49 protein-coding genes and 2 pseudogenes are annotated in these 47,383 nt (G+C 33.1%); 36 read left to right on the top strand and 15 right to left on the bottom strand.

What is annotated here, in order from left to right; genetic code table 11:
• Positions 1-125: 125 nt before the first annotated feature.
• Together tnpB and tnpA are read right to left on the bottom strand one after the other, a co-directional pair.
• Positions 126-1,214, bottom strand: coding sequence for an IS200/IS605 family element RNA-guided endonuclease TnpB (gene tnpB, locus N784_RS13520; RefSeq protein WP_036835715.1), 1,089 nt, complete (start codon positions 1,212-1,214; stop codon positions 126-128).
• 10 nt (positions 1,215-1,224) lie between these two features.
• Positions 1,225-1,623, bottom strand: a complete 399-nt coding sequence (tnpA, locus tag N784_RS13515) for an IS200/IS605 family transposase (protein WP_036835714.1) — start codon at positions 1,621-1,623, stop codon at positions 1,225-1,227.
• Positions 1,624-2,363: 740 nt separating this feature from the next.
• On the opposite strand from tnpA, the gene N784_RS13510 reads away from it, so the two are divergent.
• Complete coding sequence (locus N784_RS13510; protein WP_036835712.1) at positions 2,364-2,921, top strand: recombinase family protein; 558 nt, start codon at positions 2,364-2,366, stop codon at positions 2,919-2,921.
• A gap of 187 nt (positions 2,922-3,108) precedes the next feature.
• Here the strand turns inward: N784_RS13510 and N784_RS13505 are convergent, their stop codons facing one another.
• Positions 3,109-3,756, bottom strand: coding sequence for a hypothetical protein (locus N784_RS13505; RefSeq protein ID WP_036835711.1), 648 nt, complete (start codon positions 3,754-3,756; stop codon positions 3,109-3,111).
• Between the two features lie 295 nt (positions 3,757-4,051).
• Complete coding sequence (locus N784_RS13500; protein ID WP_036835710.1) at positions 4,052-4,552, bottom strand: hypothetical protein; 501 nt, start codon at positions 4,550-4,552, stop codon at positions 4,052-4,054.
• A 453-nt stretch (positions 4,553-5,005) separates the two neighbouring features.
• On the opposite strand from N784_RS13500, the gene N784_RS13495 reads away from it, so the two are divergent.
• The 6 genes from N784_RS13495 (at position 5,006) to N784_RS13470 (ending at position 10,835) form a co-directional block, all read left to right on the top strand.
• Positions 5,006-6,061 (top strand): hypothetical protein, encoded by a 1,056-nt coding sequence (locus N784_RS13495; protein ID WP_036835709.1) that lies wholly within the window; start codon positions 5,006-5,008, stop codon positions 6,059-6,061.
• 29 nt (positions 6,062-6,090) lie between these two features.
• A complete protein-coding gene (locus tag N784_RS13490) occupies positions 6,091-7,245 on the top strand; it encodes a radical SAM protein (protein ID WP_052127326.1) in 1,155 nt (384 codons plus the stop codon).
• A 15-nt stretch (positions 7,246-7,260) separates the two neighbouring features.
• The gene (locus N784_RS13485; protein ID WP_052127325.1) at positions 7,261-7,944 is read left to right on the top strand and encodes a dTMP kinase; all 684 of its coding nucleotides are present in this window, start codon (positions 7,261-7,263) and stop codon (positions 7,942-7,944) included.
• Complete coding sequence (locus N784_RS13480) at positions 7,941-8,399, top strand: NUDIX domain-containing protein (protein ID WP_036835708.1); 459 nt, start codon at positions 7,941-7,943, stop codon at positions 8,397-8,399. The genes N784_RS13485 and N784_RS13480 overlap by 4 nt, the downstream gene beginning before the upstream one ends.
• Positions 8,400-8,403: 4 nt before the next feature.
• Entirely contained in the window at positions 8,404-9,717 is a 1,314-nt protein-coding gene (locus N784_RS13475) for an MFS transporter (RefSeq protein ID WP_036835707.1), read from the top strand.
• A 155-nt stretch (positions 9,718-9,872) separates the two neighbouring features.
• A complete protein-coding gene (locus tag N784_RS13470) occupies positions 9,873-10,835 on the top strand; it encodes a nucleotidyltransferase family protein (RefSeq protein ID WP_036835705.1) in 963 nt (320 codons plus the stop codon).
• A 124-nt stretch (positions 10,836-10,959) separates the two neighbouring features.
• Here the strand turns inward: N784_RS13470 and N784_RS13465 are convergent.
• Positions 10,960-12,495: pseudogene (locus tag N784_RS13465) on the bottom strand (transposase); the annotation flags it as partial.
• Between N784_RS13465 and N784_RS16685 the strand changes: the two are divergent.
• Positions 12,492-12,674: pseudogene (locus tag N784_RS16685) on the top strand (ATP-binding protein); the annotation flags it as partial. The pseudogenes N784_RS13465 and N784_RS16685 overlap by 4 nt on opposite strands.
• A 90-nt stretch (positions 12,675-12,764) precedes the next feature.
• Here the strand turns inward: N784_RS16685 and N784_RS13460 are convergent.
• Together N784_RS13460 and mobQ are read right to left on the bottom strand one after the other, a co-directional pair.
• Positions 12,765-13,538, bottom strand: a complete 774-nt coding sequence (locus tag N784_RS13460) for a Fic family protein (RefSeq protein WP_036835704.1) — start codon at positions 13,536-13,538, stop codon at positions 12,765-12,767.
• Positions 13,539-13,769: 231 nt separating this feature from the next.
• Positions 13,770-15,830 (bottom strand): MobQ family relaxase, encoded by a 2,061-nt coding sequence (gene mobQ, locus N784_RS13455; protein ID WP_036835703.1) that lies wholly within the window; start codon positions 15,828-15,830, stop codon positions 13,770-13,772.
• Between the two features lie 283 nt (positions 15,831-16,113).
• On the opposite strand from mobQ, the gene N784_RS13450 reads away from it, so the two are divergent.
• Positions 16,114-16,353, top strand: a complete 240-nt coding sequence (locus N784_RS13450) for a hypothetical protein (protein ID WP_036835702.1) — start codon at positions 16,114-16,116, stop codon at positions 16,351-16,353.
• A complete protein-coding gene (locus N784_RS13445) occupies positions 16,337-16,579 on the top strand; it encodes a hypothetical protein (RefSeq protein WP_036835701.1) in 243 nt (80 codons plus the stop codon). Before N784_RS13450 ends, N784_RS13445 begins: the two co-directional genes overlap by 17 nt.
• A gap of 24 nt (positions 16,580-16,603) precedes the next feature.
• Here the strand turns inward: N784_RS13445 and N784_RS13440 are convergent, their stop codons facing one another.
• The 6 genes from N784_RS13440 to N784_RS13420 all read right to left on the bottom strand — a co-directional run bounded on the left by N784_RS13440 (position 16,604) and on the right by N784_RS13420 (position 19,919).
• A complete protein-coding gene (locus N784_RS13440; protein ID WP_036835699.1) occupies positions 16,604-17,248 on the bottom strand; it encodes a Fic/DOC family protein in 645 nt (214 codons plus the stop codon).
• Entirely contained in the window at positions 17,241-17,396 is a 156-nt protein-coding gene (locus N784_RS16855; RefSeq protein WP_198134431.1) for an antitoxin VbhA family protein, read from the bottom strand. Before N784_RS16855 ends, N784_RS13440 begins: the two co-directional genes overlap by 8 nt.
• Positions 17,397-17,420: 24 nt before the next feature.
• Positions 17,421-17,780, bottom strand: a complete 360-nt coding sequence (locus N784_RS16055) for a hypothetical protein (protein ID WP_052127324.1) — start codon at positions 17,778-17,780, stop codon at positions 17,421-17,423.
• Between the two features lie 41 nt (positions 17,781-17,821).
• Positions 17,822-18,970, bottom strand: a complete 1,149-nt coding sequence (locus tag N784_RS13430) for a ParM/StbA family protein (protein ID WP_036835698.1) — start codon at positions 18,968-18,970, stop codon at positions 17,822-17,824.
• 146 nt (positions 18,971-19,116) lie between these two features.
• The gene (locus N784_RS16050) at positions 19,117-19,533 is read right to left on the bottom strand and encodes a hypothetical protein (RefSeq protein ID WP_052127323.1); all 417 of its coding nucleotides are present in this window, start codon (positions 19,531-19,533) and stop codon (positions 19,117-19,119) included.
• A gap of 35 nt (positions 19,534-19,568) precedes the next feature.
• Positions 19,569-19,919 (bottom strand): hypothetical protein, encoded by a 351-nt coding sequence (locus N784_RS13420; RefSeq protein ID WP_036835697.1) that lies wholly within the window; start codon positions 19,917-19,919, stop codon positions 19,569-19,571.
• Positions 19,920-20,986: 1,067 nt separating this feature from the next.
• On the opposite strand from N784_RS13420, the gene N784_RS16045 reads away from it, so the two are divergent.
• The gene (locus N784_RS16045) at positions 20,987-22,174 is read left to right on the top strand and encodes a hypothetical protein (protein WP_052127322.1); all 1,188 of its coding nucleotides are present in this window, start codon (positions 20,987-20,989) and stop codon (positions 22,172-22,174) included.
• 461 nt (positions 22,175-22,635) lie between these two features.
• Here the strand turns inward: N784_RS16045 and N784_RS13410 are convergent, their stop codons facing one another.
• On the bottom strand, positions 22,636-22,956 hold the full coding sequence (locus tag N784_RS13410) for a helix-turn-helix domain-containing protein (RefSeq protein WP_052127321.1): 321 nt from the start codon (positions 22,954-22,956) through the stop codon (positions 22,636-22,638).
• Between the two features lie 203 nt (positions 22,957-23,159).
• Complete coding sequence (locus N784_RS13405; RefSeq protein WP_036835696.1) at positions 23,160-23,381, bottom strand: helix-turn-helix domain-containing protein; 222 nt, start codon at positions 23,379-23,381, stop codon at positions 23,160-23,162.
• 111 nt (positions 23,382-23,492) lie between these two features.
• Between N784_RS13405 and N784_RS13400 the strand changes: the two genes are divergently transcribed.
• The 25 genes from N784_RS13400 to N784_RS13280 all read left to right on the top strand — a co-directional run bounded on the left by N784_RS13400 (position 23,493) and on the right by N784_RS13280 (position 47,238).
• Positions 23,493-23,732, top strand: coding sequence for a helix-turn-helix domain-containing protein (locus N784_RS13400; RefSeq protein ID WP_036835695.1), 240 nt, complete (start codon positions 23,493-23,495; stop codon positions 23,730-23,732).
• 38 nt (positions 23,733-23,770) lie between these two features.
• On the top strand, positions 23,771-24,031 hold the full coding sequence (locus tag N784_RS13395; protein WP_036835694.1) for a hypothetical protein: 261 nt from the start codon (positions 23,771-23,773) through the stop codon (positions 24,029-24,031).
• Between the two features lie 500 nt (positions 24,032-24,531).
• Complete coding sequence (locus tag N784_RS13390; protein WP_036835693.1) at positions 24,532-25,614, top strand: hypothetical protein; 1,083 nt, start codon at positions 24,532-24,534, stop codon at positions 25,612-25,614.
• A gap of 99 nt (positions 25,615-25,713) precedes the next feature.
• Entirely contained in the window at positions 25,714-28,302 is a 2,589-nt protein-coding gene (locus N784_RS13385; RefSeq protein WP_052127320.1) for a thioester domain-containing protein, read from the top strand.
• Positions 28,303-28,364: 62 nt separating this feature from the next.
• Positions 28,365-28,748 carry a hypothetical protein gene (locus tag N784_RS13380; protein ID WP_036835691.1) on the top strand — a complete coding sequence of 128 codons (384 nt, stop codon included), beginning with the start codon at positions 28,365-28,367 and terminating at the stop codon, positions 28,746-28,748.
• A 41-nt stretch (positions 28,749-28,789) separates the two neighbouring features.
• Positions 28,790-30,037 (top strand): CpaF/VirB11 family protein, encoded by a 1,248-nt coding sequence (locus tag N784_RS13375; protein ID WP_052127319.1) that lies wholly within the window; start codon positions 28,790-28,792, stop codon positions 30,035-30,037.
• Positions 30,009-30,815 carry a hypothetical protein gene (locus N784_RS13370; RefSeq protein ID WP_036835690.1) on the top strand — a complete coding sequence of 269 codons (807 nt, stop codon included), beginning with the start codon at positions 30,009-30,011 and terminating at the stop codon, positions 30,813-30,815. The genes N784_RS13375 and N784_RS13370 overlap by 29 nt, the downstream gene beginning before the upstream one ends.
• A complete protein-coding gene (locus N784_RS13365; RefSeq protein WP_036835688.1) occupies positions 30,812-31,549 on the top strand; it encodes a hypothetical protein in 738 nt (245 codons plus the stop codon). Before N784_RS13370 ends, N784_RS13365 begins: the two co-directional genes overlap by 4 nt.
• Before the next feature lie 15 nt (positions 31,550-31,564).
• Positions 31,565-31,927 (top strand): hypothetical protein, encoded by a 363-nt coding sequence (locus N784_RS13360; RefSeq protein ID WP_036835687.1) that lies wholly within the window; start codon positions 31,565-31,567, stop codon positions 31,925-31,927.
• 64 nt (positions 31,928-31,991) lie between these two features.
• Complete coding sequence (locus N784_RS13355; protein WP_036835686.1) at positions 31,992-32,180, top strand: hypothetical protein; 189 nt, start codon at positions 31,992-31,994, stop codon at positions 32,178-32,180.
• 216 nt (positions 32,181-32,396) lie between these two features.
• Entirely contained in the window at positions 32,397-32,744 is a 348-nt protein-coding gene (locus N784_RS13350; protein ID WP_052127318.1) for a CagC family type IV secretion system protein, read from the top strand.
• Positions 32,745-32,827: 83 nt separating this feature from the next.
• Complete coding sequence (locus tag N784_RS13345) at positions 32,828-33,211, top strand: hypothetical protein (protein WP_036835685.1); 384 nt, start codon at positions 32,828-32,830, stop codon at positions 33,209-33,211.
• A 24-nt stretch (positions 33,212-33,235) separates the two neighbouring features.
• Complete coding sequence (locus N784_RS13340; protein WP_036835684.1) at positions 33,236-33,832, top strand: hypothetical protein; 597 nt, start codon at positions 33,236-33,238, stop codon at positions 33,830-33,832.
• Between the two features lie 17 nt (positions 33,833-33,849).
• Positions 33,850-35,835 (top strand): VirB4 family type IV secretion system protein, encoded by a 1,986-nt coding sequence (locus tag N784_RS13335; protein ID WP_036835682.1) that lies wholly within the window; start codon positions 33,850-33,852, stop codon positions 35,833-35,835.
• Entirely contained in the window at positions 35,836-37,236 is a 1,401-nt protein-coding gene (locus N784_RS13330; RefSeq protein ID WP_036835680.1) for a type VII secretion protein EssB/YukC, read from the top strand. It begins immediately after the preceding gene.
• Complete coding sequence (locus N784_RS17125; protein WP_084600262.1) at positions 37,237-38,301, top strand: bifunctional lytic transglycosylase/C40 family peptidase; 1,065 nt, start codon at positions 37,237-37,239, stop codon at positions 38,299-38,301.
• Positions 38,302-38,321: 20 nt separating this feature from the next.
• Positions 38,322-38,585, top strand: a complete 264-nt coding sequence (locus N784_RS13320; RefSeq protein WP_036835678.1) for a hypothetical protein — start codon at positions 38,322-38,324, stop codon at positions 38,583-38,585.
• A complete protein-coding gene (locus N784_RS13315) occupies positions 38,582-39,166 on the top strand; it encodes a hypothetical protein (RefSeq protein ID WP_036835677.1) in 585 nt (194 codons plus the stop codon). The genes N784_RS13320 and N784_RS13315 overlap by 4 nt, the downstream gene beginning before the upstream one ends.
• Positions 39,167-39,175: 9 nt before the next feature.
• Complete coding sequence (locus tag N784_RS13310; protein WP_036835676.1) at positions 39,176-39,601, top strand: hypothetical protein; 426 nt, start codon at positions 39,176-39,178, stop codon at positions 39,599-39,601.
• The gene (locus N784_RS13305; protein ID WP_036835675.1) at positions 39,598-41,187 is read left to right on the top strand and encodes a VirD4-like conjugal transfer protein, CD1115 family; all 1,590 of its coding nucleotides are present in this window, start codon (positions 39,598-39,600) and stop codon (positions 41,185-41,187) included. Before N784_RS13310 ends, N784_RS13305 begins: the two co-directional genes overlap by 4 nt.
• An 11-nt stretch (positions 41,188-41,198) precedes the next feature.
• On the top strand, positions 41,199-42,062 hold the full coding sequence (locus N784_RS13300; protein ID WP_232306024.1) for a conjugal transfer protein TrbL family protein: 864 nt from the start codon (positions 41,199-41,201) through the stop codon (positions 42,060-42,062).
• Positions 42,063-42,078: 16 nt separating this feature from the next.
• Positions 42,079-43,497, top strand: coding sequence for a coiled-coil domain-containing protein (locus tag N784_RS13295; protein WP_036835674.1), 1,419 nt, complete (start codon positions 42,079-42,081; stop codon positions 43,495-43,497).
• A gap of 13 nt (positions 43,498-43,510) precedes the next feature.
• A complete protein-coding gene (locus tag N784_RS13290) occupies positions 43,511-44,503 on the top strand; it encodes a DUF3991 domain-containing protein (RefSeq protein ID WP_036835672.1) in 993 nt (330 codons plus the stop codon).
• Between the two features lie 66 nt (positions 44,504-44,569).
• On the top strand, positions 44,570-44,932 hold the full coding sequence (locus tag N784_RS13285; protein WP_036835671.1) for a hypothetical protein: 363 nt from the start codon (positions 44,570-44,572) through the stop codon (positions 44,930-44,932).
• A 254-nt stretch (positions 44,933-45,186) separates the two neighbouring features.
• Entirely contained in the window at positions 45,187-47,238 is a 2,052-nt protein-coding gene (locus N784_RS13280; RefSeq protein ID WP_036835670.1) for a DNA topoisomerase, read from the top strand.
• Positions 47,239-47,383: the final 145 nt, after the last annotated feature.

Raw genomic sequence — 47,383 nt, 5'->3', positions numbered from 1 at the left:
CCCGCCACTTAGTAGCTCTCGCGAGCTTACTTGAAGTGGGGGCTTCTTAGGAACTAGATACTTTTATTAGCTATCTATATTTACTAAGCTATAAGGGCAGTCCCTGCCCCTAAAGAAAATACCAATTACATGGCTAATTTTAGCAAGTTGATACTTGCGTTTACGTCTCTATCGTGATGTTTGCCGCAAGAAGGGCAATCCCATTCACGGAGGTTGAGATTCTTAACGTCTTTATTTTTGTAATCACACGATGAACATAATTGACTACTTGCATAGTGTTTAGGTGCAATTATCAAATCACGACCTTTCCATACTGCTTTATAGTCAAGATATTCTCTAAATTTAGCCCAAGATACTTCACTAATTGCTTTTGCTAACTTATGGTTCTTTTGCATGTTTTTCACTTTCAAGTCTTCAATCACAATTACTTGGTTTTCGTTTGTGATTTCACTACTTACTTTGTGAAGAAAATCATTGCGTTGGTTAGCAATCTTTTCATGAAGTCTTGCGACTTGTAATCTAGCTTTGTTCCGATTAGATGAACCCTTCTTTTTACGTGACAAAGAACGTTGTAGAAACGCTAATCTTTTTTCAGCTTTTCTCAACCATTTAGGGTTTTCGTATTTTGCACCATTAGACAATATCGCAAAGTCTTTCAAGCCAACATCAATCCCTACTTTTGTATCAATTTTAGGGAATAATTGTTCATTTTCTTCTACCAATACTGATACAAAATATTTTCCAGTAGGTGTTTGAGAAATTGTAACGGACTTTATCAACCCAAAGAATTGTCTATGTTGCTTGATTCGTACTAACGTCTTTAACTTTGGTAGTTTGATACAACCATTCTCAATATAGACTGTTCCTTTTTGATTATTCGTTGTATAGCTTCGATGGTTATCTTTCTTACTTTTGAATTTTGGAAATCCAACGGATTTATCACGAAAGAAATTAGCGTATGCCTTATTTAGATTCATTTGAGCATTGGCTAAAGCTAAACTATCAACTTCCTTTAGAAAAGGAAAATCAGCTTTGTATTGTGCAGGTGTAGGATATTTGATAGACTTGTCAAGTTTTTCTTGTGACACTCGATAAGAGTTAATTCTATCCGCAAGCATTTTGTTGTACACAAAACGAACGCAACCGAATGTTTTTGCGAAAAATAATCGTTGTTCATTATTTGGATAAATCCGATACTTATATGCTTTCAACATAACCTACACCTCACTTTTCACCTTGATTTTCAATATACTTTTCGACTACATCTAGTGTTGCACCGCCAGTAGTCACCAAACAAAAGCTTCTTGACCAAAACATTTCTTTCCAAAGTTTCTTTTTCACTTGTGGAAAGTCTCTCTTGATTAGTCGAGAACTTGCACTCTTATATGCATTAATGAATTTTGTCATTTCTGTATTTGGATGTGCTTTGAACAGAATGTGAACATGGTCAATATCATGATTCCATTCAATCAATGTTACATTATATTTTTCAGACAGGCGTACAAACATGTCTTTTGCATATTCTGACATATCATCATCAAATACATTTCTTCTGTATTTCACGACCAATACAAGATGATAATGCAATAAGAACACCGAATGATTATTGCTATCTAATTTCATTGATATACCAACCTTTATACTTTATAAGACTGATTATATCAGATGCAAAATAAAAAGCAAAGCCTTTTGGCTACGCCAAACCGAAATTCATCTCCCACCTACCGTTGGGCTATCGCCCTGCACACGCTTGAGGAAGGAGAATTCTTTCGGGTAGTGCGTTAAAGATTTGAAGTATTAGTTCATATATTTAAAACACTACTTAGTAGTAACTCCAACTGATGTAAGGGGTGCAGGTTGTACTAACATCATTAACAATCACTAACACTTCCGGTTTATGTTTGATGTGCATGGTCAGTCGGTAAGTTCCGACATCCGCATCTTATCTTCTTCTTTTTTAACTACGCATTTGCCATTTCCCCTATCAGTAGAGTTATTTCCAAATAACGACCGTTTTATGGATAGCTAAAGTATCTATTGAAAACTTAACTAATTCAGGTTTACTCCTTCCGTAAACTCGTATATAATTTAAAGCGCTTAAACTAATCTATATTATGAGTTTATGGAAATGTTTTTTTGCTAAGTGCAGAAAAGGAAATTGTTAGGTTTATAAATTCTCCATGAAATATTTTTCATAGTTATAGTACATAATTTCTGGGGGTGTTAAAACATGGATTACGAAAAAGAATTTATACAGCATTGCTTCATATGTAGTGACAATTCCGGAGTGGAAAAAAATGAAAACGGAAATTGGTTTTGCTTTAGTTGTAATAATGATTTGTAAAATATAAGGAGTCAAGATCGTGAGTGAAAAAATCGGGTACGCAAGAGTTTCAACCGAAGAACAAAATTTAGAAATGCAAATAGAAGCTTTGAAAAAAGAGGGTTGCAACAAAATCTTTAAAGAAAAAATAACAGGAAGAAAAGAAGATCGCACAGAGTTCGGTAAATGTATGGATTATTTACGCAATGGCGACACATTAGTTATTTACAAACTAGATAGGCTTGGAAGAACAACAAAGCAGTTAGTAAATTTAGCTGCATCATTAAGAGAAAAAGGAATTGAACTTGCTTCAGTACAAGATGGTATAGACACAAGCACTGCACAAGGTAGGTTCTTTTTCCATATAATGAGCGCATTTGCTGAAATGGAGGTAGAATTAACACGTGAACGCACAAGAGCTGGACTTGCTGCGGCTAGAGCACGTGGAAGGAAAGGTGGTCGCCCCCGAATGAGCCAAGAAAAATTAGAAAAAGCTATTAAATTATACAACGCAAAGACACATACATTAAAGGAAATAACCGAAATAACAGGTGTATCTAAATCTAAACTTTATCAATACTTAAAACAAAAAAGATAGCTGCATTTATTACAAAAAAACCCACCTTATGTACTGATTAATAAGGTGGGTTGAAAAGAAAGAAATTTCGAAGGGGACCTCACTCAAAATATTACAGCTATTACTAATTATACTAAATAGTTTCATATAAGTCAAAAATATCGAAAGTGAACTTACAACTTTAGTTGCGCTAAGACAAAATAACTTTTCATTTATACTTCTCCATCCAAGTATGAATTGCTTCTTTCACATCTGCTGTACTTTCTTTAACTTCTTCCAAAAGAAAAGATAACAATGTAAACCAAGATATGTCATCATTATACGGATTATTTTTATTAACATATTGTAACACCTGTTTCAATTCTTTCATTCTTCTTTTATCAACATTTTCGTTCAAATATAGTTTTACATAAGCATTCAATAAATTCGTGTTTCTTACACTAGCATCCAAAAGTAGAGCTGTAGCTTTTGATGGAGTAACATCAAGTGCAGCTGCTAAACATTTAATCTCGTCATATGTAACTTGACTAAATCTAATCGTTATCCTTTCATTTTTTCCAGACTGATATTTTCCTTGCAATGATTCCAGGGAAGGATCCCCAATATATACTGTACTTACTGTACTCATGTAATTGTAGTCTCTTCTAAAAAATGAAGACAGATAGTCTATGACTTTTCTTGATTTTATTCCTTTTTCACAAATAACTTCAGCAACATCTTTAACTGGGGTGTTTGTAATATAAGATAATCTGTAGATACAATCTTTCAACTCAACTGCTATTGTCGGTTTGACATCTCGTTTTTTGTCAGATCGAACTTTTCTTTTTTTAACTACACTCTGCCCTTCCCCATTCATAAATACCCCTCTTTTCTTCATTTTTTCTCTAGGACAGTGTCCTTGTGTCCTAAGCTTATTTTTAATTATATGGGGCATGGGGAGGACTTATGTTTAAAATCTCAAAATCCTGTCCACACTGATATTAAACTATTAAACATGTGGAAAGGGGAATGAGTATGAAAATGACGAAAGATGAAGCCAGAACTTTAGCAAAAAAAGGTATTGAACACAGCAAAAAATACGGCATTCCATTGAAAAAATCAAACAAAAAACTGAATAAATAATATTTAATGAAACAAGTGTTTTATTAAATTCACTTTAATTGAAGCCTTTTTTGTTCTTTCGCCAAATATTTTTGAACCGTTGAAACAGCCCAATATTTCTTCCCTGCTATCGTTACATCAGCAGCTGGAACAAGTCCCCGACTAATGTACACATTTAACTTAGAGCGATCATAAGGGACACCATTTTCCTTTAAATAATTTGCGAATTGCACTTGATTTAAATAGGTGTCACCTTCTCGCACTAAAGAAAATGTTGGTCTTTTTATCAAGAATGTATCTTCTTTAAAAAAAGTAACAATGGCATCTAGTGCCAGTTCCAGCCATTCTTCATCTAAATGCTGACAGATTGATTCTAAGTTGAAATTTTGACCCTTTGGGTTTTCAAAGAACCACAACATTTTTAAAAATGTCTGATCCTTATCATTCAGATTTGACAGCGCTTCATCCGCAAGGATTACACTGCCATTATATGGTAGTAACTTCTCCAGTTTTGGTATTTCATCCACGATCAAAGATGTAGCTTTTCTCATTCAAAAACACCCTTTCAATTTTGTTAACAACGTTAACTAAATTGTGCCACATATAGTTAACGTTGTTAACACTGTCGCAATAAAGTTTGTCCATGCCGTCCCATAAGCGCAGACCCTTTACGGAATAACGAGAAAATAATTTACTCTTAAGAGAGTGATGAAGAATAAACTAGGCTAGAGAGGTAATGATGTGTGAGGGGTTCGATGCCCTTCACACATCACATTTTGGGTGTTTTTGCCCAACCCCTCGAAAAGGTCTATTTCAGAATTATCGAAGGTAGTACACAAACTTAACCAACAAATAAAAACAGAAAAGTTCAGCAATTCGACATAATCCAACAAATAAGTAAATTAATCTATGTTATATTAATATTTATTAAAATCCCCTACAAATAAGTAAATTTCTTGTTTCACTTGTTATTGAACTTGCCTTAAAGAGAGGGAGGGATGGATTTGAACACAAAGGAGATAGAATTGAAAAGTGGCGCCCACTTTAATAGAACCGTTGGGGGGATTGTAACAAATTCTTTGGATGCTGTTGATGTAGCTGTCCAAAATGGGTGCGCTATACAGGATGTTAGGTACACCTTGAGGTATCCTGAAATTATGATATGTGATCTAAGTAACCCCGAATACCCTTTGAACCTATGCGATGGTGAAACTATTTATAACTGCTTTATAATGATTGAAAAGACACTATCTGATTACATAAAAAATACTAATATTAAACGTATAACTGGTGATAGTCTGAAAACAGAAATTGCGATTACTGGCCCTATTAAACAGGAACTTTGGCAGGTAAAAAATGCGATTTTGCAAAGGGTTTATGAATGTTTAGACATAAAGTCTAAAATGTACTTGAGCCTATATGAAGCAAGAGGAATTCACCAAATTAGGAACATTAACAATTCTAATGACATTGTGAAAGAGTTTTACCAACAATTTATTGCAAAGTATTCAGAGTATATTAAACAGGAAGCAAAACCGCAAATAAAATTATTTAATCAAAGCACAATTTATCAAAATCACCTATTGTGGAATAAAATTAAGGGGCTTGCAAAAAACAAATTATTTATACTGACGGCGGGTTTGTCGATTGCTTTAGGATATATGAATTCCACCATGGACAAAAGGATATTTTTCACTGAAGTACATAGAGAAAATGACCCTTATCAGCTTTATAGAAAGAAAAACTTTCATACTATATTCCCCGAAAATATTTGTGAGGAAGCCCAACATGATTCTATAGTTATTATTGATAAAATTTATACTGGAGGGAGTTTGCTAATAGCCGAAGATTTGGTTGTTGGTAAAAGATCAAATACCTCACCTAAAATATTAAAAGTTGGTTTATTCCCTAAATCGTACCATTCGCTTCATAACGTGGATTATGTTGTTTATGCTGGTAGGTTGATTAAATCAACTTATATATTGGAAAATTACACCTCAGAAGATTGGCATTTCGGACTATTACTAGAACCCAGTACAGAAATGAGAATCCACATTTAGTTAGGAATAATTATCGGGAGGTCTTTCTAGTGAAACAAACAGTATCAAGTATAAAGAAATACGGGCAGTTAAAAGCAGAAATACTTGTTGAGGGCATTAATTACAGTGACGATTTCTTGGTGGAGTTTTCCAAGAAGAATGATCTATTGGAAAAAAGGAGAGCCTACGGCAACAGTGATGAGAAAATGTTTCCCAAAGAGATGAAAGTTCCTCAAGAGATACTACTACCGGAGGGGATAGTAGTTGCAGTAAACCAAAGAAATAATGCAAAATGGAGTTTGGAATGCGTTAACGATAATTTCTATGTAACAAATGGTGAGGAATTAATCCCTATCGAATTTCCGCAAAGACCAAATTTTTATGATCTTAAAATGATGGATGGTTCAAACGTGTCACGAGTAGTTACTCTATATGGAAACGCAACACTGGGGGTTTTTAGCCCGGGAACTTGTTATTTTTGGGCCAAAGGAGAGGAATGTAAGTTTTGTTCACTCCAGCCGACTCGCAAATCACAAGCCGATCACGAAATGTTCATAAAACCCGCTACAGCAAAAGAAGCAATTAAAATCGCATTAGAATCAGAGGGAGAGCGCGTTAATCATTTTCTCCTTAATGGTGGAACAATAAGTAACTATGACCTGGGTTTCAAAAGACACATAGAAGTTTTGGAGGCGGTTTCCGAACTGGACATCCCTTCACATGTCGAGAAGCATTTAATTTCTATGCCACCGAAGGACCTTAGCTTATTCGAAAGATTGTCAAAAACGGGGGCCACTATAGCAATGGATCTCGAAATTTATGATAAAAACCTTTTCGAAGAAATTTGTCCCGGAAAATCAAAAGATTATGGCAGAGAAAATTTTTTGGGAGCGCTTAAAGAAGCGGTGAAATATCTTGGTAGAGGAAATGTTTATTGTGGATTTGTAGGTGGGTTAGAACCAGTAGAATCTTTGGCAGAAGGGATGCATAGATTGGGAGAATTGGGTGTTGTGCCAGCCATTAATATTTTCCATAATGATCCGGGGTCACAGTTTGCCAATAGACAGAGACCCAAATTAGATGAGGTAAAGGAAATAGGCTATCATATGAGTGTTGTGTATGATAAATATAATTTTAAGCCCTTTATAAAAAACACTGGTAGAAATTCACTGGATACTGAAGCATATTTGAAGTGTTTCCTTTAAACTGGAGGAGTATATATGACGGGAAAATTTATTTGCTTTGAAGGGTTAGATGGCTCGGGTAAAACGACTATAGCCAAGAATGTAGCTGAACAACTAAAAAAGACAAATGATAAAGTTATATTTTTGAATAAAAAAGAGGTTTCATTTAATACAGGATATGTAGACAATCATATGTCTACAATAAAAAAAATATTATGGGACTACGCACCAGATGACCCTTTGGGGGAACTTGGGGATTTACATTGGCTACATCTGAATTTATCATGGTTCTCAGTTTTAGAACAATGTAAGATTAAGCCATTGTTAAACTCTAGCTATACCATTATCATGGACAACTGGTATTATAAACTCTTTGCTAGGTATACGCTGAAAAATAATTTTGATCAAGAGTTAACCAAAAAATCTTTTCAATCATTGTTGAAACCAGATATTACAATATTCCTAGATGTAGATCCTTATGTCGCGGTAAAAAGAAGAGATAACATCTCAATAACTGAATCAGGGAATATGGATGGTTTAAATGGTAAGACAACTACCAACTTTATCACATATCAAAGCATGGTGAGGGGTGTTTTGAATGACTTCTGTAACGAGCAAAAGTGGAAAAAATTTTTTATCGATCATAATACAGAAGAAGAAATAACAAATAAGGCTTGTAAGATCTTATCCATGGAGAATCTACAAGGGAGTGTAACATGAACATAGGCCCTAATATAACAAAAACATGGGATGGACTTGAGGTAAGTACAGTCCCTCCCTATGGCATGGCGGTAATTGTATTTAAGATAGTTGAAGAACGCATTCTTTATTTAATCTTAAGAAGATCTTGGAAAAAAAGAAATGAAAGTTGGGAATGGGGGCCGCCTGGGGGTGCAAGAATTCCTGGAGAGAGCATAGAGGCTTGTATGAAGAGAGAGTTATATGAAGAGACCGGTTTAAATTTAAACGCAAAACTAACACACATTGGAGACAAAAGTTGGTATGTTTATTATCTAGCCATAGGAATTAATGAAAAAATTATATTATCAAAGGAGCACGATGATTATCTTTGGGTGCCTTTGGAAGAAGCCATTGAAAGGTGTTCTCCAGCCATAGTTAAATGGCAAATTCAAAAGGTTGATGAAATAATAGCAAAGCGGTATATGCAAAGGTGATAATATGAAAGGCGAAAAAAGTTTTAAAAAGTTTATATTCCTATGGGGAACACAGTCTATATCTGAAATAGGTAGTGCGGTAACTCTTTTTTCATTAATAATATGGTTGACACAACATTTTAATGACCCAAGTGAGAAACACGATTTAGCTTTCTCGTTAGCTGCTATAAATATTTCTTTTGCTTTAGTTTACATACTTCTTCAACCTTATGCAGGTGTCGTTGTAGATAAATATAATCGTAGATCCATAATGATGATGTCAAATTATGTGAGCAGCTTATTAACAATTGGATTATTGATATTATTAACCTCAGGGCAAGTAAACATTTTATTGTTAGTGATATATAATTCCAGTATTGCAGCTTGTCGTGCTTTTCACATGTCGGCTTTTAGTTCTTCTTTTTCTTTAATTGTTCCTGAAAAACATTTGTCTAGAGCTAATGGTATGACACAGGCTAGCTTCAATTCCTCCGAAGTTTTGGGGCCAATATTAGCTAGTTTTTTAATAGCCGTTCCTGGTCTTCTTGGGGCGACTAAATATCTTGACTTATTTTCAGATGGAATCCCTTTTGCCATACTTGTAGACGCAATTTCGTTTTTAATTGGGGCATTTGCATTACACTTTATTTCTTTTCCATACCTTAAGCCAAATACGGCAAAAACAAGTCTTATAAAGAATTTCCGTGAAGGGATAAAATTTATAAATAAGCCACTTTACTTGTTGTTGAGTATAATTGCATTATCCAACTTAATTATCCCGACCTTAATAACCTTGCAACCTTTACTAGTCAAATATCATTTAACAGATGTTTGGTCAAAAGGGGAGCTATCATATGATTCAGTATTGGCAACGTTGAATTCAATTAACGCATTGGGGGGAGTTGTAGGAGGTATTGTTGTTACCTTGTGGGGGGGAATGAGAAGCAAAAAGATATACGGTGTGGTTTTTCCAATGATTGTAGTTGGGGTGTTACAAATTTTTTACGGTCTTTCCCCATTTTTGTATCTGACTGCTGCGATTGGGTTCCTTATATTTTTTGCTGATACAATTTTAGCAACCCATTCTCACACAATTTGGCAAACTGTTACACCGGATCACTTACAAGGAAGAGTTTTTGCGGTTAGAAGAATGTTAGCACAAGTTACTTGGCCATTAAGTGGTTTTCTTGCGGGTTGGATTGGAGGAGTGTTCAACATCTCTCACGCAATTGTTTGTATGGGCGTTTTAAGCGCTGTTGTAGGTTTAATTTATTTGGGAAATAAAACACTCTTATCTGTAGAAGATACGCCAATTACGGATTATATAAAAGCAAATTAATAAAGATCTTTTAAGGGAGGTGATAAAATGCCAATAGTTGTTAAATCTGCACCAGTAAAATGGAAAAAGGGCAAAAAGCAAAAGTAAAAAATTCTAAAGAGCTAGAAGGGTCTCAGTTTGAGATCCTTCTATGTGCGTAGGAAGGGTGTTACGTAATGATTAGAGAGGAATTAATTCTTAAGTTGTTGGGTTACAATAATCAAAAATTAAAATTAGATATGGATGATTTGTTCTTTTTGAATAAAGCTAAGATAAACGGGTTAATATTTGATTTCTTAGATTCCGATACACTTGAAGTAGATCAGACTCTTCTGGATATTTTAAGGGAATTAAGTTCCTTTAACTATATAAGAAATGTTAACTTATTAAAGGAAGCCATAAACATTGATTTTCTACTAGAAAGACATCAAGTGAAAAGAACTTGGATAAAGGGGATTGCTGAACTATTTAACAACCCTTCTAATCTAAAAAGTAGAAAGCAGTTTGACATAGATATTTTGGTTGAAAATCCGTATCAAGTAAGGGATCTTATGATGGAATACGGATTCACCTACGGGGCCTATGATCTCCATGGTAATTGGGTAACAGCAAACAAAGATGAAATAAGTAGTCTGGAGAAGGAGGATTACGAGCTATTTCCGTTAACCAAAAATATTAACTTGGAAAATTTACACACAAAAGTAAACCCTGATACATTGACGTTACAAAGAGTTTTCAAAGAAGGTACACACTACTTTACAGATGTTTGCTTGGATATTCACAATGAATTAACATTTGATTTAAAACCGGCATGGATATTAAAAAATGGGTTTTTTCCTACCATGGATGAGATTGATGAGATTTGGTATTTGTTAAATAAGTCTTTTTATGAACAGATTGAAGGACACTCCTTGAATTTACAGTCGCTAATTGTCATCATCAACAAAATTAGGCAAACAAAGTTAAACCATGAAGAGATAAAAAACAGGTTAGATTTAACAGGATTTTATAATGAAACTGCTGTCAATACCATGTTCCACCTGGCAAACGGTACAATTGATGACTCAGAATTGAATAAGATTGTACAAACATTCATGCATAACTTTGAAAACTATAAAAACCATTCTGTCCCAAGTTAATTTAGATTTATTTAAATGGGTAGTAGATTGGTAGTAAACATACCGCACATAAAAGGGTATAGTATATACTCTTTTATGCCCTACATCCAGAATTAGGAAACAATCATGAATCGGCTTCACTGTACTATCCCTTAAAAAGGAATTTTTCGGATACCCCATTCAGAGTAATCTTTAGTTGGGCCAATTCCCGAATCATAGCATCCATGTTAATCGGATCTTGGGATTTATTAAATTCGTAATGCCCATACAGATTAATGTGTTGCCAAGCTACAGGGGAGACTTGCTTCAGGACATCTGAATCCTGTCCATAGTTTTCCATGTAACTTAACATATTTGATAAAATACTGGCATTATAATAAATGATGCAATTAGCAAGTAAACGGCTGCATTCTCCCCAGATTTGTTGCTCTTGTTCATTTTTGAAGCGAAGCTTGCCAAAATTAGCATACGATACTGCACGGCGTAACTTATGGTAACTTTCACCACGATTCAGGGTTCGCTGCACATTCTGACGCAGAGGCGGCGAATCAATATAGTCAAGCAAATACAGACTCTTGATGATGTTATCATACTCCCATAGAGCACGTTTTGTTTTATTTTTACGGGCATAAGCACTTAACTTTCCAATGATAATACTTTGTGTTGTAGTTTTCATGGCCAGAGACAAGATAATACGCTGAATATTATCCCATTCTTCAGCAATCAGATCTGTGTTGATTTTTCGAACAGGTTTGATTAACACATTTCCGTATTGGCTTGGATGTTGGAATCCATATAACGATCTGCTAACAGTGCCATAGATATCCTTGTAACGAGGAGCAAACTGATACCCAAAAAAGTGAAGGATGGAGAAATTCACTTCATTGGTTCCGTGAGTGTCAGTGGAGTGCACTTCGGGCTGAATATCGGTTGTGTTGTTATATAGAATATCAAACACGTAATGACTTTTATGTTCATTCGCCCCAATAATCCGGGCATTGACGGGAATATGGTTAGCGACCATCGTGTAAGAAACAATTCCTTTATTTAGGCCAAAATATTTGGGGGAATGGCGCGAATTCATGGTATTGATCCGCGTTTCAAATTTTTGCCCATCACTACTTGAATGGATGGTATTATCCATATCGTAATGATGGAAAATCGGCATCTCCGTTACCGCATTACTAATTCGATCATTGGCTTCCTTGAATGTCTCTAATCGGATAAAATTATCGGACGTAGCCGAAAGCAAAGAGTAAGTGATATCAGAAAATTCCCCCATGCGACCTAATCCCATATTGGTTCCCCAGGCAATCAAACAGGCATCCAGAATATGATCTTGTCTTGATTGCTTAGCATATCGGCCTAGAATGTGATCGAATGATTCCATAAAGGAACAGTGTTGATTCACATAATGCAAAACACTGCCGATATCAATTGGTTTTAATGCGTCAAAAAAGGCATGATTGACAGACTCTGCCTCCCGAGTATTGGAAAGTGTCCATCGGCCATGAGGTCCTCGTTTTTTATGTACATGTTCGTTTTCACCGGATACAATACGTTGGTTTACTGACATTAGACGCACTTCAAGTTTTTGTTCTATTTCAGCTAAATGTTTGTGAATAGGCTGATGGAAGGTTGTTAGACCAGCATCGGCCAATAATTTGTTTTTCTGTTGCCAGTCGAAGGTATGAAAATAGCTCGATCATTTTAACGTCGAACAAGACATTTAGCCAGTGGGGAGAAGTTTTAGGAGACGGTATTATTGCAACAGCAATATTGGATCGGTTACTTCACCATTCCAGGGTCTTTTCCGTGGATGGGCCAAGCTTTCGAATGAAAAACAAAGCTGCCGAATAAGGTGGCAGCTTTGTATAATTTTAGCCTGACGATTTTGTAGAAATTTAAACGGCCTTGACAGCGTGGCCATGAAGTGATTTATTATTATATCTAGAGTTCTGGCTCTTCTAATTTCTGCTCCCGTTGTAACAATCGATTATATTTGATTAATTCTTGTTTTTCATAATTAGCTATAAAATTAGTAAATGAAGAATAATCTCCTGTTACTCCAGCTTCATCTAACGTGCGATAATATTCTGATTTATGCTCTTTCTCGATAATGACTGGCAAGTAGCCAGACTTAAACAATTCTAGATTCATTAACAATCGAGCTGTCCGACCATTCCCATCAATAAATGGATGTATATTCACAAACAGGCTGTGCAATATTGCTGCTTTTTTTACTGGATGCATATTCTCTTCGTTGTGATACCATTCCACTAGGTGACTCATTTTTTCTGGAACGTTTATAAAGTTGGGAGGTGTGTGACTTGCGCCACTAATGATAACATCATCTTTTCGGTATACCCCCGCATTTTTATTGTCTATTCCATGCAAAATGATTGCATGAAGTTCTTTGATTGTTCGCTCTGTAAAAGGCTCTTTTTTCTTCACAATATCTTCGCTTAATAGAATAGCTTCCTTATGATTTATAGCTTCTAAATGTTCACGCATAGACTTTCCGGAAATAGTTACGCCATCTTCTAGAATAGCTTTTGTTTCATGTACAGTTAGTGTACTACCCTCAATAGCATTGGAGTGATACGTGTTTTTAATTAAATAATCTTCTTGTAAGCTCTTGACTAATCTTTTGGATAACGGTCTTTTTTTATCAACTTTTTTCTTTAGCTCTGTTAATTTATTTAAATCAATATGTTTTTCCATGCGTAACACCTACCCTCAAATAATTATTCAACCATTTCAGATACAAGCGTATTGATGACTCTAATATACTCTTGGCTACATGAGATGTGAAAACTCTTCTCTCAGACGTTTCGAAGTCCCTCCTTTAACTATTTTAGCCAAGAAGCCACCACTTACTCATTGGCTTCGCCCTTCACATTCCTTGAAGATGGGGGGGCTCGCCTATTTCAGATAAAACACCCCATTCTACATTCATAGTGAAGGTCCGTTACTTCGGTACTTTTTCTTTTTCTTAGATTTAGTTTTTAAATCTTCTTCAAATTGCTTTTTAGAAGAATAACTTCTATCCTGCAATAATCCATATAACATTCCATGCGTAACACCTAATAAATTTAAAGATGAATTTTTACACTCATTCAACTCTTTATTTATATTCTCATCTATATTTATAATACTTTCATAATCAGCTTTATTAATGGCTTCTGTTACTGGATCAATTTCTTTTATTAGCTTGATATAGTTTTCAGGAATCGGATACTCACTAACACTTCTTAAACATTCATCCTTGAAAAAAATCAAGTGATGAGGATTATCAATATTAAGGTTATATTTCTTCAGCAAAATATTGTTTTGATTTACATCTAAATGTTTTTGAGAAAGTATATCCAGAATACCTATTTGTTCATCAACCGTATATCGTTTCAAATGTTTAATCGTTTCTTTTGTAATTGGCTGTTCATAATATTCAGCCCCACTCAATAGAAAATCTTTCTCCTGAATCGATAATTTGTTAATGTTTATATTAGGATATAAATTATTTATCTGTAAATCATATAGCTCATTTATTAAATCTTTAGCCTCAAAGATATGATCCATATCCTTAATTAGTTTTCTCAGTTTCTTAAACTCCATAGGGTGTTCCATTGCTGCTTTTTTAAGCTTAACTTGTGAAGAATCAGCCGACACTTTTAGAATTTTTTCAATCCTTTCCTTTTCAATCATAATTGAAGATATTCTATGATCTAATGTCATTGCAAAAGCATATGGGTTAGCATAAATTTGTTCTATTTCATATTCAAATTTTAATTGAATTGACTTTTCTTCCATTTGATCAAGTTCTTCTTCAGTAAGAACACGTTTAGCGCTTATAGTTTCTTCAACTATTAATAATTTTTCATCAAAAGTCAAACTTTCAATATCCCAATTTGGATAATACTTATTTATGAATCTTTCACTCTCATTAGATAAAATTTCATCAGCAGCCTTTAATAATTCTTCTTCTTTATCAATCCTAGATAATTGCTTTACCTTATAATCATTATTAGTAGTGAATTGAATTGACCTCTTCCAACTCTTCAATTGTTCTTTTCTTTCAGTTACAGTTTTATAGTTAATAAAGAATTTCATTTCTTTTGCTATATAAGATAATTGTTGCTTCTCTTTCGGAGAAAACCTTCTAACAAATTTTTGTTCCTTCTCAATTCGTTTCTTTCTCTCTTTGAATTTACTTAAATCCGAAATATTTTTATTATATGCCTTAATTTTTTTGTTTAATGATACTCTTTCAGACTCGATTCCTTTCTTCTCCATCTTCCGAGCTACATACCCTTCATGTATTGTTGGAAGATATTCAATTCCACGATCTTCATTAGAAAGGTGAGATACGGATTCATTAATACCATTTTCCTTTAAGCATACATTAACTTTTTCAGCCCACATCTTTCTCCACTCATTAAAAGTTTCTTTCTTATTCCAATCAGTAGTATCTACCTTGTAGAAAGATTTTTTACCTCTCTTATCTAATACATGTTCTCCGTATTCATCAAATTTATATTCTCTTCTAGCTTTTACTCCCCATGAACCATCAGGATTAAAAGGTCTTACAGTAAGCATTACATGGAAGTGTGGATTATTTTCATCATCTCTATGTATTGCAATATCAGCAACCATCCCACGGTCAACAAAAGCTTCTTTGCAAAATTCAAGAGTTAATTTCTCTTGTTGTTCATTTGTTAGTTCTATCGGCAAGGCAACATTAAACTCTCTTGCAAATTGGGCATTATAATTTTTTTCAATTTTATTTACTTCATTCCATAATCTTTGACGATCAGAAGTCCATTCAGGTGCGTTGGAAGGAGTCAAGATATGGGTTACTGGTTTTATATCACGCTTATAATAAAAAGATTGGTTGTCTATTTCATCAACTAATTTATCACCAGATCGGTATGCAGCGCATGCTAAAGGGCTTTTAGGTTTACCTGTATCCTTTGATATTCTACTCATAATTTGACCACTAAAATGATAAATAGCCATGTTACATACCTCCAATCTAAAATAATGTATAAGCACTCAACCAAACATGAGTGAAGCGAATTTTTACAAACACGCCTGACGGAAACCACAGGAGAACGGAGTTCTCATTGGTTTTAGCACACACTCGATAGAGTGTATAAGTGCGCCATTCACTTTGTTATGGATATATTCTACCACACTTATTGGTTATCCTCAATGTTGATACTCTCAGGTTGTTTGTTTTTATTGATACGTTTAAAAGAGTTTGATAGACTTGTATAAAAGGAAAAAGGAGATAAATACTATGGCCGAAAATACTCAGTCTAAAATTCTATCAATTGAAGAGCAAATTAAAAAGTTAAAGGAAAAACAAAAAAGAGAGATAGCTAAGTTGGAGCGTAATACAGGAAAGAGGTTTCTTGATAAATTTAATCTACAAAACGAATCTTTAGATACTATCTATGAATTTATTGATACACTTATAGAAAACCAAAATAACAACACTAATACGCCATCTGGTGATAAGATTGACGAATCAAATTAGTAAACTTGATAAAAAGATTAAAAAGTTAGAACGTGAAAGAAAGATACAAGAATTGTCTCTTAGTAAAATAAATAGAAAGAAAAGAACAAGAAGATTAATTCAAATTGGAGCGCTATCTGAAAAGTATTTTGATCTACATCAAAATGACCTTCATGAAGTAGAAGAAATTTTTTCTCAGTTTTCTAATTTCGTTAAATCAAACAAATTAACTAAATATAAAAAATAGGAATCTTATAATAAGATTCCTATTTTAAAGTTCTAATTCATTTACTTTTGTTTTTAATGACCTATATTCATTAATCAATGTTTGATCTGGTTGCTTATTAACAATTGCATTATCAAATAAATTATTAAAAGCATTTGAATCTGCAACAGATTGAATAGATAATTTCATCATAGTTTTTGGCTCTACATTAGACCAATCAAGTTCATATCCATTTTTCAAAGCTAAAACCCTGAAAAACTCTCTTTGTGTTCTTCCATTACCTTCTCGGAAAGGATGTAGCATATTTACTTCTGTAAAATAATATGACATCTTTTTCACAAAATCATCATATTCCATTCCTTTTAAATATTTATCTGTTTTTAGTTGCCGAAATACATCACTGGCATAGTTTGAAAGAAACATTGGATGCGCAAAAGGGGTGCTTCCTTTAAAAATTTGTTCTTCTCTTAATTCTCCAGAGAAAGGATATACATCTTTGAAAATATATTTATGAATTTTTTGAAGGTGCTTCATCCCAAATGATCCAGGTATAGGACTTCTGTATAGTTCATAAAGTCTTTCAGCTGTAATAATCCTCTCAAGTTTCATTAATTTTTCATGATTTTGTTCATTAAATTTATTTATTAAAACATTTGTGCCAGGATAACAATACTTTGATTGTTTATCCATTTGATAATTCCTTTGCTTTTTCAATAAATTCCTTTTTTGAAAGCTCCCCATTAACTTTCGATAAAATTAATTCTTCTTCTTCCTTAGTAAGATACAAACCTTCTATTGCCAAAGTAGATTTTGTGTATTCCATAGCCTTATTTTTCATTTGTATCCTCCCTAACTTCGTTCTCTAAAATGAGCTTAAATCAGCCTTTATATCATTTGTTATAGGTTCATCTCGTTTATGTTCTGAGCCTATACTTTTATTTTCAGTTTTCGATTGAGTTTCATTTAGTTTTGTAGTTTGTATTTTTTCTTCATTTTGTTTTATTAAATTGTTATTATAATACAACATTTCTGTGTGCAATTTTTTCGCAATTTCATGATCTGTTATGTCCTCATAACCATAACGATCAATGCTATGTTCGATCAACGAAAATATGCTGTTTTGCGCATTAGACTGCGCGTCAATCCATCTAGTAAACTTTTCTTTTTTTACTTCAGATTTCGAAGAAATATTCATAAGAAACTTCTCTCTTAGTTTTTTCATATTTACACCTCAATTTTAATATCTTAGAGGCCTTTTAGCCTCTAAGAAAACATCATTTTAGCTAGGTAATACGTACCTCTTGAGTTCATTGTAGTAGCATACTTTTCTGGTATCCAAACGACCTTAAAATGGTTGCTTTCCGCAAAATCCATTAAATCTTCATGAATGTCCTCTTTAAAGGTAATACTTCCACCACCATGAACTAAAATGTAATCTACATCTGACGACGCCAATTCCTGAAAGGACAGTTGAATTTCTTCTAAAATCGATTGAGATTGAACAAATGTTGCTTCTTTCATTACGTCCCTTGCCAGTTGGCCTCTTTCATTGTCTTTTTCAAGCCAATCTTGCAGCTGTTGCCGAGTAAACTTATCTGAGATATTTAAATGGTCTCTTAATAAAGAAATGGCAACATCAGAAGCATGTCCAACTCCTAATCGTTTTCCTTTACTTAATCCTTGAACAGGGTTTGCACCTTCAATTACTACAAACTCACTAGTCCCATCACCAATATCAGCATGTAATGTTCTTGCTTTCATAAAGTCTGACGGGGCTTTATTTTCTCCATATATTTTATTAAAACCCTCGAGGATTTTATCATCACTGTTGAAAAATGCAAGCATTGCTGTTCTTCCTTCTTCAGTAACTTTACATTCATTTACTTTAATAGAAACAAGAACTTGGTAATCTCCAACATAAAGTGTGATATTATGTTTAGTTTTAAAACGATCTTCTAGTGTTTTAGCGTTTTGTTTACTGAATTCCGATGACGGAATTGCAGTAGCCATTTTCAAATCAATAGATAAGCTCTCTGGAAGCTCTTCTTTGTTTTCATAATGATCTTTAATGGCTGTTGCAGCTACTAACGATAACGATGTAATAATCGGAACGTCATGAGTAGATTTTCCACCTAGACTAAGGGTCATGTTTGTTTTAATCCCATCATGCTGCATAGCTTTCTTACCTACTATGTAGTCTCCGTTTCTTCTTATAGAAGGGGAAGAGATATTAACTACTAGATTATCAAAAAGATTTTCCATCACTTGTTCTAAAGGTAGATCATTGGCTTCTGGTGTTTTAGGTAAATAAGATATAACAGATGGTTGTCTTACCATTTGTATTTGCCCATTAGATTCAAAAGCTAATTCTGTTTTTGCATTCCCAATATCAATTCCAACACATAAATTCATCCCGTTCACCTCATAAATAGTATTTTTAACTTCTATAACCATTATAAACCACACACTCAATAAAGCAAACAAAAAGATATAAAAAAGGTATAAAATAAATATATAAAAGAAATATTCCCGGCGTCCCTGTATGGCTTTTATTTGGATTAATATGACGAATCCTTATAAGCGCACTTTGCTTCCTCTACGCTTTTCCAATCAAATTCACTTTTTATCGCTCTTAGCAATTCTTGAATTTGCCTCTCTGAATATCCCATATTTTCCATACCAAGCATTGCATATCCTAAACAAGCATCGTTGCTCCAATCCTCTGATTGTGCTTCCAATACTAAATGTCTTAGGTACTGGGATCGATTGCCTTTGGCTAGTTCATCCAATCTTTTCCAACCTTCTTCAGAAAGGGTGAGTGATACTTTCTTTGTCACTCCTAAAGATGGGCGACCTATCTTTCCCAATTGACCGTTCGCTAACTTTCCACGACAATTCACACATAAGAATAACTTCTCTTTTCGTGCTACAAAATCAATAACATCATTTGTGCTACCACAATTCATACATTTCATTTTTCATTACCTCCCTTATTTGACTAGAACCTGACTTATGCAGGCTCTAGTATTGGTGACATATCCGTATTTTCAATTCTGTTATCACATGAAGTACAAATTTCAATCCAATTAGGATGTTCCTCGTACATTGGGATGAAGTACCCTCCACAAGAACACTTATGGCTATTAGCTTCTAGTTCTTCTTTATCCATGTATAGCAGTGTCATATGATTTTCAAAGGCTTCCTCACTAAGCTTCTCTAACTTTTTTTCTAATGTATTGATTGTATTTGCCTTTTCGACATCAATAACTTTTAGATCTGCTACTTCCTTCTCCAATTCCTTGATTCTAGCGATTTCCTTTTTGTTGAATAAACCCTTGATATATTTGAACATAACAACCATTCCCATCTCTTTAAGTTACTTTTATTATACAATAAAGTTACTTAAATGTCAATGGTTTTAAGTAACTTTTAAAAGTTTTTTCCTTTTCCCTCCCCCTTGTTTTGGGGTGGAAGTTGGCTAGTCGTGTGGGGGCTAAACCCCACGTACCGTCACTTACATATAGCTAAGAGCAGTTATTATAAGTCGATAGCACTGGCGGTTTGGTGGGTACAATAGATGGACAAGCTGACTACCTAATTCCTCGTTTTGGGTTTGTCAGCTTGGCAAAGTCAATCCACCCACCAAATTTCGGAGAGCAAGGGGTAAAAGGTGGAGATTTTTGAGTGGTCCATCTCAAAAATACTACCTGACCCTTGCTTGGAGAAAAGCCCTTTGATGTAGAAGAGAGTAACATTTTCTAAAAACAAGCTGAAACCGTTGATATGACTGGTTTACAGCGTTGTTGGGTGTGTTCACATTTGACGGTAACCCTTAAACTAAAAGATGCTTTATATCTTATTGATATATATAAGGGGTATATAAATACGCTATGGCAGGAGTTTTATTGTCTTTTTGATTCTACTTTATATAAAAAAGATATAAATTAAACAAAACGCAAAGGTTGGTGGTAGAAATGGGTGTATTTTAGATATATTTTAAATATAAAAACAATCAAACCAAAAAGAGGGAGGTGTTTATTGGTGGCGTTCTATGTTTTTTTGATATAAAATAGAAATATAATAAGTCAATCAATATTGGGGTTGAAAATTCATTTGCAGATACTTTTATTTACTGTTATACTTATCTCAACAAATTGAACGACAATAAAAAAAGACCACCAGCCATCTAAGTAGTGCGCCAAACACTCTTAGACGGTTCCCCCTAAAACCGGTAGGGAAAACACTGACGGGTAGTCTTCTTAGCTTTTTTCTTATATATACATCTTATAATAATATAAGAAGAAAGTCAAAGAGAAATCCTGTTTAGAAACCTAATTTGTGCTACTTTTTTTACACAAATAAAGGCGATGTTTTCCTTCATACGATAGGGAGTCATCGTCTTTTTATTGTTAAAAAGGAGCATAAAAAATGTCTGTACTATTAAACAAAAAAGAACCTCAAAATTATACAGTTGATGGAGTTCGTTTTTTTAAAAAACATTTAGATAAGATCCGTTTGGATTCTATGGTAACTGACACCCCCATCACAACCTCTGAAATTTCTGTTTTCATGATACTTCACCTATACACTGATGAAATGGGTCAAATTCGCTCACTAACGAATGATCCATCTATTAGTTCACGTAAGCAATTGTGTATTTCCAATATCTCAAGTGAACATGATTTAACTTATGAAACTGTCAAAAAAGCTTTTGATAGTTTGTTAGAACGTAATTATATTAACGAAGTGTATACATCAACAGGCATGCATTATGAGATTGTTGATTACGCAAAATATAATCAAATTAACAATCGTGTGACGGAAGAACAGTCTAGCTATTTCCGCATACCAATAGCTTTATTCCAAGAAAAAATATTTGGACCATTGATTAAACACCGTTACCACAAAGGACCGATCTTACTATTGGAATTGAGTCAATACTTTACTGTACAGCTAGGTACTAACCGTAGAAATGTTGAAAATATTGAAGAAGTTCAAGGAACAAGAACTATGGCATACCTTAAAGAAACACTTAATACAACAGCTAAACGTGTAAGAAAGTTCCTTTCAATTATTAGTGTTGTGTTCTCTTTTGATCCCATCGAAGAAAAAGTAAAGCATCCCTCAAAAGATCGTACTAAGCGAAAAAGAACATTTGTACAAGTATGCGTAGATAAATTTAGGTTCAAATTAACTGGAGCTTGCTTCAAAGCAAATGATCTAGTAGAAGAACGAAAAGCATTTGCTAAATCCAAAAAAGAAATGGATGCAAGAATTAAAAACGCTAAGCTACCGTTGAAATGGAGAGAAATAAAAGACATAGAACGCTCTATTAGTCGTATCGTAAAAACATCAAAGTATCTGCAGGTAGTATCTAAAGGGGAGAAAATGCTCCGTTATACTTTAACGCAAGTAGCTGATAAATTAGAAGAATTACATAAGTTAGGGAAATTAAAAGAGATTAAATCGATTGGGGCATATGTCAATAAATGCTTTACAAATGCTTTTAATGACTTCCGAAAGGAATTCATTACATATACTGACGAAATTGATATAACACATGCATATAATAAAACATATGGAGTAAATCCCCCTTTCTTACTCAAACACAATTGATCCAGTAGTTCGATTAAACAACATAAATTCATTCCAGCCTTTTCAAAAAAGTAAATTGAAAGGGCTATTTGTCATTACCTCTTTTAAAAGCCCTCCTTTTCTTGCTTTTAAACAACCATTTACTCACCATTGATTTTCAAATCTAAAGGTCCTGTTACGTCTTTTTCATATAAAATAAACTGTATTTATAAACATCTATTTTTAATAATATGTATTTATAGTTATGTGAAATATCGAGTATTGTATTTATAGTTATGTGGATTGAGGAATACGTATTTATAGTTATGTGGATTTGTGATTAGTGTATTTCTATATGAAATATAAATAGCTGCATCCCTTGATATATATGGGATGCAGCAGAAATATATGATTTCCTTATATTCCTTGATTTTTTATTTATACTTGTTTGTTTTATAAATTATTGTGGTTTTAACTACTATTTGTATTTTATACAAAAATGTCTATTTCAAATTAATATTCGCATTATCAATAGAAATTAAGAACCTCTCTTCTGGGATCTTATTATCATTTGTTCTTCCTGTTCCCTTAGTATCTTCTAAAGAACTCCTCCCACTTAAATAATCCATAGAAACATTAAAATGATTAGCTATCTTTATAAGATTTTCAAAACTTGGACTAGATTTTCCAGACGTATATTTGGTTACTAGCGACTTAGATACATTAATATTTTTAGCTAATCCAGCACTAGTTAAACCATTATATTTAAGTAATAAAGACAAACGTTTACTAAACAATTCTCTATAATTAATCTCACATTCCATTTTTTCACACCCCCTTTCATTCCGAGTTTAGCGAAAGGGAAGATTGATGTGAACAAAGACCTATGAATTCGTCCTTTAGATAGTCATTTGTAACTAAGGATAGTTGAATTAAATTCAATCATGTGGTAAATTTATAGCTGTCACTACATATTTTCTAGTATTTTTCAAAATAGTATCTATATGCATAAGTAATATTTCACATTCTATTTTTGTGTGGAGCGAACATCACTTCGGCCAGTTAAATAATCAAGAGATACATCAAAATAATCAGCTAAAAACATTGCTGATGATAAGGGAATTTCGTTATCATTTTTTTCATAACGTTGAATTTGACGAACTGTAACGTTTAATAATTTTGCTAGATCTGTTTGATAGAGATTTTGTTCTTTTCTCAATTCCTTTAATCTTGCACCTAAAGTTTTCAAGTTAATCCATCCTTTATGTAAAATATCACATTGACATGATGTGATAAGTCGTATATTATTTTAATTAGCAAGGATGACGTATTAAGTCATGTTTTTGGTAGAGGTGGTGAATTGTTATTAAAAGTTCTTAGAAATCAAAAACATCTAACCCAAGCAGAAATAGCTCGAAAATTAAAAATATCGGTACGGCAGTATCAACGAATTGAGCATGGAGATAGCTTTCCAAAAAAAGATGCTATGGATGCGTTGGAAGATTTATTTGGGGTTCCACACCGTGTTTATTTGGCTAAATCAATGGAAGATGTGCCTGATTTCCTTAAATGTTTTTTAAGTCAATTGTATCATAAGTAAGGTTACTGTAATTCATGTAAATGAAGGGGGTGACAAGTTTGAAAAAAGTGCGACTACCTAAAATGTGTAGGTTTGATTTCCTCTCTTACTTTAACAGAGTAACAATACGCACTTTCAATAAAGATATATTTATATTAAGACCAGGTTTAATGGTACAAAATATTGAAACGAGTGAATACAAGAAAATAGAGGAAATATATTACGATATTCGTACAGTTATGAATATTGAAGGAAAAATTGTTGCTAAAAGAAAAAATAGAAAGAGCGAACTTTATTTACAAGTCCAAAATGCAAGTTAAACAATTATTATTTCATACGTTATGATGTGTGCAATTCATTTTGAGCACATAGATCTTTGAAAAGTGAATATAGTGTGGTTCTCGATGAAACGATCACTATTCGAGTCAACTATACAGTCAAACGAAGTTAGTGGGGGTCAAGCTTAAAATCCACTTGTGATCATAGTTAGCGATAAGGTTGTTGGTACAAGCCAGAAACCAACATTGTAGAACAGGAAATCCTATTCTCGATTAAACATCAATTAGAATAATTGTAAGGTTGTTGGAGATAAGCCAAAAACCAACTGAAATAAATGGAGTTTATAGTAATCTATAGACGTATATGCAACTTAATAAAATTGCTAATTAATCACCACTTAAGGTGATTTTCTATTGGAAGAATAGGTAAGTCCCTATTCTTCCAATCTATAATGAATTGTAAACATGATAACGTACTGTAATACTTGTAAGCATTTATATTTCCCTGAGATATAACGATATTAAGAAGAAGGGGGTATTTGATGAAAAGTGTGAAAAAGAAGATTATATTTGGTGTTGTGACTGCAAGTTTGCTTGTTGGAACTGGTACAGGAGTTTACGCTTATAATCAACATCAGCAAGAATTAGAAAGAGAAGCCCACTTGGAACAATTAAGAGCCGAAAAGTTAGAAAAGGCAGAGGAAACAGTTGAAGCTCTTTATAATCCAACTAAGACAAGACTAGCTAAAAACATCAATAAGAAAATTAAAACAGCTGAAGCAGCCGTAAAAGAAGTTGAGGGTGAAAGAAATAAAGCTGAATTAACAGAAGAGATTGACACGGTTAAAGATTTAGCAGAAATTCAAAATGAAGTAGAGAGCACTTTAATAAATGGAGTGTTAGCAAATGGGGTTACACCTCAACAATTAGAGGAAACATCTCAAAAATTAGAAATGATTCAAACGGTAAATGATCCGATTTTTAATCACTTATCAAAAAAGTTGTCAAAAGCTGAAAATCAATTAAAAGAACTTGGTTCTGCATCAAATGCAGTAGCTATAGCAGAAGATTCAATAGACCGAAAAAGCTATGATAGTGCTAAAAAGCTAGTAGGAAAAGTAAAGAATAAAAAAGAAAAAGAAGAATTAAATCAGAGATTAGCAGTACTAAACGAAAATTTGGTTGCTATGGAAAAAGAAGCTGAACGTAAAAAGGAGGAACAGGAACGTCTTGCTGCAGCTGCAAAAAAAGAAGAAGTAACACAACAACAAAATGTAAAATCATCTAATCCTTCTAAACAGCCAAACAAAAATAGTTACGATACATCTTCTAAGTCAGATTCGACAGTTACATCATCATCTGCAAATACAAATGATTCATCTGACGTATCTTCTAACCAATCGAACGGAGGAGCAACGTCTGATAAATCTTCTAGTAATTCAAGTGGTAGATCATCTAATCAGTCATTGAATGAGAGTTCTTCTAATAAGAGCTCAGGTAGTCGAGAAGGTACTAAGTTAGATGGGGCTAAAAAGGTTGATGGAGGTTATATAGATAATGACGGTAACACTTATGAGTCTTGGATAATTGAGGATGACGGAAGCATCCCTTGGGATGAATTTTAATTCATCACATATTTTGACTTTTGAAGTCTACTGAGATTGATTATTTAATCGATCACGGTAGACTTTTTTATATTATTAGAAAAAAGAGGTGATTCTCTAATGGTTTTCAATAGTACTAGCCGTAAGTTAAAGAGGAAATTTTTTTTAGTATTTTTAGCGTTAATCATATTATTCACTATACCTATAGGGTTATCCGATAGATCAAGTTCTAGAGAACTTGAAAATTCTAAATTCACCGATGGTATAGGATTTCTAAGGACTGATAGTGACGGTTCTGTAATGTTTGAAGGTGAATCGTTATACATGGAGAAGGATGGAAAAGCAGTACCTGCTGACTTTAATTATTTAATTGAGAGTGATAAACAAAATATACAACTGAAAACGAAGCAAGAAATTGAAGAAGATATTGAGAACAGTACTTCTAAAAATATATTTGCATTTCTGAAGCCAGAAAAGGCTTATGCATCAGCACCAAATATAGTTTATGTAGGAAAAGTAAGCTATAAGGGATCAATCGTTGGCGAATTCAGGGTTAATGGAGAATTAGCTTTTTGCCTTGAACATCATGTGCCGACTCCAGGTACTGGTGCAAAGTATCAAACCCCTTTAACTTATAATAATGAATATATTAAACGTGCTTTGTACTATGGATGGGGCGGAACAGAGAATATCTTCTCTAATAAAAATCAAGGTATGGTGGTAACTTCTTTAGTTTTAGATAGAATTTATACCGGAGGTACGACAGGAAGGAATTTACCAGGATATGATGCATTGTGGGATAAGGTTAAAAACGGTAAAACCCCTACAACTACTTTGAAGTTTTCTGACAGAAAATTAAAAACTTATATAAGTGGTAATAAACAAATTTCCGAAAAAACTAAATTAATAGCTGATACTAGAAATACAGTAAAAATCACTGTTCCTAATAAAATTACATTGAAAAATTTAACCACTAACAAAAGTGTAACTGGAGGAACAATGACGGTAAAAGGAGGTCAGTGGATTAGATTGGAAGCCCCTTTAGATCTTGACATGACGTACAGATCAGGAAGCTTAAGAGGAAGTATGAAAAAATTTCAACCTATGATAACTAAACCATCCGGAGGTCAGAATTTACAAACTTTAGGCTACATGAAATTAGTGACGGACCCTTCTGCAAAGACAAGTTTCACAGCTGAGTTTAAAAAACGAAAAAGAGACGTCACGATTCATTATAAAGATAAACATACGGGTAAAAAGCTTAAAAACAGCTATAAAACAGAGCAATTAATAGGGTCTTGCAAAACCTATAAGTCTAGTAAGTCTTTGAAGAAGTATGGAAAGACTTATGATCGTACGGGCTCTTCTTCATACAAAGTTTGTGTAAAAGACAAAGATGTAACCAAAACCTTTAAATATAAACTAAGAAGAAATGTTACTGTAAATTACTTAGATGAGCGTACTGGGGAAAAAATAAAAAATTCTAAGAGCTATACAGTCCATCGAGGAGATAAATATTCAGAAAGCCATCCGACCATTAAGAAAGGTAAAAGGACATATAATTATGTAAAGAGAACGGGAAACGTCTCGAAGGGAAAGGTTGGCACTAAAAACATAGAAATAAATTATCACTACAACTTGCCGTTAGTTGAAATAGGGTTTGAAAAAATCCAAATTTATACTGCCCCAGCTGATGAAGGGCTACCTGTAAAAGTTAACTTATCGAAGGAAAATATCTATTCTGGTAAGGTTGATGATATGAAAAAAGCAAAAGTGAATGTAGCTTTGTATCAAGGAGATACCAGAATTGGTCTAAAGGAGTACACTGCTAAGTCTTTACCAGAAAAAATAAATTTCAAGGTTTCTAAAAATCATTTAAAAGTGAATCAAAAAAATGCTTATACCGTTAAATTTGAAAGTTATTCAAAAGATGATATTGATGTAAAAGCTAAAAATATTGGAACTGATGGTTATACATCAGAAGAGAAAACTATCAAAGTAACTGCGCCAGATATGAAAAAAATATCTTTTGAAGGTGTAGTAATGACGGAACGTGAAATAGGGGAAAAAATGAAAAAACATTATGAATCGTTCCAAATACCAGTCCATAAATTAGATAGAATGAGAACTGGTTATGGTTTTGAAATGCCAGTTGAAATCAAATACGAGAATCAACTTGGTAATGCAGTAACTGAATATGATTTCAATATGATTGTTCCTGAATCGATTGTTGACAAAAGTTTCTTAGAATATTCAGTAAAAAGGGGATTAGCCACAGTACCTTTAGAACGAACAAAAAATGAAACAACTGCTAATAATAAATCCTCCAATCAAAAATTTGAGTTGCCACATATGAATGTTGAAAAAATAAGTGGCCATTTATTTTCTGATGAGCAAGTCAAGAATGATGATCCACGAATTGAAAGAGATTTAATTGATGGAGGAAGAGAATTTTATATTCCAATTTGGGGGCATGTCGGTGAGTATCCAATTAGTGTTGAATCTACAAAAGATATAGGGATTCACGAAATAAATGTAGTAATTAATCAAAACTTAGAAGTTTTTGCGCATATGCATGCACATATGGATTCTGAAACTATTGAAGAAGATGCTTTTTTGTTAATACCAATCAATTCCGACGATCCAAAATTTCCTGCTAATTGGACAGAAGAAGATAAAGAAAGGTTTTTTGAATGGGATAAGAAATAAGTAGAAGAGAAGGCTGATTTATAAATGGATCGGCCTTTTCTTTATGGTTATGGAGGAATAAAATGAAGGATTTTCCTTTTATTATCTTTATAATGTTTTTGGGATTGTACTTAACCCTATTTGTATCACATTACAAAATTGAAGAGTTCCGGCATAACTCTTTAGTTTTATCAATCACAGAAACTGCAAAAATAGCAGGGTTTCAAAGTGTTGATAATAGTTCAAGAGCTGAAGAGGGTACAGCTGATATTACAACAGAAAACTTTGAAATGAGCTTTGAAAAGAATTTTAAAGATAATGTGAATGTTAAACTTAAAAACCCACGATATTCATATGATTACCTCAAAGATGAAAATGAGTCGGTTATGGCAATAAGAGTTACGGTAACAGATGAGACTAATACAGATTATCAAGCTACTTATATATCGGATATAAGTAATCAGTAAAGTGTTATTGTGGTGAATACAGTAAAAGGAGCAATTATATTATGAAGTTAATCTCTGACGATATATTAAAGGATATAATGGATGATTTAAAAAGAATTGATCCGAAGTTGGTTATTGATTCTTTGACAGACACCGTGGCAAGAGAAGCTCTAAAAAAAGTTATGAAAAACGATTTACCCAAAAGGCACAATATTATTCTTGATACAGAAGAAAAGTTTGATTATGCGTTATCTGAAATGGTTGGTTTAGGTGTTGTAGAAAAAATAATTAAAGATCCGGACGTGACAGATATAAGTTATAACGGTACAGAACTAGTTGTTAACACTAATAACGCTAAATATGTTTATGGTGAAAACATAAGTGAAGACTACATTATCAAGTTAATTCAAAAATTTGCAAGTGCAGTAGGGAAGGAGTTTACACCGAAAAATCCAATTTTAGATGCAGCTTTAAATAATTTACGAATCAACGCTGTTCATAATAGCTTATCACCTTTTGGTACAACGATGGCCTTACGCTCATCAAAGGCCGAATCAGTATTAAACGAAGAAAATTTCAAAGAATTTGCACCTGAATATATACTTGAATTTTTTAGGTCAGCAACACAAGCACGTTCAAATTATATTATTGCAGGAGAAACGGGGACAGGTAAAACTGAACTACAGAAATTTTTAGTTAAAGATATTCCTTTTAACGAAAAAATTATTAACATGGAGGATACTTTAGATAGCTATTTAAAAGTCTTATATCCAGATAAAGATATTCATAGTTGGATAACATCACCAGCGTTTGGTTTTACCAATCTCATTAAAGCAGGTTTGCGTAATAATCCTGTATGGATGTTAGTATCTGAAACACGTGGAGAGGAAGCATACGAAATGCTTCAAGCCGTATTGTCTGGTCATCGTATTATAACAACACTTCATGCGGTAGATGCTAGGGCTATTCCGAAACGATTCATAAATATGATGAAGATTGGATATTCCATTGATGAGGAGTCCGTTTTATCAGATATTTATAATTATTTCCAGTTTGGTATTCACATTGAAAAATATGAACACGAAGGTAAGGTAATTCGCTATTTAAGTGAAATAGTTGAATTTAGACCTGATAATAAAGCTGTTACTGTCTTCAAACAAGTAAAAACAGGTCAACAATTAGTGCCGGTTATTGGGGAGGTTAGTGATGAATTTATAAACACACTAAAGAAATACAATTGTAAAATTCCTGATTTTTTACAGAGGAAGGAGAATATAGAGTATGGCCAAAAAGAAAAAATACACACTTGATGAAGTAAATGCTCTTCGCATTGCTTATGGCGATCCCTTGCAGAAACGAGAAATTGTTTCTGCTCTCTTTATTCCGTTTTTAATTGCAGCTGTTTTTACTTTTTCGCTTTTTTATTACTGGTGGTTATCAGTGATTGCTGGTGGAATTGCTATGTTTTATGCATACGCAAAGATCTTACCGCAAGATACAAGAAGGTCTTACGAAATAACAGCGTTTAGAGAAAGAAATAAATTCGTTAACAATATCACTCAAATGTTAACGAATGAAGAGAGGACTGTATTGGATTGCTTAAAGGTTGTTACAGAACGGGCGCAGGGGGAATTTAAAGATGATCTTTTAATGCTTCAAGCATCTATTATGGAAGCTAATAACAAAGAAAAACAAACTGCGTTTCAGGTTATATCTGATAAATATAAAGGTGATGTAATATTCGATTTGTTCATCGAGCAATTAGCAACAGCTACAATTGAGGGACGATTTTCAATAGATACATTAAAAGATATAAAAAGTTATCACAACGAAGTGAAAAAGAGACAGGATGATTTTCTTCAAAAAAAGAAAAAAGAAGCCTTCCATTTCAAATTTATTATCGGAATCGGTCTAGTACTAATTATGGCAATTACATTTAGTTTTGGGTGGGAGCAATTCATAGGTGTATATGCACGAAGTTTAATTGGGTGGATTACTAGTAGTTTGTATTTAGTGCTCATTACTGGATACTTTTTAAGTTTTCGAAAACATTACATTGATGACGATATTATGGAGGTGAAAGTATGACTGAAACAAAAGCTAACCCGAAACCTAATATTTGGGTCCGTATGGCCGAATCTAAGCTTTATGAGATGTGTATGGAGATGGGTTTTACAGAAGAACGTTTTATTAAGTATCAAAAGAAACGTTTTTTTAGAGCAGTTTTTTTTAGTCTACCTTTAATTATTGCATCTTTTTTCTTCCAATGGTGGTGGTCCATCATTGGATTTTTAATTGGAGGGTTTCTCTGGTGGAATGAGTATAAAAGAGCAACAAAATTTTACAATAACTTTAATTTTAATAAGCAACTAGAGTATCAAAAATTCACGCGGATGATTATTCCCTATTTGTTACAATCTGATTCTACTATTTATAGCGTGTTTTCTAAAATGATTGAACGTGTAGAAGATGGTCATCTTAAAGGTTGTTTAGAACGATTGTTAATAGAGATGAATGAATACCCTAATGCTGATACACCGTTTGTTAATTTTGCAAAAGCAGCGTCTGGAACAGATAGTGCGGTGTTATTTATGACAACATTATTTGACTATCAACAAAGTTCATCAGATCCTACTATCATAATGGAGCTTGGACAAATGTCCAGTGAGCAATTATTTGAAGGCATTGATGAAATTGTCTCGTATAAGATTAGAAAGTTTTCTTTTTATCCAACAAAATTAACAATGAGTAGCTTTGTTGTTACCTTAGGATACGCAATCTGTATGATTATAGACGCCTTTTCTAATACTGGATTATCTTGATAAAGGGGGATTTAGATGCTTGAGAGTACAACGATGGAAATGGGAAAGCTATTTGTTTCAGTATTTATAATTTTTTCAATGGTATCTTTGACGTTGTTTTTTTCAGAGGTTAATCAAGCCAATGAATATAAGCAATATGTAAACTATCAAATTGAAAGAAATGGAGGTCTTACAAGTGAAGCAATAAAAAAAATAGAGGATTATAATAAAGAACATTTTGGAGGGGAATTCGAAGTTCAAAGTAGCCAAATGAATCAACAATTTCCTTTTGGACAAGAAGTTAGTTACAAAGTTAATGCAACACACGAATTTTTATTTTTACCTATAGTGAGTCGGGAGATTTCTTTAAAAGGTGCTGCTATTTCACAAGTTAGGTAATATTCCGGGTTTATACTTTCCCATAAAAAAAAGTGAAAAATAAAATCACAGGAGTGGATATTTTATGTTAGATCAAAACACAGACCGTACGTATTGGATGATTGGAGCAGTTGTAGTGGTAGCTATCTTAATTGCAGCTGCGAAAATAGCTTTCCCGGAGATTTTTAATCAGGTGATTGATCAGTTTAAAAACACACTAACAACTGGTTTCGCTTTTATTGGTCAATCTTTAATGAGCTTCTTTAAGCTATGATCGAGCAAAATACAGACCGAATTTATTGGGCTATAGGATGGATTGTTGTTCTAGGAGTTGTGATAGGTTTAATTCATGTTTCTTTTCCTGAAATATTCGGTATAGTAACTGATAATTTTCAAAATAGGGTCCCGAAGTTTTAATATGAGAAGTTATGAAAACATAATAGCAGTAGCCGATTAAAATGCGGCTACTGCTAAAAAAGGAGAAAAAACAATGTTATTAAAGAAATCTGAAGGTTTTCCTTTTAAAGTAGTATTACTTATGTCGTTTGCAGCACTTTTATTATTAATTACACCAGACTTCGCTTTAGCTGCTTCTACTAGTCAAGTACAAAGTAAGTTGAATCAAGGAGCAAAAGCTATTCAACTTGTTTTAACATCACTTGTTGTAGTGATGGGAATTATCGCGGCTATTAAAATAGTAGTAAAACATCTACCTAGCATTGATGATGCTCATGTGAAAAATGAAATGTGGAAAGGTATTGGTCAAGTATTTGCGGGGGTTATTGCTGGGGCTGCATTAGTTTGGATTATACCTTGGGCTTATTCATTATTTGTTTAACTCTTATTTTTCAAAACTGTACAATTTTATTCAACTGAGGAGAAAGCTTTTTAGGCTTTCTCTTTTTGTAAGGGGAGTTTTTAATGGAACAAGATCAAATTAAACAAGTTCTATATGAAATGTTCGATTTAAATAATAAAAAAGGGAGAGAGTGGTTTTTTCCTAAAAACGTTGATAATCAGTATAAAGTTTTCGCAAATATGACGTTAAAAGAAATTGTTTACTTTCTTTTACCAGCATTCTTGCTTTCGGGTGGACTTGCAGCTATCCCTCCTTACAACTCGTGGTTGTTTTGGATAATTAAGGCCATTTTTATTATTTTAATTATATTGATTCCAGTAGTTTATATTCATTATAGACCTGTTAAACATAGGGATAACATTCGTGCAAAAGACTATATAAAAGAAGTGTTGGAATATCAAAAGAAAAAGAAATTGTATTTTATGAAGCCCAAAAATAGATTGTAAAAAACATGTTTAGGAGTGGATGGTTTGAGCGAAAAAGAAATTTCCTTCAACGATATAAGTCCAATTGAAGGGGTATATTCAGATTTTATTTATTTAAAGGAACATGCTCTAGTAACTATAGTCAAGGTAAAAGGTGTTAATTTTGATTTGCTATCACAATATGAACAGAACACTATCTTTGATGAATATGGAGCATTTTTGGCTCAAAATATTCATTATCACCCTCAGACTGTTTCAATGACTGTTCCAATTAAAATGAGTGAATTTCTAAGGAAATGGAAAATGCAACACATTAAGTCCTTTCAGCAACCAGACATAAATGAAGATTTAAAACAGTTAAGAGCAAGTTACTTGTACGAATATCAAAAAACAGAAACTGATTTAAGTATGTCTGTTAAAGCACATTTTGTAATTTTAAAAGAAAAATTAAGAAAACCAACTTTAGAGGATTTACATGAAGCAGAAAATAAGTTAATAGCAAAAAGAGAAGAGATTATAAGGGCAATTCATCAAGTATTGGATGCTTATGATAGCGATCAGGAAGTGTTAAGTGCAAATGAAGCACTTTCAGTATTACATCAGTTTTTTGATTACAAAACATCAGTTTACCATAACCATTAAAAGTGTAGGTGAAATAAGTGAATTTACTATCTTTGTTTGGAGTTAAAGGAAAAGATAATTCCAAAGAAAAACAACAAGATCAAATAAAAGATTTGATCGATAGAGAAGTAGTGGAAAGTCGTCATCCTTTTGTGTTCGAGCTTAATAGGGAGTATATTGCCGCAAGTGGTAATTATATAAAACCATATGTGATTCTTTCATATCCGAGTAAACCAACTGGTAATTGGTTATCTCCATTAAAGAGATTAAAAGGTAATATCACGATTACGCAACATCTTGAACCAGCAAATGGAGAAATATTGGTTCGACACTACAATGAAACCGTAAAAAACAAAGAAGCAGAACTTTTAAAGACATTAGATTATTATAGAAAAGAACAAATTAAAAAGGAGCTGGCGACAGCGAAACAGCAGCTAGCACAAACACTGGATGAAAAAAGTGCATTTATTTATCTTTACACTTATATTTTGTTACAGGCTCAATCAGAGTCAGAATTACGTTCTTTAGAAGAAGGTTTAAATAGAGTTTTAATTAAACTAAATTTAAAAGCAATATCTCCGTATAGAAAGCACGAGGAAGCTTACTTCTCTAGTTTTCCAATAGCGCATAATGGGTTAAAAGAATACACATATTCCATGACAAATACTGTAAGTGCCAGCTCGTTTTTCCCTTTTGATGACAATGAAATATGTGATTTAACAACGACATCAACTATTGAAGGAATAAATAAAGAAACAAACTCATTTGTAGCAATTGATTATAAGGACAGAAGTAGGACACTTAATAGAAATAAAGTTATCCTTGGGACTTCAGGTGTTGGAAAGTCCACGTATATAAAAAGTAATATACTTCGTAAAATAGCTGAAGGTATAGATAATATATACATCATCGATCCAGAGAATGAATATACAGGTGATGTACTGAAATATGGTGGTACAGTTATTGATTTATCAAGTGCTAGTTCTGTTCGAATGAATCCCTTTGAGATAATCTCACAAGCTTTAGATTCTGATGATGATGAGCTATTGATAAATCAAACTCGAAGCTTATCAAGCCAAGAAGTAGATAATTTAATACGACAAAAGGTAAATCGACTTAAAGGATTTCATAAGGTGAATATGCCAGATATGGATCAAGTTCAGCTCTCAATTATATCAAACATTACAATGCAGATTTACCATACGTTTAGAGAGAAAAAAGACCTTGATTGTATGAAACATGAGGATTGGCCAATCTTAGAGGATCTCTTAAATGCTTTACAGGAACTTGAAAAGACAGATCCAAGTAAATATGAATTGGTTGAACGATATTGTTTTATATTAGAAGATATGGTTAAAGGCTCTAGTACTATGTTTAACGGATATACAAATGTTGATATGAGTGCCAAAATCATCTCATTTAACCTTAAGCCTTTACAAACAGAAAAGGAAATGCAAGCAGCTGCATATCTTAATACTTTCAGCTATCTGTGGGAACTATTTACAAGTGATTTTTCACGATCTGATGAACTCTTTTGCGATGAATTTCATTTTTTGTTGAAAAATCAAGAGAGTGCAGATTTTTTCCATCAAGCTTACAAACGTTTTAGAAAATATAATGCTGGTGCTACGGTTACTACACAACAAATACAGGATGTATTAGATGCTCCTAAAGGAATCGGTGAAGCTATTGTTGGTAACAGTTATACTAAGGTTTTATTTGGATTTGAACCTCGAGAAGTAGAGCAAATTATTAATCGGTTAAAGATTAATTTATCAGATAAAGAAGTTCATTTCTTAAAAGCAAAAAAGCAAGGTGAAGCTTTGATTATGTATGGGGCTCAAAGAGCCCTAATGAAGGTCTCTTTGACAGAGGAGGAGTTAAGGGTACTTAATCCCAAAAAATACGAAGAGAAGACCAATAAAAGCTTTAAAGAGCTTCCTAATTGGTCTGAGAAAGTACTCCTATCATCAAATGAAGTTAATCAATTGACGAATGAATTGAATAGGATAGGGGGCTTCTAAATGAAAAAAATCACAATGATGGATAATCTTACGATGTTTATCAATAAGAATGAATATAAGGTTGAAATCGGTGAAAAGTTTACTAAAGTGTCGAGCTTGGATGATATAGAAGACTTGGAACATTCTATTCCAGGTTTTTTTGATTTGGAAAGTATAAGTAGGCAAGATGACAAAATCTACTTGATCTATGACCTTCCAGAAGGGTATCAGACATTAGAGAAAGCTAAAAAATATGTACCAGTTATAAAGTTAGAGCTTATAAAAAACCTTTTAGAAATAGACCCTTTACTAGAAGTAGATGGAATGACTTATTTAGATTTGAATAATGTCTTTTTTAAAAGCTTCAATGATGTTAAAGTGCTTTATCGATCAAATGGTCATCTACCTTATCATCAATTGGACATACTAGAGCAATATAAGTTGTTTATTATGGGTTTCTTTAGCGATAAATATTCTTATAAGAGATTCGTAGTGAATAAAGATAATTTGTTAAAAAAAGAGAATAATGAATTCTTATTTTCAGTTAATGCTGCATTAAGTTTTGCAGAACTAAAAACTTTAATAGATCAAGAACTTAAAAAAGAGCAGTCAAAATTCTATGAGAAGGTGCAGTTTGACCATAAAAGAAATAAAAAAGGTTTTAAGCGAAAGATTTACTTTTCTGTTTTAAGTACCTTGGCTATTATTCTTGTATTTGTTGGCGGAATGAAACAAGTAGAAAAGAACGTAGCAGCTAATTTTCAACAAGAAATAGCTGCATCAAAATTAGAAAATGAACTAACATTTGCACTAGCAAGTGGTGATACAAAACAAGCGAAAAAGTTAATGGAAGAAAAGGGTGAGGGATCAGTTGAAATAGCAAAAATGCTTATTGATGCAGGGAAATATAACGAAGCTATTGATTATGATAAAGGTGTTGAAAAGGATGTAGTAAATAGACTTTATGAAATAGGTCAAAAAGAAAAGATACTTGAATTAGAGTCTGATTCAGATTTTATTACGCTCGAAAAAGAGATAGTTGAATTTGAAGAAGAAACATTATTGTCAAAAATATCTTTAGTAACAGAAAAAGATACATTGAAGAGAATGGGTTTAGCTTTTATGGAAAATAAAAATTATCAAATGGCTTTAGATATTCTTCAACGCTTAAATGGAGAAGAGTTTGATTTAAAAGAGAAAGAAAAGAAATTGGTGGATCAATATATCAAGAAAGCAAAACTAGAAATAGAAATTGATGTACTAAATGAACAAATTATGAATCTAAAGAATACAGATTCATTTAATGAATCTGAGGCTGATAAAAATAAGAAGGATAAAGAAATTAAAGAGCTGGAAGAAAAGCTTGTTGAATTGCAAAAAGACCTTATTAAACATGATGAAAAATTGGGGACGGATGCTTAGATGAATGCAGTTACCGTAAAAGTAGCTTTGACATTAGCTCAACAAGCAGCTAAGCATTGGAAAAAGATAGTGCTAATTGTGCTATCTTTTTTTATGCTTTTATTTTCGGGTTTGATGCTTCTGATTGATGATAGTAGCAATCAATCTGGAACAGCTAATGTTAATGAGAATGTAATGGTTTGGAAGCCAGTTGTAACAGAGTATGCAATGAAATATGATGTTCAAGAATATGTAGATGTAATTCTAGCAATTATTATGGTCGAATCAGGAGGGAATGCACTAGATATTATGCAAAGTTCTGAATCACTAGGTTTGCCTCCTAATACAATCACAGATCCGATAATTTCCATTGATGCAGGTGTTAAACACTTTTCTTCAGTTATTCATAATGCTCGCAAAAATGAATTAGATTTTTGGACCCCAGTCCAAAGTTATAACTATGGTTCAGGCTTTAATAATTTTGTAAGAGAAAACGGAAAAAAATACTCTTTTGAATTAGGAACCGAATTTGCAAAGTTGTATTCAGGTGGAGTTAAGGTTCAATACAGTAATCCTGTTGCTGATTTTAACGGAAACTGGCGTTATCAATATGGGAATATGTATTATGTGAAACTCATTCAGCAATACCTATCTCCCGTAGGAGAAGGTAATGGGATAGGAAATGCAGATGCTTCAGCTTTAGGTTCCAAAGAATACAAAACTTTAATGAATGAAGTACTTAAGTATCAAGGTTGGCCATATGTATGGGGAGGATCAAGTCCAAGTGTTGGCTTTGACTGCTCAGGACTTTTGCAATATGCATTTAAGAAATTGGGGTATGACTTACCAAGAACAGCAGCGCAACAACACGCACATTCTATTCCCGTAGCAGAACCACAGCCTGGCGATTTAGTGTTTTTTAAAGGTACTAATCCGAGTCGGCCTGCTGATTCTATTACACACGTTGGAATTTATGTTGATGAAAATAGAATGTTTAATTCTAATAATAGTGGAATCGAGTATTCAGATTGGAGTCAAGGATATTGGGGGAATCATTTTGCGGGCTTTGGTCGTGTTGTTAAATAAAAACGTATAGGAGAGATAGCGTGAATATAGAGTATGTTAGTAGGTTGAAATACGATCTCGCTGCTCTAATACCATCTATGGTGTTAATTTATATATTTGTATTTGCATTTTTTATGCATGAATTTTCAGATAAACCAATAATCATTACTGTTTTGTCAGCCTTAATTTTAGGCGTATACGGTACACTGTTGAATCCAATGACATATACACTTGCTATACTTTTGGGTTACTTTTTATTTAAAGTTGATAAGACAATGCTTATGAAGGAGGAGAAAACACAATGAAAACAAAATTTGCTGTGATTGGTTTAGTTATATTAGTTATATCGATTTTCATTAATTTAACTTTGTCTTTTAATTTAATGGATAAGAGTGATAAATACAAAAAAGAACAGACGTTTACTAAAAATCTTCAGGAAGAAAATAAAAATCTCAAAGAGGATTTAAGCGAGGCTGAAGGTGTTATTTCAAACGAAAAATTAAAAGACGACCAAGAATCAAAAAAAGTGGTTGAGGGATTTTTTAAAGCACAATATGAATACAATACAGAAACATATAAGGACCGATTCAAGGAAATCAAGCAATATGTTAATGAAGATGTTTATGGCCAATTGACTACTGCTGGCATTCCTGACATTCCTAATATCAAATTTGAAAACAAGATAAATGATATGAAACTTTATTGGACAGCTGAAAATAATGAGCTAATGGGCCTTGTATTATTAGAAACAATTTATAAGGTTGAAGGCGTTACAAATCCACCAACTACACAAATATTTCAAGTCAAAGTAGCAGAAAAAGAGGGAAAACAAGAAATTACTTCTTTAGAAACGCTAGGTACGTTTGCTCCAATGACGGAAAGTTGAGGTTGAAAAATGAAAATTAGGATCTTTATATTTATTCCGTTAGCAGTCTTTCTCTTTTATTTTTCTTTGTTTGTATCTGGGATTATCCCCCTCTTTGCTGAGTATAAAATGGAGATGCGCCCGATATATATACTTCATTTTATTGAAGATATTGTTTTTAACCCGATTAATCAAATTAACGCAATGTATTCAGCTCAAAATCCATTACTGATCATTTCTATGATTACCCTTTTCCTTTTATACATTTATTTAATATATAAATCACGACCTAAGAAATACGAAAATGTTGGAGATAAGTACGGTGTGCAAGGTTCATCAAGATGGGCTAAAAATAGTGAGATTTTTAATGTCCCTAAACAAATAACAGTTGTTAAATCCAAGGCTATGTTTGGAGAATTAAAAAAATCTATAGATGAAAAGGAGGTAAAAAAATGAATGGTGGAAATAATGCTAGTGGCATTATTATGGGAATTAAAGATGAGAAAGTCTTGATTCAACATGAAACAAGTAAACTTGCAAATAGGAACGCTTATGTTGTGGGTGGGCCTGGTTCGTTTAAAACACAGTCATTTGTATTAACAAATATGCTAAATATAACTGACTGTAGCCTTGTGGTGACAGATCCAAAAGGTGAAGTGTATGAAAAGACAGCTAAAATAAAAGAAGCTCAAGGATTTGAGGTAAGAGTTGTAAACTTTAAGCATATGTCTTTATCAGATCGCTACAATCCTTTTGGTTATGTAAGGAAGGACCTTGATGCTACAACGGTTGCAAATACAATTGTCAGTGCAAAAAATGATCCAAAACGAAAAGATATTTGGTTTAATGCCCAACTAGGTTTACTAAAATCTTTGATCCTTTATGCAAATTCAGAATTCCATCCAGAAAAAAGGAATATGGAAGGGATACTGGATTTTTTACAAGAGTTTGATCCAGAAGCAAACGAGGACGGAGAAAGTGAGCTTGATGAAAAATTTATGGCTCTTCATAAGATTCATCCGGCGCGCAGAAGTTATGAGTTAGGATTTAAGAAATCGCAAGAAAAGACAAGAGCAAGTATTATTATTAGCTTACTTACCACTATAGGTGATTATGTAGATGACGAAGTGGCAAATTTCACGAAAAATAATGACTTCTTTTTTGAGGATATTGGACAGAAAAAAGTCGCTCTCTATGTCTTGATTCCAACAATGGATTCAACTTGGGAGGGGCTTATTAATTTGTTCTTCACTCAATTATTTCAGGAACTCTATATACTAGGTGATAAAAATGGCGCAAAGCTCCCTGTGCCAACAGTATTTCTGTTAGACGAGTTTCCAAACCTTGGGAGGTTCAACAATTATGAGGAGTTTTTAGCGACTTGTAGAGGATATAGAATAGCTTGTTGCACAATTCTACAAAATAACACGCAGCTAATGGATAGATACGGAAAGGAAAAAGCTGAATCTATTTTAGGTAATTGCGCTATTAAAATATGTTTAGGAAACGTAAATGATACAACAGCATCTTATTTTAGTAATTTAATGGGGAAAGCGACTATCAAAGTAGAAACGGGAGGAAAATCACTCTCGAAAGGTAAATCAGGTAGTTCCTCTAGTAATTCTAACTTTTCATATTCACAAAGATCACTTATGAATGGTGATGAAATATTAACAATGCCAGAGAAGGATAGCATCATATTGATTGCAGGTAAATATCCAATTAAAGCGAAAAAAGCACTTCAATTTGAACTTTATCCAGGATTAATTGATAAATATGAAATCTCACAAATGGATTATAAAAGGAAAATGAGTACTGAAGCTAAAGAGGTTTTAGAAAGAAATATAAAAGAGTATGAATCCTTTAGAGAAGAAACAGAAGAATATGAGCTAGAGGAAGAAAAATATATCGAAGAACAATATGAAGCTGATTTGGAACAATACTCCATTTTAAGTCAGGCAAGAAATGAGACAGAGCTGTATCAAAATTCACTAGACATGTTAGCTGAAACAGAAAAAGAGAAAGAAAATCAGGATAAGTGAGGTGAATTGAATTGATCGATTGGATAGGCGGTAAGTTTCAAGAGCTCATTGAAGAAACATTAAATGCCTGGGTAGAAGATTTCATGAATTGGATTTTATCATTAATAAATGAGTTAGTATTTAATCTTCCTCAAAATGATTTTGTTGATAATACAATGACATTCTTTCTTTGGTTTACAGGGATTTTTGCTGTTGTTATTGCTCTATATAAAGTGATTGAATATATAATTAATACACAAAATGGGACACAACAGTACCCTTTAGATGAAATACTATTAAGGGTTTTTAAAAGTTCAGGTGCAATGCTCGTTTTGCCTTGGATTTTTAAAATTATAGTATTAGACATTGCGTTACCAGTTGCGGATTACTTTGCAGTGGCTGCTACTGACTTTGATGGAGAAGGTGGATATACGCTTATTGTAAGTGCTATAACCGCAAGCCGTATCGCAATAACAGGTTTCGGAGGAATAGTGCTGATAGCTGTGTTAATTTTCTTTTTAGTAGTGTTTTGTATGTTTTTTTACTCGGTTTGCGTTTTTTATGCCGATTATATAATTATGCAAATTCTTATTGCTCCTGTGGCTCTTTCAATGATAGCTGATGAAAATAATTATTTTCAAGTTTGGTGGCGAGAACTTTTTTCAATGGTTACATCTCTTCTAATAAAAGTGTTCTTACTAGCTTTAATCATAAACGTACTATTCTCTAAGGGAAATATATTGCTAGCAATAGGTGCTGGCGCATTGATAATTAAAACACCATCAGTACTGAAAAATATGTGGTATGCAGGTGGTGGTACACGGGCTATGTCACGAGGTGTTGGAGGAGTCAGTTCTATGGGGTCCCGAGCTTTATTAGGAAAAATGATAAAGTAGTTAAGGAGAGAAAACGATGTTTCTTATTGCATATAAAAAAGGTCCTAATCCTAATGTCGAAAAAAGTAAGATCATATTTGATCGGCCATTAACATTTACTGATGCCAACGATATGTTTAATGAACTTGTACAAAAATATAAACAGACTGGTCAAAGTATCAAGATAGGCTATAAAATAATCCAGCTTGAAACAGGCGAGAGTGTCTTTAACTCTAAACTTATTATAGATCACGATATTCTAAGTATATTTAAGGCTATAACAGATAATAAAAACACACCCAAAAATGTTGTAGAGTATATTACAAGAGTTGAAAATCGTGAGATTATCGAGTCAGACGAAGCAAATTATGTAAATGATCATATTGAAGAAAAAGCACATTTAAATAGTTTAAAAGAAGAGAAAAATAACATTCTACAGCAACTAAAAAATGACGAAAAAGATAGAAAACAGCGTGAATTAGAGTTTCAAAATGAAATTAAAGCTATTCAAGAAGAAAAGAAGAAAATTGAACAGTCTCTTCAGATGAAAGAGAAAGAGGAAGTTGTTAAAGAAACTGAACGTATTGAAGATTTACGATTAAAAGAAGAAGAAAAAAACAAGGTAACTCAAAAAATGGAAGAAAAACGTTTGCTAGATAAGAAGAAACAAGAAGAACATCAGCAACGTTTAAAAGAAGTTGAGAGTGCAGTTAGAAAAGCTGAAATTGAACTACAAAGCATTGAATCAGAACTAGAAAAAAAGAATTTACTCAGAAAGAAGGAACTTCAAGAATTAGAGGAAAAAAAGGCAGAAGCAGAAAGGAAAATGAATATCCTTAAAGCTGAAGGTGAAAAAGAGGATATTCAATATCAAGGAGCACTTTTAGAAATGAGTGCTTCTCAAGATAATTCACAAGAAATGACTGATACATTTGCACAAGCTTCAGTGATGCCAAAAACTTCACTTAAAGAGAAACTTCAAGAGCTTGATTTTGAGCAAGTTAAAAAGGGATCAATACATTTCCTTAAGTCAGGTGCAAAAGCGTCTGTAAATGGCTTCAAAAAGGCAAAGGAAATGTTTGAGGAATATAAATATAGACGAATTTCTCAAAAGGAAGAAAAATTGAAACATATAAACAAACAGGCTGAACTTGATGAAAAAATAGCAAAGCAAAAAATGAAATTAATGGAGGAACTGAAAAAGGAGCATAAAAAAGAAGCCAAGCGCAAAGAACAAGAAGCATCAAAACAACTAAGAATCGAAAGTCGTTATCGTGCTGCGGTAAAACGAAAAGGTGGTCGATATCCAATGTATAATAACGGTTCTTTGAAATTTATATTTGGCATAGTAACCATAACTGTAATTGGAATCGGCTGCATTTACTATTTTGATATGGGTTCAAAATATCCGGTTTTAAATGATCTCAAAAATACTATTGATCAGTTTATATCATAGGGAGGGAGTGTCGGTGAAGTATGTGTCAGCTGATGAAAAAGAAAAGGCAAATAATGTAAACCTTTTAGAGTATCTATCTTTGATTGGAGAGCCTTTAAAAAGCGAGGGTAATAACTTTTATAGACATGAAGATCATGACAGTCTTGTAATACATGCAAAGAAAAATTATTTCAGTTGGAATAGTAAAGGCGTTTCAGGAAATGCTGTAACCTACTTAATGAATGTTCATGATTTGAAATTTCAAGAGGCTGTGAAGAAAATTAATACCGACCTTGATGGTAAAGATCTTTCGGCTTATAAACCTCCTAAGATCACTTATCCTGAATATTTCAAGTATGATGTTAAAGAAGTTAGCACAACTAAAAACGCCTTTGATTACCTGGTTAATGATAGAAAGCTAGACCCAGATTTAGTTCAATCTTTTATTAAAGCAGATTTAATAAAAGAAGATTCGTACAGAAATGTTGTTTTTAAGTGGAAAGAGAATGGACAACTTATTGGAGCTAATTTACAAGGAACTAGAGAAATCCCCCCAAAAAAGCGAATAGACACTAATCGACCTTATTTCAAAAAAGTACTGCCTACTACAAAGGACGCAACTAATAGTGGATTTAATATAACGAGAGGGTATCCAGAAAAGCTTTATTTTTTTGAGTCACCTATCGATTTACTAAGTTACTTTTCCTTAAATAAAAACACATTAACGAATTGTCGTTTAATAAGCATGGATGGCTTAAAACAACAGACATTTGCTTATACATTAAAAAGAACATTGAAGGACTTACGTTCACGTAATAGGAAGTTAGATTCTATTAAGTTATGCGTGGATAATGATGAGGCTGGAAAAGAGTTTGTATCAAAAATTCAGCAGTATAAACTAACACGATCTGACGGAAAAGATATTCCCATAGAGAGTTATATACCTGATTTACCACCCGGAGAAATAAAGTGGGATTGGAATAATCAGCTTAAAGCAAAAGTTAACGAATCGCTAAAAAAAACTTAAATCTTGAAATTGATCTTTAGAATCAACTCTGTATATTTTTGAGTAAATGGAGGTAATTAAAATAATATGAAAAATATAAAGATTAAAGTGGTATGCTGCGTAACAATTTTATTACTTATTGCATTATTTACTGGGTGTGGAAAGGGTTCATTTTCAATCGAGGGTACTTGGGATACTGTAGATCATAAAGGAAATGCAGGAATCATGGAATTTAAAAGCAATGGAACCTACATATCGAAGGTAGGTATGTTTCAGATTGGTGGCAATTATACCTTTGAGAATAATAAATTAACACTTGTATATGGTGAAGAAGATCCTCTTAACTATGAAATCGATATAATAGATAATGAATCTATTAAATACTATTCTATTGATGCAGAAGGCAACAGAACAGAAGAAGAAAATGGAAGTATGACAAAACAAAATTAATATCACTTGTTTGGGCGTAAATAGAAATTGCTTAGCGTACAAAATTTCCGAAATGTTGTTTGCACCCCAAATATGGAGTGTTTGAATTTATTATTCTTACACTCTTTTTTATATTGTTCGGATATAGCTATATGGCCAACACCAATAAGTCTAAAAAAGTTCGGTTATGTGAACTACTCACCACTTAGATTCGTTTGAAGTGGGAAAATTCTTTCGGAAATACGTTAAATATAATTTTAAAAGGAGAAAGTAAAATGTGTGAATTATTTGTATGTGAGAAACCAAGTGTAGCAAGAGATTTAGCGAATATAATTTCAGGGGGTTATACAGAAAAAGACGGTCATTATGAAGGGAAGGATGGCAAACTCTATACATATGCTTTTGGCCACCTTGTACGATGTGTTGATCCATCAACAATTGATGAGGATTGGGGATGGAAAGGGAATGTACATAAACTCCCGTTTTTCACAAAAAATATTCCTTTAACACTTATCGATGAGACAAGTGTTAAAAAACAATATAAGAATATAAAAACTCTCATGGGAAATTCAGACTTAATTTATATTGCAACAGACCCAGGGAGAGAAGGAGAACATATTTTTCGTAAGATTTATTCATTAAGTGGTGTTCAAAAACCATTGAAACGTATATGGATTAAAAACAATACAGAAGAAGGTGTTTTGAAAGCATTTAGAAACGCGAAAGATTCTACTCATTATGAAGGTTTGGCTATGGCAGGAAAACTTAGAGAAGAATCTGACTTACTGATTGGATTAAATGCAACAATGATGGCCACTAAATTGAGTAATAGTTCGAATGTTCTTTCTCTAGGTCGTGTACAGACGCCTACTTTAGCCATGATAGTGAATCGTGACAAAGTAATAGAAGGTTTTTCTAAAGTTGTTCATTATTCTATTGTAGCAACGGACCAAAATGGTATGAAATATGAGTTAGTGCTTGATAAAAATTCACAATTAACAAAAGAACAAGCTGAAGGTATTATGCATTCGCTGGGAAGTCGAAGTGACTTTAATATTTCAACAAAAGAAAGAAAGGAAAAACCAGAGAAGTTGTTTGATCTAACTGAGCTACAAAAGTACATGAATAAAACCTATAAATGGTCTGCAGAATATACATTAAAAATAACGCAATCTCTTTATGAAAAAAGGTATGTAACCTATCCACGTACAAGTTCGCAATATATTGCTAGTGATTCGGAACTACCTGCACTATTAGAAAAACATGCAGATCACGAATGGGTGGGTACTATTATTTCTAATGCTTATAAAATAGAGCCTTCATATATTGATATATCAAAAGTAACAGATCATGAAGCTATTATTATCACTACAAAAGTTGCGAAAGGATTATCTGGTGATGAAGAATTGCTTTATAAAGTAATATTTACTAGGTTTCTAGCAGCGTTTTATCCTTATGCTATCAAAGAAGAAACGATGGCCACGTTTTCAGACCATGAATATGAATTTAAAGCTAAAGAAACTTCTCTTATTAATCCTGGTTGGAGAGAATTATATGGTGAAGAAATCGAGGAAGGTAAATTAAAGAATTCAACATTAGATGGTGTAGGTGAATACAAGGTTATTCAAAAAGAAACGCAACCACCTAAACGATACAGTGAAGCAACCCTTTTAAATGATATGAAACTTGCTGCGAAGTTTCTTGATGAAGCAGAAGAAAAAGAGATGATAAAATCTGTTGAGGGAATTGGAACATCAGCGACAAGAGCAACAATTATCGAGAAGTTAGTCCAAAGAGGGTTTGTGGAAAAAAAGAAGAACCAATTGATTTCAACGGAACTAGGGCGAGAGCTAATTGAAATGATGCCAAAAGATTTTTCTTTATATAGCGTTAAGCTAACCGCATTTTTTGAATCAATGCTTTCTCAAGTAGAACATGGTCAATTAGATGAAGCAACATTTTATGAAGAGCTTGAGGGTCTTGTTAACAGAATAGCAAAAGAAATTAAAGGGAATGTCAAACAGTTAACGTCAACAGCTAATTATAAAAAAGAAGTTATTACACATTGCCCCAAATGTAAAAAAGAAGTTTATGAAAATCAAAAGGCGTATTCTTGTTCTGGATACAAAGAGGGATGCAAGACGACGGTTTGGAAGAATGGTTTAGAGAAGTTAGGGAAAAAGAAAATCACAAAAAATGAAGCTACTAAACTTTTAGAAGGAAAAGTTATTAAAGTTAGTTTGAAGTCTAAGCAAGGAAAAGCATACAAAGCTGACGTTATATTTAATTTAGAGAAGAATTGGATTGAATTCGCTAATAAAAAATGACAATTTAGGAATAATTAAAGTGATAACACAAAATAAAACCATCTAAAAACACCAAAAAGCATGACCTCTCGCAAAATTAGAAAGGGGACTATACAGGAGGTCTTTACTAATTTCGTGAGAGGTCAATATTATAATTGAGTGAACT

Source organism: Pontibacillus litoralis JSM 072002 (assembly GCF_000775615.1).
Lineage (GTDB): Bacteria > Bacillota > Bacilli > Bacillales > BH030062 > Pontibacillus > Pontibacillus litoralis.
The sequence above is the reverse complement of the archived record's forward strand: the minus strand, read 5'-3'. Positions and strand labels throughout refer to the sequence as shown.

Bases quoted from the DNA above. Each gene is read 5' to 3' on its own strand.
- N784_RS13460 (WP_036835704.1), bottom strand. From the start codon at position 13,538: ATGGAAAAACATATTGATTTAAATAAATTAACAGAGCTAAAGAAAAAA.
- N784_RS13390 (WP_036835693.1), top strand. From the start codon at position 24,532: ATGAAAAGTGTGAAAAAGAAGATTATATTTGGTGTTGTGACTGCAAGT.
- N784_RS13370 (WP_036835690.1), top strand. From the start codon at position 30,009: ATGGCCAAAAAGAAAAAATACACACTTGATGAAGTAAATGCTCTTCGC.
- N784_RS13360 (WP_036835687.1), top strand. From the start codon at position 31,565: ATGCTTGAGAGTACAACGATGGAAATGGGAAAGCTATTTGTTTCAGTA.
- tnpA (WP_036835714.1), bottom strand. From the start codon at position 1,623: ATGAAATTAGATAGCAATAATCATTCGGTGTTCTTATTGCATTATCAT.
- mobQ (WP_036835703.1), bottom strand. From the start codon at position 15,830: ATGGCTATTTATCATTTTAGTGGTCAAATTATGAGTAGAATATCAAAG.
- N784_RS13475 (WP_036835707.1), top strand. From the start codon at position 8,404: ATGAAAGGCGAAAAAAGTTTTAAAAAGTTTATATTCCTATGGGGAACA.
- N784_RS16855 (WP_198134431.1), bottom strand. From the start codon at position 17,396: ATGAAAAATAAGGCTATGGAATACACAAAATCTACTTTGGCAATAGAA.
- N784_RS13295 (WP_036835674.1), top strand. From the start codon at position 42,079: ATGTTTCTTATTGCATATAAAAAAGGTCCTAATCCTAATGTCGAAAAA.
- N784_RS13315 (WP_036835677.1), top strand. From the start codon at position 38,582: ATGAAAACAAAATTTGCTGTGATTGGTTTAGTTATATTAGTTATATCG.
- N784_RS16050 (WP_052127323.1), bottom strand. From the start codon at position 19,533: ATGAAATGTATGAATTGTGGTAGCACAAATGATGTTATTGATTTTGTA.
- N784_RS13450 (WP_036835702.1), top strand. From the start codon at position 16,114: ATGGCCGAAAATACTCAGTCTAAAATTCTATCAATTGAAGAGCAAATT.
- N784_RS13420 (WP_036835697.1), bottom strand. From the start codon at position 19,919: ATGGTTGTTATGTTCAAATATATCAAGGGTTTATTCAACAAAAAGGAA.
- N784_RS13480 (WP_036835708.1), top strand. From the start codon at position 7,941: ATGAACATAGGCCCTAATATAACAAAAACATGGGATGGACTTGAGGTA.
- N784_RS13310 (WP_036835676.1), top strand. From the start codon at position 39,176: ATGAAAATTAGGATCTTTATATTTATTCCGTTAGCAGTCTTTCTCTTT.
- N784_RS13355 (WP_036835686.1), top strand. From the start codon at position 31,992: ATGTTAGATCAAAACACAGACCGTACGTATTGGATGATTGGAGCAGTT.
- N784_RS13430 (WP_036835698.1), bottom strand. From the start codon at position 18,970: ATGAATTTATGTGTTGGAATTGATATTGGGAATGCAAAAACAGAATTA.
- N784_RS13330 (WP_036835680.1), top strand. From the start codon at position 35,836: ATGAAAAAAATCACAATGATGGATAATCTTACGATGTTTATCAATAAG.
- N784_RS13280 (WP_036835670.1), top strand. From the start codon at position 45,187: ATGTGTGAATTATTTGTATGTGAGAAACCAAGTGTAGCAAGAGATTTA.
- N784_RS16045 (WP_052127322.1), top strand. From the start codon at position 20,987: ATGTCTGTACTATTAAACAAAAAAGAACCTCAAAATTATACAGTTGAT.
- N784_RS17125 (WP_084600262.1), top strand. From the start codon at position 37,237: ATGAATGCAGTTACCGTAAAAGTAGCTTTGACATTAGCTCAACAAGCA.
- N784_RS13385 (WP_052127320.1), top strand. From the start codon at position 25,714: ATGGTTTTCAATAGTACTAGCCGTAAGTTAAAGAGGAAATTTTTTTTA.
- N784_RS13505 (WP_036835711.1), bottom strand. From the start codon at position 3,756: ATGAATGGGGAAGGGCAGAGTGTAGTTAAAAAAAGAAAAGTTCGATCT.
- N784_RS13365 (WP_036835688.1), top strand. From the start codon at position 30,812: ATGACTGAAACAAAAGCTAACCCGAAACCTAATATTTGGGTCCGTATG.
- N784_RS13345 (WP_036835685.1), top strand. From the start codon at position 32,828: ATGGAACAAGATCAAATTAAACAAGTTCTATATGAAATGTTCGATTTA.
- N784_RS13440 (WP_036835699.1), bottom strand. From the start codon at position 17,248: ATGGATAAACAATCAAAGTATTGTTATCCTGGCACAAATGTTTTAATA.
- N784_RS13470 (WP_036835705.1), top strand. From the start codon at position 9,873: ATGATTAGAGAGGAATTAATTCTTAAGTTGTTGGGTTACAATAATCAA.
- N784_RS13500 (WP_036835710.1), bottom strand. From the start codon at position 4,552: ATGAGAAAAGCTACATCTTTGATCGTGGATGAAATACCAAAACTGGAG.
- N784_RS16055 (WP_052127324.1), bottom strand. From the start codon at position 17,780: ATGAAAAAACTAAGAGAGAAGTTTCTTATGAATATTTCTTCGAAATCT.
- N784_RS13305 (WP_036835675.1), top strand. From the start codon at position 39,598: ATGAATGGTGGAAATAATGCTAGTGGCATTATTATGGGAATTAAAGAT.
- tnpB (WP_036835715.1), bottom strand. From the start codon at position 1,214: ATGTTGAAAGCATATAAGTATCGGATTTATCCAAATAATGAACAACGA.
- N784_RS13410 (WP_052127321.1), bottom strand. From the start codon at position 22,956: ATGGAATGTGAGATTAATTATAGAGAATTGTTTAGTAAACGTTTGTCT.
- N784_RS13350 (WP_052127318.1), top strand. From the start codon at position 32,397: ATGTTATTAAAGAAATCTGAAGGTTTTCCTTTTAAAGTAGTATTACTT.
- N784_RS13285 (WP_036835671.1), top strand. From the start codon at position 44,570: ATGAAAAATATAAAGATTAAAGTGGTATGCTGCGTAACAATTTTATTA.
- N784_RS13380 (WP_036835691.1), top strand. From the start codon at position 28,365: ATGAAGGATTTTCCTTTTATTATCTTTATAATGTTTTTGGGATTGTAC.
- N784_RS13375 (WP_052127319.1), top strand. From the start codon at position 28,790: ATGAAGTTAATCTCTGACGATATATTAAAGGATATAATGGATGATTTA.
- N784_RS13485 (WP_052127325.1), top strand. From the start codon at position 7,261: ATGACGGGAAAATTTATTTGCTTTGAAGGGTTAGATGGCTCGGGTAAA.